The organism is Devosia ureilytica, assembly GCF_024273195.1.
Lineage (GTDB): Bacteria > Pseudomonadota > Alphaproteobacteria > Rhizobiales > Devosiaceae > Devosia > Devosia ureilytica.
The window spans coordinates 684,258-741,928 of sequence record NZ_JAMZCU010000003.1; the positions used below are offsets into that span (position 1 = coordinate 684,258).

Here is a 57,671-nt window from a genome sequence, read left to right on the forward strand (position 1 = left end):
CTACACGCTGGACGGCACCCGCCTTGTCGATGCCAATGGCCAGCAGCTGGAAATCGAACTCCTGATGCACCAGCCGACGCTGGAGCCGATTGCCCAGAACCTGATCACCAATCTCGGGCAGATCGGCGTTGCCGTCACCCTGCGCATGGTCGACACGCCGCAATATATCAATCGCCTGCGCAGCTTCGACTACGACATGATCTATGCCAGCTGGGCCCAGTCCTTCTCACCGGGCAATGAGCAGCGCTTCTTCTTCGGCTCGGCCAGTGCCGACGAGGAAGGCTCGCGCAACTATGCCGGCATTGCCGATCCGGGCGTCGATGCCCTGATCGACAAGTTGGTGGTTGCCGACGACCGCGAAACCCAATTGGCCATCGTTGGTGCCCTCGACCGCGTGCTACTGCATCATCACTATGTGGTGCCCGGCTATACGCTCACCTATTCCCGCACTGCCCGCTGGGACCGCTTCAGCCGCCCCGACATTCTCCCCGAATTCGGCAATGGCTTCCCAACCACCTGGTGGTGGGACGAAGCCAAGGCAGCAAAGACCGGCGGTGGCGGGCAGTAGCGGGCACCCGCTCCGCCCACCCCACAGCGCCGCCCTCGGGCCGGATCACTTCCCCTCGACGTCGTTTCACACTCAGGCGGACGCGGTTCCATCGCCTCCCTCCCCCTTGTGGGCTTCGACCCGTCCCGAAGGGCAAACCTCTCCGGTGGAGAGGTTTGAGGAGAGAAGGACCGAGGGTGGGGGTGTCGGCATGTTCTGTGGCTCGGTGTCTTTGGAAGCCGCGTCTCCCCCACCCCAGCTCTGCTTGGGCCTGTCGGCCTAGCGTCGCTACCCTCCCCACAAGGGGGAGGGAGCAAAGGGGTCGCGAGTTCAGCTAAACGTAAAACGCTCTAATAATCCCGCTCGTAGAACACGCCCAGGCTGGTATCGCCGTTCTGCCCGGCGGAACCTTTGACGGTCAGGTCCTCGGTCACATCGAGATTGATCGTCACCTTTGACTGCCCGTTCGAGCCAACGGTCGCGCCAAGATACACATTGTCCTGAATATAGGTGCCGGCCTGCACGCCGACATTGCCCTGGCCGTCGGTGACCACATCGAGGTCGGCCAAGCCCGCCGCGCCCCGGAGGCTGTCCACCAGTCCCCCGCCACCACCGCCGCCGACCAGTTCGGCCGCCGCAGCGGCCAACTGCGCCAGTTGCAAGGGCGACAGCTCGCCCATCGAACGGTTGAAGATCAGCCGGCTCAACACCTCGTCCTGCGGCAGTGTCGGGTTGGAGCTGAAGCTGATATCGGGCGCCGAGGCCCGGCCCGACAGCGTCACGAATACGGTAATGCCATCGCCCTCGGTGCGGGCCACGAAATTGAGCTGCGGATCAAGGTCGCCCACCAGCGTCACCGTGCCCGTTTCAAAGATCACCCGCTGCCCGAGGATCGACAGCCGCCCCCGGATCAGATTGAACGCCCCCACCGGCTGCACGGCATTGATCGGTCCGGTGATGCGTACCGAACCGCCCACCTCAGCGTCGAGCCCGCGCCCGCGAATGAAAATCTGGTTGGGCGCATTGACCGTCACGTCGAGCTGCATCTGCGGCCCACCGGTTCCGGCAGCAACGCCGGTCCGTTCGTTGATCTTGGCGCGGTCCAGCGTCCGCTGCACATCGGCCGGCGTACGCAGATGTTCGACATTGATCAATTCGGCCCCGCCACCAAGGCCTTCCGGCACGGTGATATTGGCTTCCTCAACCAGCACACTGCCTGAGAGCACCGGCGCGCCAGTCAAGTTGCCGGTGAGATTGAGGCCGCCCGATAGTGTGGCGACAAACAATTCTCCATCGGCATAGCGGGCCGAATTGATCTGCACCGACAGATTAGCCGGCATGCCGCCGGTCAAACCCACCGTTCCAGAGGCCGACACACTGCCCCCGGTGGCCAGGTTCGCCGTAAGACTTTCCACATTGGCACTGGTGCCCGTAAGCGTCGCGCGTCCGGCAATGCCGGCAAGCCTGAGGTTGAGCGCCGGATCGACATAGCCAGCGCCGCTGGTCGAAACGCTGCCCGAAAACTGCGGGCTTGAAAGGCTCCCCCCGATCCGGGCATTAAAATTGGCTGTGCCGGAAAGTTGCGCGCCCCGGTCCGCCACGAATTGATTGGCCAGCGAGAGCGGCGCCGAACCCGAGAGCGTCAGCGCCACGCCATTGCCTGCAAGTGGCAGCTGGCCCGAACCGCTGACCGACAGCCCGCCGCTGCCGCTGGCCGTCAGGTTCTGGAGGCTCACCACCGAGGCGGCATAGCTGCCATTGGCCGACAATGTCAGTGGCGCGATACCGAAAGACGCAATGGCGCTGGCGCCAATACCACCCGCGCGCACCTCGAAACTCACCTGCGGATCGCTGGCCTCACCCGACACCATCGCGCGGCCATTGACCGTGCCCGAAAGCCCAAGGTCCGGCGCCACCGCATTGGCAATCGAAAGCGGCAGATCCGAGATATCCACGACCATGTCGAGCGCGGTACCCGCCGTGCCCGTCGCCGTAATGCTACCCGAGCCGACATTAAAGCGCAGCGCATCCAGCGCTACGCTATTGCCGCGCACCACCAGAGCCGTCGGATTGGCCAGCCGCGCCGAGAGCGACCCCTGCACCAGGTTGGCGCGATCCAGCGCCAGTCGGTACCCTTCGGCAATCGGGCTCAACGCGCCGGCAATATCCACATCCGTGCCCGTCGCCAGCGCAGCCTGCACATCAAAGCTGGTGGTTTTGCCGTTCTGGCTGGCGCGGGCATCAAGGGTGTCGACCACGATGCCACTCGCCACCACATCGCTGGCGGTCGCCGTGCCATTCACCACCGGCACCCCAAAGAGGTCCGAGATCCCCGCTGAAATATCTGCCCGGCCAACGGCAATGTCATTGATCCGCAAATTGGCGACATTGGCGGTGATCCCCGCGCCCTGTTCGCCGTCCTGCGGAGTCAACTCAATCGCTGCGTTCACCGCGCCCGACGCATCCGTCAGCAGCAGCGCCGCCGCCAGCGACACATCATTGGCCGTCACATCCAGCCGCCCATCCACAAGGCCGGTTTCGGCCATGCGGGTCAGCCCGCCTGATACCCGGGTCCCGGCGATCTCGAAGCTGATACCCGACAGGCTTTGCTGCACATCGTCGGTTTTGAACTGCGTCGTCAGCGCGGCGCGGTGTCCATCGAGCATGGCCGTACCCGTCACATCGCCACTGACAGTCCCATCGAGCAGCGTTGCCGCCACGCCCAGCTTGGCGTCGCGCAAACCATATTGCCCCAGCTGCCCATTGGGCACCTGACCATCCAGCACCAGCACCAAGGGGTCTTCCGCCGAAGTCAGGCGGGCCGACCCACGCACAGCCAGCGCCCCACTGGCCTCGTCCGAGATCAGCCCCAGATCACTCAGGTCGAGCGCAATATCGAAATCAGCCGTTTCACTGGCATAGACACCGTCGGCGCTGAACTGCACCTGCGGATTGGTGATCGCAAAATTCTCCGCCGTGATGCCCGCCTCGGTTCGCGCCAGCCGCCCCGAAAGATTGACCGTTCCTTCCAGCAGCGCATCGGCGGTCGCATCATCGACCGCCAGATTTGTGCCAGTACCATCGAACATCAGGTCAAAACCGCCCGACACCGGCATGACCTTGCCGTCGGCAACCAGGTTCAAGGCGCCCGACAGCGAGCGTCCCGCCATTGCCGAAAACGGCGCAATACTGTCCGTCTCGATCTGGATACGGCCGTCAAATTCCGTCCCGTCGATCTGGCCGCTCAGCCCCGCCACCAGTGCCTGCCCAACGACGCGCAGTTCCGCCAGTTCAATCGGCTCGCCCGCATTCCACAGCCCGGCAATTCCAAGGCCGACGCTGTCGCCCAGCGCGGCCTCGACCCCAGGATCGGCATCAATCCCCGATAGCGCGCCATCGCCATTGAACGTCACCATGCGGCTCGCCGGGTCCGCCAGGTTCCGCGCCACGCCGCCAATGCCCAGCCCGAACGTCCGCGCCGCAAAGCCGTCGGTTTCAAACCCTTCGACATCGAGCCGCGCCTGCCAGGCCTCGCTCGCCTCCGTGCCGAAGGCGATCTGCAATTGCCCGCCCTGTACCAGCGTTGCGCTACCCGGCACGGGCAGGGTCACTTGCCCGCCCTCCGGGTCGGCCACGGTTGCCGTTAGATCAAGCAGTGACAGGAAATTGTCCGGGGTCGTCTGCGCTCGCGCGCTCAGCCCCAATTGCCCGCCGCTCAGCGTCAGGCTGGAAATATCGAAACCACCAGCACTTCTGACCAGCGCCGAAGCGGTCAGCCGTGTGTCCTCGCCAAAAAATTCTCGATAGGGCTCCGCCACCAGCGTCGACAGCGGCCCGCCCAGATTTGCCGTCACCGCAAAGCCGTCCGCGCTTTGCGCAATAGTCGCGGTTCCCGCCAGCGCCTCGCGCTCATTGGCGAGCAGGCGCATCTGCGCCGTCAGGTCCGACACCGGCCCTTCGCCATCGAGCGTCAGCTCCATCGCCGGGCGGCCCTCGATATTGAGCAGGTTCGCCAGCACCCCATTGGGTGGCTCGATCAGCGACAACCCCAGGTCAATGCTATTACCCTGGCGCCGATAGGCCACATCCAGGTCCAGCGTGCCACCAGGCCCATCAAGCCGCTCGATATCGAGCACGGCATCGAGATTGCCGCCCTCCAGCGTCATCGAACCGGCAAGCGCAATTTCCGATCCCAGCCCGAACACGCCCTCCCCGAAGGTGACGCTGGGCACTGCCAATTCGCCGATCTGGATCGCCACGGGGAATTCTGGAATCTCCAGCCCGCCGGCTTCGGGCGGCGGCAGGTCCACCGCGCCCTCTACGGGAATGGCGTTACGCACATATTCGATCGAATCGGCCTTGAGGGAATTGACCTCCAGCCGCCCACCGAACAGTGCCGCCTGGTTCCAGTTCAGACTGGCATTGTTCACCCGCAGCCACACGCCCTCGGCGTCCGAAATGGTAATCTCGCGAATGGACACATCCGAGCCGAGCACGCCATCGATATTGGACAGCCGGATTTGCCGCTCGGGCGACGACAGCCGGTCCTGCACGAAATTGGTCAGGAAATCCTTCTGCTCTTCATTGTTCAGGTCCTGCGCCACCAGCGCCACCGGCACGGCAGCAGGCGCCAGCAGCAGCGCAGCGATGAACAGACGACGGCGCGATATGTTGATGAACCGGGCCATTAGAACGCCTGACCGATACCGGCGTAAATGGCATAGTCCGGGTCGCCCGCCTTCTTGTTGAGTGGCACCGCCACATCAAGCCGCAATGGCCCCAGGCCGGTATAATAGCGCACGCCCACGCCCGCCCCCAGCCGCAGGTCATCCAAACCGGGGAAGGTATCGGCGGCCACATAGCCGCCATCGACAAAGCCGACCACGCCGATGTCGTTGGTCACCTTGGCCCGCGCCTCAAGCGAGGCTTCAAGCAGATAGCGCCCACCTGTAATATTGCCCATGCCGTCGTCGACGCCGATGGACTTGAACGTATAGCCGCGCACCGATCCCCCGCCGCCGGCAAAGAACAGCTTGTCAGGCGGAATATCGACAAGGTCCGGTCCCAGCACCGCACCGGCCTTCAGCCGTCCCGCCAGCACAAAAGGATCATCCTCACCAAAGCCGAAATAGGTCCGGCCCTCGACCACCAGCCGCGCCCCGGGCTTGCCACCCAGCAGGTCGAAATAGGGTTCAAGATTGGCCGCAGCATACCAACCCTCAGTGGGATCAACCGAGCTGTCGCGCCCGTCATAGACGATGCCCGCATAGACGCCCGCCGTCTGGAAATCGCGCGTGCCGAAATCATCGTCAAACCGGGCGATCTCGAAGCTGGCGCCACCCTCCAATGTCAGCTCGTCCGAGAAGAACCAGCTCAGCCCCACCCGTCCGCCAGCTGAGGTTTCGGTATATTGCGGATAGATTGTCCGCTCCGCCGACACCGTCGCCACCAGATCCACGTCGGGATGGTAAAAGCCGGGCTTGGTGAAGGTCCCGCCGACAAAATAGTCGAACTGGCTGGTGTCGACCGGATAGCCGATGCTGGCCACCCGCGCGTCGAGCCGCAGCCGCTCGGCCTGCCCGAAGAGGTTCCGCCACAGGTGGTAACCCTCAAGCCCCAGCCCATCGACGCTCGAATAGGTGGCACCAAAACCGAAGCGCCGGCCCGGCAATTCCTCGACGATCAATTCATAGGGCAGCAGCCCGTCACTTCCGATACTTTCGGCGGCCTCAAGCCGCGCCGAGCGGAACACCTCGAGCCGGTCAAGTCGCTTTTGCGCCCGGTCCAGCTGGTCCGGGTCATATTCACTGCCAACGGCCAGCCCAGTCTGCTGGGCCACGAATTCCGGGTTCATATTGGTCGTGCCGGTCACCCGCACTGGCCCGAAGGCGGCCAACCGCCCCGGATTGACCGTGATCACCGCCGCCACTGTATTGGTCGCGTGGTCGGCCACCACCTCGCGCCCGACAATCTCGGCCTTGGCATAGCCCTGCTGCCGCCAGGCTTCGAGCGCCAATTGCTCGGCCCGCAGGATTACCGTGGAGCGGGCCACCTCTCCGGCTCCAAAGCCGCGCAACACCGGCAGATCCACCTGATCGTCGGGGTCATTCGTCGCCGGCGCCTGATTGGCAATGGACACTGAGCCAAAGGTAAAGAGCGGACCCGCGGTCACGGCAATGGTCACATCGACCGGATCGGGCAACTTGACGTCGGGCGCCAGCTTCGCCGCCTCTACTCCACCGATACGAATACTGACCGCGCCGCCGTAATGGCCCTCGGCGTAGAGGGCTGCCAGCAGCCGCCGATAATCGCCACGTGCCTTGGCAATCAGCCCTGCCGCGCCTGATGCCGGTTCGGCCTCGTCCGCCAGCAGCGCCGAAGCATTGCGCAGCGCCGCTTCGACGCCTCCACCCTCGCTGGAGGTAAACGTCACGAAATAGGGCTGTGGATCAACGATCACCGCATCTTCGTCGGCCGCATTGGGGTCCTCGAAGAACTTCATCCCGAACAGCTCGAACGCACCAGCCGGCATCACCGCCCCGGCCGACAAGGCCAGGCCGATGCACAAGGCGCCAATACTCGTTACCAGACGCGCGCTTCGCAGTGGTCTATCCCGCCCTTTTACGCATTCAACCAAACCGGGCTGAAAACGACATTGCCGCATGAGCAGAAAGATTGCGTTAATCCTGCTGCCCCCGCCAAACTGGCGGGCTTTTCATGGCGAGTTTAGGGCGGGTACAAGGGAAGGGCTACCCGCTCTGTTGATAGAGTTGGGTTTTAGGATGTCAGCCGTGGCCGATGGGTCACGGTTGAACCAGCCCGTACCGTGTCGCCCCTGGCCCCTGGGGCACCCACCGCGCCACCTGCGGGCCCGACCCGAGGGCGTGTTGACGCATCAGCGAAAACCGCATGCGGCCTCTGGATCACGTCGAGGGCGGTGCTGTGTTTGCTGAGACTTTCAATATTTCCGCCGAAGACCCCTACTCCCGCGCCAGCGCTTCCACGGGATCCAGCCTTGCTGCCGAGCGGGCCGGCATGAAGCCGAAGATCACCCCGATCAGGCTCGCCGAGACAATCGCCAGCACGATGGATTCGCTCGAATAGGCCAGCCGCGCGCCTTGCACGATGGCCGTCAGCCCCTGCCCCAGCGCAAAACTCAGCGCCACACCCGCCGCCCCACCGGCAAAGCACACCAGGATCGCCTCGATCAGGAATTGCCGCATGATATCGCTGCGCCGCGCCCCGACCGCCATGCGAATGCCGATTTCCTTGGTCCGCTCGGAAACCGAGACCAGCATGATGTTCATCACCCCGATGCCGCCCACCACCAGCGAGATCACCGCAATGGTCGAAATCAGGATGGTCAGCGTCGCTGTGGTCGACTGGATGGTCTCGCGGATCGTATCGGTATTTTGCAGGAAAAAGTCGGTACTGCCGCCGTGCAGCCGCGTCATCAGTTCGGTGATTTCGGCTTCCGCCTGGCTGGTATCATAAGTGTCGGCCACCCGCACAGCGATGGCGTTGAGCCAGCTCTGCCCCAGGATACGGCTCATCGCCGAAGTATAGGGCACATAGACATTGGCGTTGTTGCCGCCCGGCCCGAAACCGGTGGAATTGGCGACGACGCCGATGATCCGCACCGGCACTTTGCCCAGCATGATGACCTGGCCCACCGGGTTCTCACCATTGGTGAAGATGGCCGTGGCCGCCGTCTGGTCGATCACCGCTTCCTGCGCCATGGCGGAAATGCTGTCCGCGCCGAACCCCGACCCCGCCGTGAAGGTGCGCCCATTGACCTGGAAATAGTCTGCACCCGCTCCGGTTACCGAGGCACTGGTGGCCGTGTTCCGGTAGAGCACTGTGGCGTTGGAGCTCACTTGCGGCGTCACGCTGTCGGCATAAGACTGCTCGGCCAGCGCCTCCGCATCACTGGGCCGCAACGTACGCACCCGCCCCGATCGCATGTCGCCAAAACCCGAACCGGGATAGACATTGATCGTATTGGTGCCGATCGAGGAAATGTTCTCCAACACCGTCTGCTGGCTGCCCTGCCCCAGCGCCACCACCGACACCACCGAGGCAATGCCGATGATGATGCCCAGCATGGTGAGGAAGGTGCGAAGCTTATGCGCACCCATCGCCCGCAGCGCCATGCGCAGCGCCTCACCCGTGCGGTCGAGGCCGCGCCGCCAGCTCGCGGCATGCTTGATTTCGGTGTCGATCTTTTGCACCCGGCGTGCTTCGACATTGTGCCGGTCGGCGATGATTTCGCCGTCGGCAATCTCGATCACCCGCTCTGTCTGGGCGGCAATCTGAGGGTCATGCGTCACGATGATGATCGTATGGCCATCGGCGTGCAATTCCTTGAGCAACGCCATCAATTCCTTGCCCGAGCGCGAGTCCAGTGCTCCTGTCGGCTCATCCGCCAGGATCACCTCGCCACCGTTCATCAGCGCCCGCGCCACGCTGACACGCTGCTGCTGGCCGCCCGAAAGCGCATTGGGCCGATGATCCAGCCGCTCGGCCAGGCCCAGCCGGGTCAGGAGGGCAATCGCCCGCTCCCGCCGCGCCGCTGCATCGGCCCCGGCATAGACCGCCGGCACTTCCACATTCTCGACCGCGTCGAGATCGGGCAACAATTGATAGCGCTGGAAGATGAAGCCGAAATGCTCGCGCCGCAGCGCGGCCAATTCGTCGGCATCGAGCTTGCCCACGTCCTTGCCCGCAAACCGGTAGTGCCCCGCGCTGGCGCGATCAAGGCACCCCAAAATGTTCATCAGCGTCGACTTGCCCGAGCCTGACTGGCCGATGATCGCTACCATCTCGCCGCGATATATATCGAGGTCGATGCCCTTGAGCACCGCCACGCTCTCGCCGCCGGCGTGAAATCGGCGCTCCAGCCCGGTCAGCGAAATAATCGGCTGGTCGGATTGAGCGCCCTCAATCCGGGCAGGCGTTCCAACCCCTTCTTTGGCGGAAAAGGCGCGGTTCATCAGCCGCCACCGCCACGCATCATCACCATGCCACTGGCCCCCCCGAACCGACTTGCGCTCTGGGCGCCGCCCGTCGTCAACCGCGCACCGGTGGCATTGACCACCTGCTCGCCCTCAGCAAGACCCGAGATGATCTCGGCACTGATATTGTTGTTGAGGCCAATTTCCACACGCGCCTGGCGTGTCTCTTCGGTCTGGGGATCATAAACCGTCACCACGGCGCCACCATCCGGGCCACGCCGCCCCACCAGGCTCGAAGGCAGCGTCAGCACGCCGCGCGCCTCTGCCAGGACGATGGTCACCGAGGCGGTCATCGAAATGCGCAACCTGTGGTCGGGATTTGGGACCTCGAACAATCCATTGTAGTAAACCGCGCTGCCCGCGCTGGCCGTCTCGTCGGCAATCGAGGTTGGCGCCGGCTCGATTTCGCGCAGCGTCGCCTCGATCCGCTGATCGGGCTCGCCCAGAATGGTGAAATAGACCTTCTGCCCTGCGCTCACCTTGACCACGTCTGCCTCGGAAATCTCGGCCTTGATCACCATGGTGTCGAGATTGGCGATCTTGGCGATGGTCGGGGTCGCCGAATTGGCATTGAGGGTCTGCCCCTCCTCCACCAGAAGCGCCACCACCGTGCCATCTGCCGGCGCCACGATCTGGGTGCGGGCCAGGTTGAGTTCAGCCGATTCCACTGTCAGTTCGGCCTGGGCCAATTGCGCATTGAGTTGATCGATCTGCGCCTTGGCCTGCTCGACCGCCGCCTGCGCGGTTTCCAGCGCCGTCTGGGACACCAGGCTATTGGCGCTCAGCTGCTGCTGGCGCACCAGCGAGGCTTCGGCGGCCACCAGGTTCGCTTCCTGGTTGCGCCGCTGCGCCTCAATCCCGGCCAGCGCCGCCTCGGCCGATTTCACGGCATTTTCCTGGTTGAGGCTGTCGATCTCGGCGATGAGGTCGCCCCGACGCACCTCCTGACCCAAGGTCACATGCACGGCCTTGATGGTGCCCGACACTTCCGCGCCGACACTGACCAGGGCACTGGCCTCCAGCACCCCGGAGGCCAGCACTGTCATTTCGATGTCGCCGCGTTCGACGCTCACCGTGTCAGGAACGGTGCTCGCTTGCGTTGGCGCCAGAAAATACCACCAGCCTGCGGCTCCGGCGCCGCCGATCACCACCAGCGTCAGCAGCCATTTCGCAAAAGTCTTCAAAACAATCTGGTCCCGCAAAAAATTCTGATATGCGGCCACGATAGTATGATCGGCCCGCCGGTTCACGTTAGGACTTGGTAAGGTTGCCAAGCTGTGATCACCCGGCTCATCCCCTCCCTATGGTTGACGAGGCCGGGGGCCACGGTCCACCCTGCGCCCGTTCGCAATCTTCCCCTATTGGACAGGCCCATGTATTCGCTGCTCGATCCCAGCCGCTTTGTCGTTTTCATCACCGGCGCCACCTCCGGCTTCGGCGCCGCCGCGGCCCGCCGCTATGTCGCTGCTGGCGGCAAGGTGATCGCGACCGGCCGCCGTGAGGATCGCCTGCTGACCCTGCGCGACGAGTTGGGCCACGACAATTGCCACATCATCCCGCTCGATGTGCGCGACCGGGCCGCCATGGAAGCGGCCATCGCCGCCCTTCCTGCGCCCTTTGATGGCATCAATATTGTACTCGCCAATGCCGGCCTGGCGCTTGGCCTGCAACCCGCGGCCGAAGCCGATCTCAGCGACTGGGAAACCATGATCGACACCAATATCAAGGGGCTGGTCTATACAGTGCGCCTGCTGCTGCCCGGCCTCATCGCCCGGGGCGGCGGTCATGTCGTTACCCTTGGCTCGGTGGCCGGCGAATTCGCCTATCCCGGCGGCTCGGTCTATGCGGCGTCCAAGGCCTTCGTGAAGCACTTTGCTCTCGCCATCCGTTCGGACCTCCAGGGCAAGAATGTGCGCGTCACCGATATCGAGCCGGGTCTGACCGAAACCGAGTTCTCCGTGGTCCGCTTCAAGGGCGATGAAGACAAGGCCGGCAATGTCTATGCCGGAACCAAGGCGATGAATGCCGAGGATATCGCCGAATCCATCTTCTGGGCCACCTCGCTGCCCGCCCATGTCAACGTCAACAAGATCCAGCTCATGGCCACGACGCAGGCCATCGGCCCGTTCGACATCCACCGGGAAAAGTAAGCGCCGTTTCGCACCAGCGGAAGAAACGAGCCTAAAGCCCCAGAAAACGAATGGTGTCGGGATCGACGGGAATGCCCTCGGCCTTTCGGTGGTCCATCTCGGCCCATTCCCGATCGCCCGGCGCCATCACCGCGCCGCCGTCGCGCACGGCCGACCTGCGCAGGCTCAAAAGATACCGGCTGATCGCTGCCCCGAACACATCGCGCCCGGCAAACTTGTCCGGGTCGATCACCAGCACGAAATGCCCCATGTTGCGCGGCGTCGAAATGTCGTCGCCGCCATACATGGGGATGAAATCGCTATCGAGCGTCGTGCCCGTCAGCAGCGCCGAGAACAGCGTCGCCACCCCCGCCAGCGCCGCGCCCTTGTAGCCATAATCGACTCCGCCCAGCGGCAGCAGCATTTCTGCCGCATGGGGGTCTGTCGTCATCTTCCCGTCCGGCGTCGCCGCCACACCCTCCGGCAAGGTCTTGTCGAGCGAACGGTGCAGCATCACCCGGTTGAGCGGGATCGAACTGGTCGCCATGTCGAGCAGCCACGGGCGCTGCCCCGGCACCGGCGCGGCAAAGGCCAGCGGGTTGGTGCCATGAAACTTCTGCGCCCCATCGAATAGCGCCACCACGGAATCGGTATTGGTTGTCGCAAAGGTCACGTATCCCGCTTCGGCCCCCGCCATGGCATAAGCCCCCGCGGCGCCCAGATGGGACGAATGCTTTACCCCCACCGCGCCAACCCCGGCCACCCGCGCCAGCTCCATGCCGACTTCGACCGCTTTAAAAGCCGCGAAGTGCCCCAGCCCGTCATCGCCATGCACCATTGCGCTGCCGGCGCCGCGCTGCTCGACGCGCAATTGCGGGTCCTTGTTCAGTCGCCCGCCGCCCAGCATGGAACAATAATGCCCGGTCAGCCGCACGCCATGGCTGTCCACGCCCACCAATGAGGCATGCAGCATGGCGCGCGTGGCCGCAGAGCGCGACGCCGCGCTGGCCCCTGCCTCGGCTAGCCGCGCCTCGACACGCTCGCGCAGCAGGGCTTCGGGATAACGGGGCGCTTCACTTTCCACGACGCAATTCCTTCACAGACCGTAGGTGCGCCCACCATGAGGTTCATGGGCGGCCAATGTCCACCACCATGTCCCCAGCGCATGACCCTGTCCGCAACTTTGTGCTGGCACTCGGCGGACACCGGTTTATGCTGGTCTGACACAGTTGAGACTGCCCCCATGCCCAATGCCCCCGATCCGATCACGGCCAATCTCTGGCACGTCGTCGCCGCCACCGATGAACTGCCCATAGGTCTCGTCGAAACCACGCTCCTGCTCGACAAAGGCTTGGCCCTGACCCGCGACACCGATGGTAGACCGGTCGTCTGGCTGCGCTCGAACGAGGAACAGGGCGACGAGATCGACGCCGAAACCATCCTCGACCGCCTGCCCGTCAAGACCGCCTATGGCTACACCTGGACGTGTCTGGGCACCCCATCGGACGATATCTTTCCCATTCCCGAATTTGCCGAACCGGATCGCGTCAACATGAGCTGCGGCTCTATTGGCATCCATGTCTCGGCCCCCCGCGCCGTCGAAAACTTCCTCGACATGGGCCATTTTCCCTATGTCCACACCGACATTCTGGGCTCCGAACCCCACACCGAGGTCAAGGAATACGACGTCGAGGTTTCCGAGGAACGCGACGAGGTCCTCGCCACCAAATGCCGCTTCATGCAGCCGCGCGCCGCCAAGTCGGCCACGAGCGCCATGGAAGTCGAATATGTCTATCGCGTGCCCCATCCCTTTTGTTCGGTGCTTTATAAATCCTGCCCCGAAGACGAGAGCCGCCGCGACGTCATCGGCATTTTCCTCCAGCCCATGACCGAAGAGCGCTGTCGCGCTCACCTGCTGCAATCGATGATTGACTCAACCTCGACCATCACCGATCTCCGCCGCTTCCAGCAGACCATTTTCGGCCAGGACAAGCCGATCCTCGAAAACCAGTATCCCAAGAAACTGCCGCTCGACCCGCGTTCGGAAACCCCTATTCGCGCCGACAAAAGCGCCATCGCCTATCGGAGATGGTTGAGCCAAAAGGGCATTACCTATGGCGTTATTCCCCAAGCGAGCTAGCGTCGGCTCCTGCGCCTCCGTCCCCCTTGCGGGCCAGGAGTGGGCGAGCAACGCAAAACTGTCCGGTGGCGAGTTTTGAAATGAGGAGGCCATGAGAGTTAAGCTCGAATGGCACGAATTCAGGGAGCCACAGGCTCCTTCCTCCCTCCCCCTCGTGGGGAGGGACCGAGGGTAGGGGGACGGCGGGCACGGAGCACGCTGCCCTCCCCACTCCAACCCTCCCCATCAAGGGAGGGAGCTACCGCCCCGTACGCCAGGGTGGATTGGCAATCCAGATTTGGATCGTGGCGCGATCAGACCTCGGATGAAATATGCCCCTTAGCCTCTCCGACCCCCATTGGTACCCCATCGCCTCAAGCGACGACTTGCCCTTCCGCCACGTCTACCAGGGCCAGCTTCTCGGCCGCGAACTGGCCGTATGGCGGGCAGACGATGGCCATGTGAACGTCTGGGAAAACCGCTGCCTCCATCGTGGCGTGCGCCTTTCCATCGGCATCAATGAGGGCCAGGAACTCAAGTGCCAGTACCACGGCTGGCGCTATGCCAATCAGTCCGCCGGTTGCACTTATATTCCGGCCCATCCCGCCGATGCCCCGGCCCGCCGCATTGAAAACCGCAAATACCCGATGCGCGAGGCCTTTGGTCTCATCTGGTCTGCCGCCAATGACGACCAGGCATTCGTGCCCTTTCCCGGTGCCGGGGACCACGATTGGTTCGCGCTGCGCCCCGTGCCGGTCAATGCCGCACCCGAGGATGTCGTGGCCGGCCTCGCCCGTCTCGCCCCCGATGACCAGCCCGCCGACCTGCTCCCCGGCATGGCCGTTCGTCTCGACGGGGTCGTCTATTTCGTCCAGCCCGTGGATGCCGGCCGCGCCGTCATTCGTGGCCTGCTGCCCCAGGCCTCCGGCGATCCGATCACCATCCTGCGCCATTACAACGAACTGCTGACCCGGCTCCGCGACCGCCTCGAACGGGCCGCTGCCCGCAAACCGGCCCCGGAGCCGCTGCAACCGGCCTATGAAAAGGTCTCCGCCGACCTCGCCACCATGCCCGAAATCGCCATACCCCGCGGCAACACCCTGCCTGTGCTGGTCCGCCGCAAATGGCAGACCGCCGATGGCGTCATCGGTTTCGAACTGGCCGGTCGCGACGGCAAGCACCTGCCGACCTTCCAGCCCGGCGCCCATATCGACCTGCACCTGCCCAACGGCCTCATTCGCCAGTATTCCATTACCAACGGCCCGGGCGACCTCCTCTCCTACGTCATCGGCGTCAAGGCCGAGAGCGCCAGCAAAGGCGGCTCGAAAGTACTGGTCGAAACTGTTCGCGAAGGGGACGTGCTGGCCATTTCCGAGCCACGCAACAATTTCCCGCTGCGCCGCGATGCCACTCGCACCGTGCTCATCGCCGGCGGCATCGGCATCACCCCGCTCCTGTCCATGGCGCGCTTCCTCGACCAGTCCAGCCTGCCTTACGAACTGCATTATTTCACCCGATCCGGGGAAAGCGCCGCCTTCAAGAGCGAACTCGACGTGCTCCATGGCGCAGTCCATATTCATTCGGGTCTCGCCCGCGAGGCCATTCAGGGCACCGTCAACGAGGTCCTTGGCCCCCATGATTTCGCCAATCATGTCTATGTCTGCGGCCCCGGCGCCATGCTCGAAATGGTCACCAGAACCGCTGCCGCACTCGGCTGGCCCGACGAGGCGGTACATTTCGAATATTTCCAGAACGACAAGGTGATCGACAGTTCGTCGGCTTTCGACGTCGAGCTGGCCCGCTCGGCCATGACGTTGCATGTCCCCGCCGGCCGCACCATTCTCGAAGTCATGCGCGAAGCTGGCCTCACCGTCCCCTCGTCCTGCGAACAAGGCGCCTGCGGCACCTGCCTCACCACCGTCATGGAGGGCGAAGTCGATCACCAGGACGTCTATCTCAACAAGACCGAGAAGGCCTCCAACACCTGCATGATGACCTGCGTCAGCCGTGCAAAGTCCGCGCGTCTGGTACTGGATATCTGATGATAAATACTTCCAACGATCTCAGGCCCCCATCGCCTCCCTCCCCCTTGTGGGGAGGGAATGAGGGTGGGGGTGAGTCACAAGCACCGCGCACGCGGCCTACCTCCACCCCAGCCCTCCCCACAAGGCGGAGGGAACACATCGGGGCAAAGACACAATCATGACCATCACCCTTTACGACTTCGAGCTCTCCGGCAATTGCTACAAGCTGCGCTTGCTCATGAGCATCCTCAACCTGCCCTACGACATCGTGCCGGTGGATTTCTTCCCCGGCCGCGAGCACAAGTCCGACGCCTTTCTGCGTCTCAATCCGTTTGGCCAATTGCCAGTACTCAGGGACGATGACCTGGTCCTCTCGGACTCCGGCGCCATCCTCGCCTACCTCGCGATAAAATACGATGCGAGTGGCCTCTGGTTTCCCGACGATCCCGCCACTACCGCAGAAGTTCTGCGCTGGCACGCCGTGGCCGATGACATCACATCCACCAGTTCCGCTGCCCGTCTGGCGCTCGGCTACGACTACAAGTTCGATATCGAAAAATCCCAACAGGGCGCCCACCGCATTTTCCGGCTGATGGACGAGCATCTCTGGTTCGGCGAAAAAGCGGGCCGCGATTGGCTGTGCAGCCCCGCGCACCCGACCACCGCCGATATCGCCTGCTTCCCCTATGTGATGCTGAGCGAAGAAGGCGGCATATCCCGGCAGGACTACCCCGCCCTCCGCCGCTGGACCGACCGCGTCCGCCGCATCCCCGGCTTTGTCGTCATGTCCGGCATCTTCCCGGCAGGCCCAGCCAGGGCGGAATGAGATTCGGAAATTGGGCGCCGCATGAAGGTACCCCCACGCTTGGTCCCTCCCCACAAGGGGGAGGCAGACGATGAACACTGACGTCGCAGTCCTGCGCCTCCCTCCCCTTGATGGGGAGGGAATGAGGGTGGGGTGATCCCGTTGCTTTCGCAGGTGTTAGTCGGCAACCACCCCCTAGCCCTCGCGCGCCATTCCAGCTATTGCCTTGGGCAAACTGAGGAGAAAATCCNTCCCGTTGCTTTCGCAGGTGTTAGTCGGCAACCACCCCCTAGCCCTCGCGCGCCATTCCAGCTATTGCCTTGGGCAAACTGAGGAGAAAATCCCATGATCATCGAGCCAAAAATCCGCGGCTTCATCTGCACCACCGCCCACCCCACGGGCTGCGCCACCAATGTGCAGCGCCAGATCGACCATGTGGTGATCAAGGGACCGATCCCCTCGGATAAAAAACGCGTGCTCGTGCTCGGGTGCTCCACAGGCTATGGCCTGGCCTCGCGCATCGTCACCACCTTTGGCTCCGGCGCCGATACGGTCGGCGTCTCCTTCGAGCGCGAGCCGGGCGAAACCAAGCCCGCCTCGGCTGGCTGGTACAATAACCGGGCCTTTGAAAACCGCGCCCGCGCCGCCGGCTCCAAGGCCGTCACCATCGAAGGCGACGCCTTTTCCGATGAGGTGAAGGCCCAGACCATCGCGGCGATCAAGGAGACCCTCGGCCAGGTTGACCTGATCGTCTATTCGCTGGCCTCCCCGGTCCGCACCGATCCCAAGGACGGCGTCACCTACCGCTCGGCCATCAAGCCCTATGGCAGCCAGGTGTCCTCCAAGACGCTCAATACCGGCACCGGCGAAGTCTCGACCATCACCGTCGAACCGGCCACCGAGGAAGAGGCCGCCGCCACCGTCAAGGTCATGGGTGGCGAAGATTGGGAACTCTGGATTGCCGCCCTGTCCGAGGCCGGCGTGCTGGCAGACGGGTTCCGTTCGCTCAACTACACCTATCTCGGCTCCGAGCTGACCTGGCCAATCTACCACAAGGGGACGCTGGGCAAGGCCAAGGCCGATCTCGATCGCGCCGCCGCCGCCATCCGTGCCGCCCATGGCGAGGACGCGGCCCATGTCGTCGCCCTCAAGGCCGTCGTCACCCAGGCCAGCTCCGCCATCCCGGTCGTACCGCTCTATGGCACGCTGCTGATCAAGGTCGAGGATGAAATGGGTCTGGGCGAAGGCCCGATCCAGCAGATCGACCGGCTGTTCCGCGACAAGCTCCAGGGCACCATCGTCCTCGACGAAGCCGAGCGCATCCGCGTCGACGACTGGGAACTCTCCCCCGCCATGCAGGCCGAACTGGCCAAGCGCTGGGCCGTGCTCGACACCGAAAACCTCGCTGACCTCGCCGACTTGCCCAAATACCGCGAGGAGTTCATGAAACTCTTCGGCTTCGCCGTCGGCGGCGTGGATTATTCCAAGGACGTCGACCCGCGCGTGGTGGACTGACCCTTTTCACCTCTCCCTTGGGGGAGAGGTGAAGGCCCTACCCTTCGCGATAGTCATGCTCCCCGCCCTGCCAGTCCCGAACGGTAAAACACCCATCCTGACCTGATATCGCCGCCGCCCCTATGTCGGCCTTGCCATATCCGCCCGGAATATCGAGCACATAGATCGGCTGGCATAGCCCGGAAATCCTGCCCCGCAGCGCGCTCACCAGCGCCTGGCCCTCGGCAATGCTCACGCGGAAGTGGCCCGTCCCCGGCGCCAGGTCAGGGTGGTGCAGATAATAGGGCCGGATGCGGTTTTCGACGAAGCCGCGCATCAAGGCGGCCAGCGTATCGACATCGTCGTTGACGCCCTTGAGCAGCACGCTCTGGCTGATCAGAGCGATACCGCCCGCCATCAGCAGCTCAAATCCGGCCCGCGCCGCCGCCGTCAACTCGCGCGGATGATTGGCGTGGACCGCCAGATACGTCACCTTGCCGCTGGCCCTGAGCGCCGCCACCATATCGGCATCGATCCGCTCCGGCTCCACCACCGGCACCCGCGTATGGAAACGCACGATCTTGACGTGCGCGATCCCGGCCAGCCGCTCCATCAGGTCCCGCAGGCGACGCGGCGACAGCACCAACGGGTCGCCCCCGGTGAGGATCACCTCCCAGATTTCAGAATGCGCGGCGATATAGCCAATGGCCGCATCAAGCTGCGCCCCACTCAGCGTCCCCAGCCCCTGCGGCCCCACCATTTCGCGGCGGAAGCAGAACCGGCAATACACCGGGCACACATGCACCGCCTTGAGCAGCACCCGGTCGGGATAGCGATGCACGATCCCCTCGACCGGCGAATGCGTCAGATCGCCAATCGGGTCGGCGCGCTCGTCTGGCGTCGTCACCAGTTCATCCAGCGTCGGCACGAACTGGCGCGCAATCGGATCATTGGGATCATCCCGGTCGATCAGCTCGAGCACTGAGGGCGTTATGCCGATGGCATATTTGTCGGCGACACGTGAAAGACCTGAATCCAAGGGTGCCAGATTGGCGGCTTCGAGATCGGCTATGGTCTTGATGCCGCGCACGCTGTCCCCAGGCACCGGCCCGCCCCCTTTCCCCGGAGGGGATTGGGTTGGGATGAGGGAGCTTTTTTCCGCACCCCGGCTCATTCCGCCACCGGTGCCCACAACACCGCCTCGATCCGCTGCGCGCCCGTCGCCAGCATCACCAGCCGGTCAAAGCCCAGCGCCACCCCGCTCGCCTCGGGCATGATCTCCAATGCCGCCAGGAAATCCTCATCCACCGGATAGCGCTCACCATAGATCCGCGCCTTCTCATCCATCTCCGCTTCAAACCGGACCCGCTGCTCACCCGCATCGGTCAATTCGCCAAAGCCGTTGGCCAGCTCAACGCCCGAAGCATAGACCTCGAACCGCTCCGACACGCGCCGGTCCCCCGGCACCCGCCGCGCCAGCGCCGCCTCTGAGGCGGGATAGCGGTCGAGCACCGTGACCCGTCCATTGCCCAGCTGTGGCTCGACCTTGTCCACCAGCACCTGCGTAAACAGATAGCTCCAGCTCTGATCCGCGCTGGGCGCCATCCCGGCCCGCGCCATCTGCGCCGCCAGCGCCGCGCCATCGGGCACGCCATCGCCATCGATGGTCGCCAGCAAATCGATCCCGGCATGCGCCATGAACGCCTCGGCGACGCTGATGCGCTCCACCGCGGCGCGCGGATCGCAGACGCGCCCCCGGAAGCTGAACTGCTCGATCCCTGTCACGTCCGCAGCCAGCCCGATGATGGCCAGCGTGTCGGCAATGATCGCCTCATAGGGCGCGCCCGCCCGATACCATTCGAGCATGGTGAACTCGGGATGATGCAGCGCGCTGCGCTCGCGATTGCGCCACACATGCTGCAGGCTGGCGATGCGCGTCTCCCCCGCCGCCAGCAGTTTCTTCATCGTGAATTCGGGCGAGGTATGCAGATACATTCCCTGCCCCAACCCGTCATTGCCGATCATGCTGGTGCCAAAGGCATGCAGATGCGTCTCATTGCCCGGCGAGCGCTGCAGCCCCGGCGGGTCGACCATGAGGAAATCCCGCTCCGCCATCCAGCCTCGCACCGCCGCGTCGATCCGCGTCCGTGCCAGGAGCCCCGGGCGGCGGTCGGCATGGCGCTCAGGTGACCACCAGGGCGAAACGGGCGATGTGTGCGAAGCCGTCATTGTCGGGTTTCTTGTCGTCCGGTCTGGTGAAAGGGCGCGGAATATTGTATCGGGCGCACCACCTACGCATATTTCGGCGCCCGGACGGCCCTGCCTCTAGACCGCGCCATCGAAACGAACAAGGAAGAATTATGGTCAAGGTCATCGCCTCGTCCCTGCGAAAAGGCAATGTCGTGGAACAGGACGGCAGCCTGCATGTCGTGCTGACGGCGGAAAACGTCCACCCCGGCAAGGGCAATTCCATCACCAACGTCAACATGCGCCGCATTTCCGATGGCGTGAAGGTTGTCGGGCGCTGGCGCACCGTTGAAATGGTGGAAAAGGCCGATGTGGACGACCGCGTCTACGACTACCTCTATTCCGACAGCGAGGGGCACCATTTCATGGAGCCTGCGACCTATGAGCAGATCTCGGTGCCCGACGAAGTGATCGGCGATCAGGCCGCCTATCTCTCCGATGGCATGAAGGTGCACCTGATGACCTTCGAGGGCGTCGCCCTCTCCATGGAACTGCCACAGCGCCTCACGTTTGAAGTTGTCGAGACCGAGCCCGTCGTCAAGGGCCAGACGGCCTCTTCGTCCTACAAGCCCGCCGTGCTCAACAATGGCCTGCGCGTCATGGTCCCCCCGCACATCGGCAGCGGCACCCGCATTGTCATCCTCACCGAAGACAATTCCTACGTCGAACGCGCCAAGGACTGATGACCGGCTGCGCTTCGCGCAGCAAAATCTCCCCAGTGGGGAGATTTTAGGTCATCAGGCCACGAGACCTGCGGTCGAGTGGCCCGGCTCCTCCACACGCACGATCAAAAAAAACGGGCCCCATTTCGGGGCCCGTTCTTATTCCTCGCTCAAGTCCTTTTCCGCCGCAATCCAATGCACCTCGGAGCGATCGAGCGGCGCTCCGTCGGCCAGCCATCGGTCATAGGCCAGCTGGCGCTGATGCAATTGCTTGGCGCGTACCCAATAGTCCATGGCCTTGCCTTCAGGTCGCCCGTCATTCTCCCAGAGGAAATAGGCGGTCTGCCGGATTTGCTCGGCCATGGCAGTGTTCTTGAACATGGTCCGCGCGACGTAAGGACTAAGCGGCGGCCTTGAGATTGATCGCGGACTTGGCCAGCTCCGTCAGTTTGAGGTCGGTGGATTCTTCTTCCTTGAGCGTTTCAAGGAAAAGGTTCAGCGCCTCCTTGTGGCCCAGCTGCTTGGCCCAGGTCGCCAGGGTTCCATAGCGGGCAATCTCATAATGCTCCACCGCCTGCGCCGCCGAAACCAGGCCCGCGTCGAGGGCCTGCGTGCCCTTGTACTCGTCCATGATTTCCTTGCCTTCCTCGAGAATTCCGAGAATGGCGTCGCATGTCTTGCCGCGCGGGGCCTTGCCCAGCAGTTCGAACACCGTTTCAAGGCGCTCCACATGCACTTCGGTTTCCGCCTGGTGCTTCTCAAATCCGGCCTTGAGGTCCGGCGACACTGCGGCCTTGGCCATTTTCGGCAACGCCTTTAGAATTTGGCGCTCGGCGAAGTAAATGTCCTTGAGGGTATCGAGGAAGAGATCGTCCAGTTGTTTTTCAGCCATTTCTGCAGCTCCAGTCCATCAATGAGGTAATGACGCTGGCCATGCAACGGCGGGGCACGAACCGAAGTTCCTGCCTCACCCGATCACTTCTCCCACTGCACTAAAGAAACCGCTTGCTCAACCAAGCCATCTGCTGCCGGTCCTGGAATGGCCCGCCGCCCTCGTGATTGTTGAACTCATACTCGATGATGGTTTTGTCGGCGCCGGCAAACGCCTTGAAGGCCCCATAGACGCTCGAGGGCGGGCAGATGTCATCCATCAGCGCCACGGAGAACAGTGCCGCCGCCTGGCACTGGCGGGCAAAATTGACCCCATCGAAATACCGCAGCGTGCCGAACACCACGTCCGTCTTGTCGCGGTGCTGAGCCAGAAAGCGCACGATCTCGCCATAGGGGTCGCGCCCCGCCACCCGTACGGCGCGCGGGAAATCGCAGAGAAACGGCACATCCGGCATCACGGCCTTCACCCGTGCATCGATCCCGGCCACCGCCAGCGCAATGCCGCCGCCCTGTGAGCCGCCGCAGACAGCAACGCGCTCGGGGTCGACAAAATCTTCCCCGATCAGCGCATCAATGGCCCGCACGCCATCGGTGAACAGCCGCCGATAGTAATAGTCGTTTTTGTCCAGCACGCCCTTGGTCATCAGCCCGGGGATCTGGCTGGTGGACCCCACCGGGTCTGGCGTCGCCCCAGTGCTCCAACCCGAGCCCTGTCCGCGCGTATCCATGCGGAAATAGGCAAAGCCCGAGGCCGCCCAATGCAGCATTTCGTGCGGAAACCCGCGCCCGCCGCCATAGCCCACATATTGCACCACCAGCGGCAGGCGCCCCTCGCGGACCCTGGGCAATACCAGCCATCCCTTGACTGGATGCCCCCCAAAGCCGGGGAAGGTCACGTCGAATACGTCGACCAGCTTCAGCGTCGTCTCTGCCGGCACCATGGTGACAGCCCCGCCAATGGCCCGCGCCTCGGCCAGCGTTTCCTGCCAGAAGGCCGCAAAATCGGCCGGCATGGGCACGGCGCTTTCATAGGCGTCGATGGCTGGATGTACGATATCTGGAAAGGGCATGATGGGTCCGGGTGCGAGATTTCAGCCACGCCAATCTGCGCCGCGACCCTGGACATTTCCAGTCCGCAGAACCAGTTGCGCACCATTCATTGCGCCCGAAACAGGCTCCGATGATAGCTGATCATCGCCCGCTCGGGCCACAACGCAACCGCGTCCGGCAGCGACAGACGGCGCCCCCGTGACCCGCTCGGATCGCTGGGTGCACCGATGATTTCGGGATGCGGCGTGAACGCCAGGAAGTCGTCGCTGATCAGGATCAGGCCCTTGCCGAGCAGACTCGCTACCGCAGGCTCCACCACCACCGCATTGGACGGGCTCATGGCCCCGCCATGATCCAGTGGCTGGAACAAAAACACTTCAAGCGCCTCGTCCTGCCCGCTCCCGGCCAGCACGCGCCCCGTCACCGCGCAACGCCCGCCATAAATGTCGAGCATCAGGCGTTGAAACGCTACGGCGTCGTCCAGCGCAAAGCTGCTCTGGAACCCCTCTTCAAACCCTGCCCGCCTGCTGTCGCCGCTCAAATCGGTCGTCTCCACTGGGAGAAGACACTAAGGGGTTTCCGCAATAGCGCAATGATCCGAAGGGCCACGCCGCATCACAATCGCGGCGCGGCCGGTTTCAACCCGCAACCGTCTCGCGGAAATGGGTCAGCACCTTTTCGGCATCAACGCCGATGCAGATCGTCTGGTTTGGCCGGCCGGCCCAGGCCGGGTGCCCACCCTTGCGATCTTCCGGCATCTGGATGGTTTGCCCCACGGCAATGCTGTCGCGCAGCACCAGGATCGGCCCGCGCCGCGTCTCGAACCATTCGGGCTTGAGCGCATAGGTCACAGCCAGCAGGTCGTGCCCGACCACGCCCGAAAGCCCCATGATCTCCTTGTAGAAGCGCGCATAATGGTCGCACATCTGGCGCAGGAGTTCGCCGTTCTCGCCCACCTCGCGCGACAGCGCCGCGAGATAGTCAGTGTCCAGAATAATGTCATGGGTGACATCGAGGCCGACCACCACGACCGGCCACTCTGCGGCAAAGATTTCGTCGGCTGCCACCGGGTCGCCATAGATATTGGCTTCGGCCGCCGGGGTCATATTGCCACTGCGCCCCTGGTAGCCAAAGGCGCCGCCCATGATGATGACTTGCTTGACCAGCGTGGCCACCTCGGGCGCATCGCGCAGCGCTAATGCCAGATTGGTCATCCGCCCGACGGCGATAATGGTCACCTCGCCCGGGTTTGCCTTCACCGTGTCGATAATGAACTGGCTGGCCGTGCCGGCCACAAGCCCGCTCTCGTCAACCGCCGGAATATCGATTTCGCCCAGCCCGTTGACGCCATGCACGATCACCGGTTCGGCCTTGTCGACCCCGTCCAGCGTCTGGCCGGCCCCCTGCACCACGGGCGCGGTCATGCCGAACTGCTGGCGCAGGAACAGCGCATTGCGTGTGGTGGTGGCGATATCGGCATTGCCGACCACCGTTGTGATCCCCAGCAGGTCGATTTCCGGCAGCTTGCTCAGATAGAGCAGCGCCATGGCATCATCGATGCCGGGATCAGTGTCGAAAATAACTTTCATCATTAGGTCCGCTTTGTGGTTCCGGCCCCGTGCCGGCTAGAATCGGAATAGGCTTTATCCCGATCAATGATCTGTCGTCACCGCGCTTTAGCATGAAGCAGCTTGACTATCGATCATTTTTGACCAAACGATCAAAAATCGACGTCTGCAGTCTGGAGGGACGACCATGCGCTTCGGTTACAAGGCTTCAGCCGAGCAATTTGCGCCCAATGACCTTTTGCGCTTTGCCGTCGAGGCCGAACAGGCCGGCTTTGACTCGGTGTTCGTCTCTGATCACTTTCAGCCTTGGAAGCATACCGACGGCCACGCCCCCTTCGCGCCGGGCTGGATGTCGGCGGTGCTGGCCCGCACCGAAAACATCGTGCTCGGCACCTCGGTGCTCACGCCCACCTTCCGCCTTCATCCAACGGTCGTCGCCCACGCCTTTGGCACCATGGGCGCCATGTTTCCCGGCCGCGTCATCCTGGGCGTCGGCACCGGCGAGGGCCTCAACGAAGTGCCTGCAACCGGCATGATCTGGCCCGAACTCAAGGAACGCTCGGCGCGCCTGCGCGAAGCCGTGCGCCTTATCCGCCAGCTCTGGAATGAGGATCGCGTCACTTTCGAGGGCGAATACTACAAGACCGTCAGCGCCACCATCTACGACAAGCCCGCAGAACCGGTGCCGATCTATATTGCCGCCGGTGGCCCGCTCAATGCCAAATATGCCGGCCGTGCTGGCGACGGCTTCATCTGTACCTCGGGCAAGGGCGCCGAACTTTATGTCGATCAGCTCCTGCCCAATGTCGAAGCCGGCCGTGCCGAAAGCGCCCTCAAGGACAAACCCTATGAGCGCATGATCGAGGTGAAAGTCTCTTTCGATACCGATGCTGACCGCGCGCTTGAGGACACCCGCAACTGGGCCGCCCTCTCCCTCTCCGCCGAGGAAAAGCACTCCGTGCAGGACCCCGAGGAAATGGAACGCCTCGCCGCGGCCCTCCCCATCGAGCGCGTCGCCAAGCGCTGGATCGTTTCCTCCGATCCCGACGAACACGTCGCCCAAATAAAAACCTATATCGACTACGGCTTCGACCACCTGGTCTTTCACGCCCCCGGCACCGACCAGAGCCGTTTCCTCGATCTCTACGCCAAGGAGATCCTGCCGCGTCTGAGGAAGATGGTCTGATGACCCCCCGTTTCTCCGTCTGGGGTATTCCCGGCATTCCCGAAATCACCCCCAACGACGACCTCGTCTCCCTGATCGCTGCCGCCATCAACGCCCAATCGGCCGCTGACCCCGCCCTCGCCCTTCAGTCCGGCGACATCCTGGTCGTCACCTCTAAGATCATCTCCAAGGCCGAAGGCATGCAGGTGCCCGCCGCCGAGCGCGAACAGGCGATCACCGCCGACACCGTCCGCGTCGTTGCCGAGCGCGTGCATCCGGGCGGCACCTTCCGCATTGTCGAAACCCGGCAGGGTCTCGTCATGGCCGCCGCCGGCATCGACATGTCCAATGTACCTGAGGGTCTGGCGCTGCGCCTGCCCGCCGATCCCGACGCTTCTGCCCGCGCCCTCTGCGCCGGCCTGCGTGAAACGCTGGGCGTCGATATCGGCATCATCATCACCGACACCATCGGTCGCGCCTGGCGCATCGGCCAGACCGACATGGCCATCGGCGCCGCCGGCGTGCAATTGACCGACGACCTGCGCGGCGGCAATGACGCCAATGGCCGCCCGCTGCATGTCACCCAGGCCGTCATCGCCGACGAAATCGCTGGCGCCGCCGACTTGGTCAAGGGCAAGACCAATGGCATTCCCGTCGCCGTGGTGCGCGGGCTGGGCCGCTTCGTCCTGGGGCTCGACGCTCCCGGCGCGCGCACCCTCACCCGCACCGGTGACGACGACATGTTCCGCTTCGGCAGTGCCGAAGCCTACCGCCTCGGCTACGAAGCCGCCCTGGCGGAAGTGAAAACCAAAAACAAGCAGCGTCAGGATTGAACCCATGCGTCACCTTGTGGTCGCAACGATAACTCTCGGGCTTCTCGCTCACCCCGCCCTTGCCGCCACCACCTATCCCCTCACCCTCGACAATTGCGGGCAGGCGATCACCCTCAACGCGCCCCCCGAGCGCGTCGTCACCATAAAATCCACCGCCACCGAGATGGTGCTGGCCCTTGGCCTCGGCGAGCGCATCATCGGCGTCGGCTTCCAGGATGGCCCCCTGCCGCCCGAGCTGGCGCTGGCCGGTTCAGGCCTCGCCGTGCTCTCGGACAAGCTCCCCAGCCAGGAAGTGGTGCTCGAAGCCGAACCCGACTTCATCTATGGCGGCTGGGAAAGCAATTTTGCCGCCGATGGCGCAGGCGAGCGCCCGACCCTGGCCGGGCTCGGCGTCACCACATATGTCGCCCCTGCCGCCTGCCGTTCGATCAAGCCCGCAAAGCTGACCTTCGACGGCCTTCATGATGAGATCATGGAAATGGGTCGCATCTTCGACGTCGAGGACCAGGCCGCGACGCTGATCGCCGAGCAACGCGCCATCCTCGCCTCGATCACACCCGCAAGCGGCCGCACCGCGCTCTGGTATTCCTCGGGCACCAAGACCCCCTATGTCGGTGCCGGCAGCAATGCTCCGGCCATGATCATGCAGGCCATCGGCCTCACCAATATCTTTGGCGCCGTGGACGAAGGCTGGACCTCGGCCAGCTGGGAAGCCGTGGTCGACGCCAATCCCGACGTCATCATCCTCGTCGATGCCGCCTGGAATTCCGCTGAACAAAAGAAACAGCTGCTGGCCGAAAATCCCATCACCAACCAGCTCGACGCCGTCATCCACCAGCGCTATCTCACCATCCCCTTCCCCGCCGCCGAAGCCGGCATCCGCAACGCCAGCGCCGCCGCCGACCTGGCTGGCCAACTGGCGGGGATCAGCTTCGAGGAATGAGTCAGCTCCTGTTGACAGGGCCGCTATCCCTTCTCCTCCCCCTAATAGGGGGAGGCCGGGTGGGGGCATCCTCTCACACAATCCAGTCATGACCCGCCTCTCGCTCCCCGCCCTCCTCGTTCTGCTTGTCGCCAGCGCCATCGCTGCCGTCACCTTCGGCCCCGCCGACATCACGCCCGGCGAAGTCTGGTCGGTAATCGCGCATCATCTCGGCCTCCTGCCCGAAAGCCCGGTCTCGCGCCTCCGCGACGCCATTGTCTGGGAACTGCGCCTGCCGCGCGTTCTCACGGCCCTTTGCGTCGGTGCGGGCCTGGCGCTCTCGGGCGCGGTCATGCAGGCAATCACCCGCAATCCACTGGCCGATCCCTATCTTCTTGGCCTCTCCTCCGGCGCTGCGCTGGGCGCCGTGAGCTTTGCCCTTGTCGGCCTCACCCTCCTCATGCCCCTCGGTGCTTTTTTTGGCAGCCTCGGCGCCCTGGCATTGGCCCTGCTGATCGCCGGCCTCCTTGGCGGCGCCACCCCCAGCCGCGCCATTCTCGCGGGCATCTGCATTGCGGCCCTCGCCTCGGCCGCCACCTCTTTCCTCATCTTCTGGTCCGCCACCGGCGACAGCTATCGCGAAATCCTCTCCTGGCTCATGGGCTCACTCTCGGGCTCGCTCTGGTTTGATGCCGCCCTGGCCAGCGCGGCGCTCGTCCTTTGCACCCCCATCATCCTTGCCTATGCCCGCGCCCTCGACGCCTTCGCCTTTGGCGATACCGCCGCAGCGAGCCTGGGCATCGACGTTCCCCGCCTGCGCTGGACCCTCCTCGGCGCTACCGCGCTCCTTACCGGCATCATGGTGGCCATTGGCGGCGCCATCGGCTTTGTCGGCCTCGTCGTGCCCCATGCCGTCCGCCTCATGACTGGCTCGCGCCACCGCGCCCTGCTGCCCCACGCCATGCTGGCGGGCGCCATATTCATGCTCTGGACCGATACTGCCGCCCGCACGCTCTTTGATCCGCGCGAACTGCCGGTCGGCATCATCACCGCATTGATTGGCGCCCCGGTGTTTCTCTTCGTCCTCCTCCGCTACCGGAGGGTCACATGAGCCTCGGCGTCTCCGGCCTTTCCGTCACAAAGGCCCAAAAACTCATCCTCTCCAAGGTCAGCTTCACCGCGCCCTCGGGCCAGGTGACCGGCCTGATCGGCCCCAATGGCGCTGGAAAATCGACGCTCTTGGCTGCACTCCTCGGCCTCACGCCCGCCACCGGCACCGCCCATTTCCACGGGCTCGACCTGCCCGCCATGCCGCGCCGGGATCGCGCCCGCCAGGTGGCTTTCGTCGAACAGTCCGCCGCCACCGAGGAACGCCTGAGCGTCCTCGATGTCGTTGCCCTTGGCCGCATCCCCTTCGAGGCCGCCTGGCAATCCGCCCCGAGCCCCGAAGACGACGCCATCCTCGCCGCCGCCCTTGGAGAAACCGGCATGACCGGCTTTGCCCACCGCAGGTTCAACACCCTGTCGGGCGGCGAACAACAGCGCGTCCACGTCGCCCGCGCCCTTGCCCAGCAACCGCGCCTGCTGCTGCTCGACGAGCCTACCAGTCATCTCGACATACGCGCCCAGCTGCAATTGCTGGCTCTGCTGCGCCGCAAGGCCGCCGAGGGCATGACCGTGCTGCTGGCCCTCCACGACCTCAATCTGGCTGTTCGCTTCTGCGACCATCTGGTGGTGCTCGACGCGGGAAAGCTGGCCGCCCAAGGTCCGCCCAGCGCGATCCTCACCCCGGCTTTGCTCGAGGCGGTCTATGGTGTGCGTGCCCGCCTTGTCGCAGACGCCCCGACAGGCCAGCCTCTCATTGTCTATGATGACGCGGTCGAGCGTATTTCTGCGCAAATACCCGATTGACATTCGTGCCTCAGCCGCCCAAAAATTTGATCGACTGGTCAAATTTCAAAGCATGACCCGGAACAGTGGAATCCGGTTTTCCGGCAAGGTCATGCGCAGTAAAAACCACAAGGGAGCGCGGGGAAGCGATGGAATTCGGCATCACCTTCAAGGGATTCATTGAGCACGAGCGCGCCCGCTATCTGGTGCGCGCCGCCGAATATGCCGGCTTCTCCTATTGCTGGTTCTATGACAGCCACATTCTCTGGCGCGATTGCTACTCGGCCATCGCCATGTGCATGGAACACACCACCGACATGCGCTTCGGCCCGCTGGTCACCAATCCCGACGTGCGGGACTGGTCGGTTGCCGCCTCCATTTTCGGCTCCCTTTCCAAGCAGTCCGGTGGCCGTTTCGATCTTGCCGTGGGTCGTGGCGACTCTTCCATGCGCGTCATGGGCAAGAAGCCCGCGACCCTCAAGCGTGTCGCCGAATTCATCGACAAGACCAAGGCCATGGTCCGCGGCGAGGAAGTCACTTATGGCGAAATCCCTGCCCCGGTGAAATTCCCCTGGGCCGTTGGCCACGATATGCCCAGCTGGGTGGCCGCCTATGGCCCACTGGCCCTCAAGACCGCCGGCGAAAGCGCCGATGGCGTGGTGCTGCAGATCGCCGATCCAGGCCTTTGCAAGTGGTTCACCGACCAGTGCCTCGAAGCTGGCAAGGCCGCAGGCAAGGACATGTCAGGCTTCCGCTCCATGGCCGCCGCCCCCGCCTACTTTGGCGACAAGAAGCGCGCCATCGAACATGTGAAGTGGTTCCCCGCAATGGTCGGCAATCACGTGGCCGATATTGTCGAGAAATATGGCGCCGATAGCGACAAGGTGCCCTCGAGCCTGACCAGCTATATCGAAAAGCGCCGCGGCTACGATTATTCCAAGCACGGCCAGGCCGATAATCCCTATCTCGATTTCATCACCGACGATGTCGTGGAAAGCTTCTGTGTCCTTGGGGAACCCGAGGATCACATCAAGAAAGTCCACGAGTTGGAGGCGGCGGGCGTCACCCAGTTCAACATCTACCTCGATAGTGGCGACGAGGAAGAAATCATCGCCAATTACGGCAGGCACGTCATCCCGGCCTTCCGCTGAAAATTCCAAAGGCGCGCCCCCCGGCGCGCTTTTTTGTTTCTGGAGCAGGGAGCACAAATAGCACCCCACCCTCGGTCCCTCCCCATCAAAGGGGAGGGAGGCGCAGGCACAGCCATCAATGTTCATCGTCTCCCTCCCCCTTGTGGGGAGGGTAGCGACGCTAGGCCCGACGGGCCGTAGCAAAGCTAGGGTGGGGGTGCTTGGCGACCAACGCAATCAATGCCTGGGGACAGCCCAACTGACCCCTTCCAAATCCCTCCCTTTGCCCGATAAATGGACACTAGGGAGTTCTGAACAACAAACAAGCAACAGGGGACGCAAATGACCAATATCACCCGCCGCACGTTGATCGCGGCGCTCAGCTTGACCACCGCATTGAGCCTGACTGGCGCCTCTTGGGCGCAGGATCTGCTCAAGGTTGCAGCCATCTGGACCGTGCCGGTCGAGCAGCAATGGGCCAGCCGCCTGCACAATGCGCTGGTCGCCGCCGAAGAAGCTGGCGAGATCGACTATGTCTACTCCGAAAATATTGCCAACACCGACTATGAGCGCGTCATGCGCGAATATGCCGAGCAGGGCGTTGGCCTCATGGTCGGCGAAGCCTTCGGCGTCGAGCAGCCCGCCCGCACCGTCGCCGCCGATTATCCCGAAATCAGCTTTCTCATGGGTTCATCCTTGCCGCCGGTGGAACCCAACTTTGCCACCTTCGACAATTTCATCCACGAGCCGAGCTACCTCACCGGCATCATCGCCGGCATGAAGACCGAAACCGACCGCATCGGCATGGTTGGCGGTTATGCCATTCCCGAGGTGAACCGGCTGATGCACGCCTTCATGGCGGGCGCCCTCTCGGTCAACCCGGATGTCAAATTCTCGGTGAGCTTCATCAACTCCTGGTACGATCCCCCGAAGGCCAAGGAAACCGCCTTCGCCATGGTCGATGCCGGCGCCGACATCCTCTATGCCGAGCGCTTCGGTGTCTCTGACGCCGCCAAGGAACGCGGCATCTTCGCGGTGGGCAATGTCATCGACACCGCCGCCGACTATCCCGGCACCATCCTCGCCTCCGCCCTCTGGCACGGCGCCCCGATGATCGACCAGGCCATTGCCGATGTGAAGGCCGGCAGCTTCACTGCTTCCGACTACGGCATCTACGCCTTCATGGAATATGGCGGCTCCTCCATGGTCGTCGACGAGGCCCTCGCCGGCCCCGAAGCCGTCGCCGCTGCCAAGGCCGTCGAAGCCAAGATCCTCGACAAGAGCTTCGTGGTCGAAATCAACGACAGCGAACCCAGCTCGACGCAGTAAGCACCCCCACCCAACCTCCCCCTTGAACAGGGGGAGGAGCCGCTTCGGTGTCTGCAACCAGATTTGAGGCACACCCGATCCGTCCCTCCCCCTATCAGAGGGAGGCTAGGTGGGGGCACCAAAGCAATCGGCTCTCGGGTCAAAAGCACTCCACCCTCAATCCCTCCCCATCAAGGGGAGGGAGGCGCGGGACTGGGACGCCAGTGTTCATCGTCTCCCTCCCCCTCGTGGGGAGGGATCAAGGGTGGGGGCATGGACCGACCACACACCCCAAAGTCCAGGAGCAGGAGCCCATGACAAGCCACACACCCCTGCTCTCCCTCACCGACATCACCAAGCGCTTCGGCACGCTCATCGCCAACAACGCCATTTCCCTCGACCTGCACCAAGGCGAAATCCTCGCCCTTTTGGGCGAGAACGGCGCTGGCAAGACAACGCTGATGAACATCCTCTTTGGGCATTACGTGCAGGACGAAGGCACGGTGCGCGTTGCCGCCGGGGGCGACGTCATGACCACCCTGCCGCCCGGCTCGCCCGGCGCCGCGCTTGCCGCCGGCATTGGCATGGTGCACCAGCACTTTACCCTCGCCGAAAACCTCTCCGGCCTCGACAACATCCGCCTCGGCACCGAGCCCCTGCTCTCCTTCGGCCGCCGCCATGCAGCCCGCGCCAAGGTCGAAAAGATCATCACCGAAAGCGGCCTCGACGTCGATCTCGACCGCCGCGTCGATGGCCTGACCGTGGGCGAAAAGCAGCGCGTCGAAATCCTCAAGGCGCTCTACCGCGACGCCCGCGTGCTCATCCTCGATGAACCTACCGCCGTCCTGACCCCCCAGGAGGCCGAGGGCCTATTCGCCGTTTTAAGGCGCCTGGCCGCCAATGGTCTTGGCGTCATTTTCATCTCCCACAAGCTGGGCGAAGTGCTCGCGGTCTCCCATCGCATCATGGTGCTGCGCGCCGGCGAACAGGCCGGTGAACTGGTCACCGCCCAGGCTGACCGCCGCGCCATTGCCGACCTCATGGTTGGCAAGGCCGTGGCTGAAGTCACCCGCACGCCGGGCGCCAGGGGCCGGGCCCTTGTCGAGTTCCAGTCCGTGAGCCTGGGGAAACCGGGCCATCGCGCGGCCCTCCATGGCGTCAGTTTCGATCTGCGCGCCGGGGAAGTCGTCGGGCTGGCCGGTGTCTCGGGCAACGGTCAATCCGCCATTGCCGCATTGATCTCCGGCCTCGCCGTGCCGGACAGCGGCACCATGCGGCTCTATGGCGATCCTGTCACTCGCGCCGATCCGCGCCGCCTCGTGGCAGCGGGTGTCGCCCGCATGCCCGAAGATCGCCAGCATGACGGCGTTGTTGGCACCATGAGCGTTGCCGACAACATCGCCATCGAGGAGGTTCGCTCGCCCGGTTTCTCGCGCTATGGCTTCATTGATGCCAAAGCCATCCGGGCCCGCGCCACGGCCGCCATTGCCGCCTATGATGTGCGCTGTCCCGGCCCCGATGCCGAAGCCCGTCTGCTCTCGGGCGGCAATGTGCAAAAGCTGATCCTCGCCCGCGTTCTCGAGCGCGCGCCACGCGTCATTCTTGCCAATCAGCCGACCCGTGGTCTCGATATTGGTGCCCAGGCCGAGGTGCATCGGCGCATCATTGCCGCCCGGGATCGGGGCGCGGCGGTTCTTGTCATTTCCGAAGACCTCGACGAACTCTTTGCCCTCAGTGATCGCTTCCTCGTCATCCATGCCGGCGAGATCACCGATGCCGGCCCCGCCGAGACGCTTGACCGTGCCACCGTCGGCCTGTTGATGGCAGGCCAAACCCACACCCCGGAGACCCTTGCCTCATGAGCCTCCGCCTCGAACCGCGCGAACACGCGCCCCTCGGCCTGCGTCTCCTCGTCTCGCTGCTCGCCGGCGCCATTGCCCTGTTGTTTGTCGCCATTCCGGTCATGGCGGCGGGAGCCAATCCGTGTGAGGCCTATGTGCTCATGGCGCAGGGCGCCTTTGGCTCCATGTTCGCCCTCTCCGAAACGCTCAACCGCGCCACCCCGCTCATCCTGACGGGCCTTGCCGCCACCGTCGCCTTTCGCGCCCGTCTTTGGAACATCGGCGCCGAAGGCCAGCTCTATATGGGGGCACTGGCCGCCGTGCTTGTCGGCTCAGGGTTCCTGCAATTGCCCGGCCCCATCATGATCCCGGCCATCATGCTGGCGGGCTTCCTGGCGGGCGGACTGATGATGGTGGTGCCCACCATGCTCAAGCAGCGCTTCGGCGCCGACGAGGTGGTCATCACCCTGCTGCTCAATTTCGTCGTCATTCTCTTCATCCAGATGCTCATCGAAGGCCCCCTCAAGGACCCGCTGTCCATGGGCTGGCCGCAATCTGTGCCGCTGCTGGCCGAAGCCAAATTCGACAAGCTCGTCCCGCGCCTCCGCACTCATTGGGGGCTGATCATCGGCCTCGTCTCGGCGCTGCTGCTCTGGCTCATGGTCAAAAAGACCGTGCTCGGTTTCGAGATCAAGGCCGTGGGCGAAAACAAGCCCGCGGCCCGTTTCGCCGGCATTCCGGTCGATGCCACCATGCTCAAGGTGGCGCTGATTTCCGGCGGCCTCGCCGGCCTCGCCGGCGTCGGTGAAGTGGCGGGGGTCAAGGGCTATCTCTCCGCCGACCTGTCACCCGGATTTGGCTATTCCGGCATTGTCGTGGCCATGCTTGCGGGCCTCTCGCCCATCGGCAGCGTGCTCGCCGCCATCTTCATCGCCGCGGTTTTTGTGGGCGCCGACTCCATGAGCCGCGCCACCGGCATTTCCAACTATCTGGCCGATCTCGTGGTCGCGCTCAGCCTCCTCTGCGTCCTGGTCGGCAGCTTCTTCCTCCGCTTCCGCCTTGCCCCCGCCAATCCGAAAGTGGAGGCCTGAGCCATGGACGTCCTTTTCGACATTTTCGGCTCGGCCAATTTCTGGGCCGCTGCTATCCGCATCGCCACACCGCTGATCTTCGGCGTGCTCGGCGCCTTGATCTGCGAGCGCGCCGGCGTCCTCAACCTCGGCATCGAAGGCATTTTCGTCGCCGGAGCCATGGCCGGCTGGCTGGCTGTCTATCTCGGGGCTGGTCTCTGGGGCGGGGTCCTTGTCGCCGCGCTCACCGGCGCAGCCTTCGGGCTGCTCCACGCCTTCCTCACCGTCGTCCTTGGCCTGTCCCAGCATGTCTCGGGCATCGGCATCACCCTGCTTGCCACCAGCGCCAGCTATTTCACCTACCGCACGGCCCTGCCCGATGTGTCCTCGCCGCCCCGCATCGTGCCGTTCCAGTCACTCGACCTTGCCGGCCTTTCCGACCTGCCCTTTTTCGGACCGGTTCTCTTCTCGCAGACCGCCCTGACCTGGTTGGCGCTGCTCCTGGTCGCGCTCGTCGCCTTCGTGCTCTACCGCACCCCGCTGGGCCTCTCCATCCGCGCCGTTGGCGACAATCCGGCTTCGGTCGAGGCCCAGGGTCTGTCCGTCATCGGCCTCAGGATCGGCGCCGTCGTGGTCGGCTCCGCGCTGATGGCCCTGGGCGGCGCCTTCCTCACCATGTCGGCCTTCGACGCCTTCTTCTTCGGCATGGTCAATGGCCGCGGCTGGATTTGCATCGCCCTCGTCGTCTTCGCCTCCTGGCAGCCGGGCAAAGCCCTGCTCGGCGCCCTCCTGTTCGGCGCCTTCGATGCCTTCCAGATCCGCCTCCAGGCCGAAATCGGCCAGGTGGTGCCCGGCCAGGTCTTCCTCATGCTGCCCTATCTGCTGTCTATTCTGGCTCTGGTGCTCGTCGCCCGAAAAGCCGATTATCCCCGCGCCCTGCTCCAGCCCTGGACCAAGGGGCAGCGGCACTAACTCCCTTCTTCACCCTCCCCCTTGAGGGGAGGGTAGCGCAGCTTGGCCGTCAGGCCGTAGCGCAGCTAGGGTGGGGGTGTCGATATCCGTGACGCCAGTCGGCCGACACCCCACCCTCAATCCCTCCCCTCAACGGGGAGGGATGCGCTGGAACCGAAAAAGAACAAGAGACGAAAAATGTTCGACCTGAAAATCACCAATGCCACCCTGCCCGACGGCCGCACCGGCATGGACATCGGCGTCCAGAATGGCCGCATCGCGGCGCTCGAGCCTCATCTGCCCGGTGAGGCCGGCCAAACCATCGACGCATCCGGCCAACTGGTGGCGCCACCCTTTGTCGATTGCCACTTCCACATGGACGCCACCCTCTCTCTCGGCCTGCCGCGCCACAACGAGAGCGGGCGCCTGCTCGAAGGTATCCAGATCTGGGGCGAACTGAAGCCCCTCCTCACCCACGAGGCGGTCATCCAGCGCGCCCTCGACTATTGCGATCTGGCCGTATCGCAGGGCCTGCTCGCCATTCGCACCCATGTCGATATCTGCGACGACAGGCTGCTGGGCGTCGAAGCCCTGCTCGAAGTCAAGAAACAGGTCGCCCCCTATATCGACCTGCAACTGGTCGCCTTCCCGCAGGATGGCTACTATCGCTATCCCGGCGCCGTGGACCTCCTCAATCGTGCCCTCGACATGGGCGTCGATGTCGTCGGCGGCATTCCCCATTTCGAGCGCACGATGGCCGATGGCGCCGCCAGCGTGACAGCGCTGTGCGAAATCGCCGCCACCCGCGGCCTCCTGGTCGATCTCCACTGCGACGAGACCGACGACCCGCTCAGCCGCCACATCGAGACCCTGGCCTACGAGACCCAGCGCCTTGGGCTCGGGGGGCGCGTCAATGGCTCACACCTCACCTCCATGCATTCCATGGACAATTACTATGTCTCAAAGCTCCTGCCGCTGATGGCCGAGGCCGGGGTCAGCGCCACCGCCAATCCCCTGATCAACATCGGCATCCAGGGCCGCCACGACACCTATCCCAAGCGCCGCGGCATGACCCGAATCCCCGAAATGCTGACCTATGGCATCACCTGCGCCTTCGGCCACGACTGCGTCATGGACCCCTGGTATTCGCTTGGCCAGGCCGACATGCTCGAAGTCGCCTCGATGGGTCTCCATGTCGGCCACATGTCCAGCCGCGACGCCATGCGCCAATGCTTCGATCTGGTCACCAACGGCCCGGCAAGGATCATGCATCTGGATGGCTACGGCCTTGATATCGGCTGCAAGGCCGACATGGTTCTGCTCCAGGCCGCCGACCCCATCGAAGCCATTCGCCTGAAGGCGACCCGCCTCGCCGTTATCAAGTCCGGCAAGGTCATCGCCTCTGCCCCGCGCCGGGAGAGCACCCTGTCGCTCGCCGGCCGCCCGCATATGGTCGACGCCTCAACGGTGGGCCCCCGCTGATGCAACTCTCCGCCTGTATCGAATGGCTGTTTGCCGACGAAGCCGAGGACATCGGCGACCGCATCCGGCTCGCCAAGGCCTCGGACCTCGACGCGGTCGAATTCTGGTTCTGGAGCAACAAGGATCTCGACGCCGTCGCAGCCGCGCTCAGCGAGACCGGCCTGCCCCTTTCCGGCTTTGTCGCCGAGCCGATTATCCCCCTCACCGATCCAGCCAATCATGCGGCCTTCCTTGAAGGCCTCAAGCGCTCGGTCGATGTCGCCCGGCGTCTGGGTGCAAAAGTACTGATCGCCCAGGCCGGCAATGACCTGCCCGGCGTGTCCCGCACCGATCAGCGCGCGGCGCTCACGGCATGCCTCGCGGCCTCCGCCGATATCCTCAAGGGTTCAGGCATCCGCCTGGGCGTCGAACCGCTCAATACCCTGATCGACCACCAGGGCTATTTCCTGCCATCGACCGTGGAAGCTCTCGACATTGTCGACGATGTCGCCCGCCCCGAAATCGGCATTGTCTACGACCTCTACCATTCGCTCGTTATGGGCGAGGTGCCCGAGGAGGTTGTCGCCGGTCGCGTCGACCGCATTATCCACGTCCATGTCGCCGACCATCCAGGCCGCAATGATCCCGGCACCGGCAATCTCGACTTGAAGACGCCGCTCGCCTGGCTCTTCGCCAATGGCTACAGCGGCCGCGTCGGGCTGGAATACCGGCCTGCCATGCCGACGAGCCAGGGGATCGAGGCGGTAAGAAGGCGCCTGGGTTAGCGCAGATCACCCCCACCCGTCCTCCCCCTGAAGAAGGGGGACGAGAAGAAAGTGGGCTTCTAGGTTCGAGACAAACTCGATCGGCCCCTCCCCCTATCAGGGGGAGGCTGGATGGGGGTATCCCCTCAATCCTCCTCGACAAACACCTCCGCCCGCTTCTTGCGGATGGAGGGCAGCACCGCCACCAGCACGGCGGCCAGCGCCAGCACCAGCAGCGTTGCCGAGATCGGTCGGGTGACAAAGATCGTCGGGTCACCCCGCGAAATGATCATCGCCCGGCGCAGATGCTCTTCCAGCAGCGGCCCCAGGACAAAGCCCAGCAGCAGCGGCGCCGGTTCGCAGCCGAAGCGGATCAGCAGGTAGCCAACAATGCCGAAGAAGGCGATGGCATAGATGTCGTAGATATTCTGGTTGATCGAGAACGTGCCGATGCAGGCAAACAGCACAATGGCCGGGAACAGCACCCGATAGGGGATCGAGAGCATCTTCACCCACAGCCCCACCAGCGGCAGGTTGAGGATGACCAGCAGCAGATTGCCCACCCACATTGAGGCGATGATGCCCCAGAACAGCGCCGGCTGTTCATTGATGACATTGGGGCCGGGCGTGATCCCCTGGAGGATGAACGCCCCGATCATCAGCGCCATCACCGGATGGGCCGGAATGCCCAGCGTCATCAGCGGAATGAACGAGGTTTGCGCAGCCGCATTATTGGCCGACTCTGGCCCCGCCACCCCCTCGATGGCGCCCTTGCCGAACTCCTCGGGATGCTTGGAAAGGCGCTTTTCGGCCGAGTATGAGGCAAAGGCGGAAAGGATATGGCCACCCCCCGGCAAGACGCCGAGGACCGAGCCAATGCCGGTGCCCCGCAGCACCGGCCAGATGATGCGTTTGATGTCATCGCGGGTCAGCCAGAGGTTCTTGACCGCTTTGACCCCCACTTCGCGCTCATGCTCATTTTCGAGGTTACGCAGGATTTCGGCCACCCCGAACACGCCCACGGCCACGGCTACGAAATTGAGCCCACCGAACAGTTCGCGCAGCCCGAAGGTGAAGCGCGGCGTGCCGGTATAAATGTCCTGCCCCACCATGCCCAGCAATAGCCCGAGCACGATCATCGCCAGCGCCTTGATGATCGATCCATGCGCCAGCGCGATGGACACCAGAAGCCCCAGCACGATCAGTGAAAAATATTCCGGCGCCCCGAAATTGAGGGCCGCCCGGGCCAGCGGCGGCGCAAAGGCGGCGAGGAGGAAGGTCGCTACCGAACCGGCGAAGAACGAACCGATTGCTGCCGCCGCCAGCGCCGGACCAGCACGACCCTTGCGGGCCATCTGATAGCCGTCGATGGCGGTCACGGCCGCCGAACTCTCGCCCGGCAGATTGATGAGAATGGCCGTGGTCGATCCGCCATACTGGGCGCCATAGTAAATGCCCGCCAGCATGATCAGCGCCGTCTCGGCATTGAGCGAGAAGGTGATCGGCAGCAGCATGGCGATGGTGGCTGTCGGCCCGATGCCGGGCAGCACGCCAACCAGCGTCCCCAGCAGCACACCCACGAAGCAATAGAGAATGTTGAACGGGTCGAGCGCGACCGAAAAACCAAGTCCAAGGGAAGAGAAAAGATCCATCACGCCGCTCCTAGAACCGCAGCCAGGGGCCGACCAGCGGCACGATCATGCCCAGTCCGACCACAAAGATCAGGAGGCAAAGGACACACAGGCCAACCGAGATCACCAGCGCCGAAAGCATGGAGTTCCGTGTGCTCGACAGGGCCGTGGCAAGTCCGGCAATCAACACCACGGGAATGAAGCCGAGGCCGCGGAAGGTCGCGGCAAAGAACAGGATTGTCCCCAACACCAGCACCAGCCCGCGCCAGGGCCACGGTGGCGCCGCCGCCTCATCCGGTTTGCCTACGCCCTTGGCAGCGACAGCAATGCCCAGGGCCACAAGGATTCCCCCCAGCAACACCGGCATGAAGCCCGGCCCCATGCGGAACGGCGTTCCAAAATCGTAGCGCAAGGCCTCGAGCGCAAAGTAGCCGCCAAAGGCAACAAATATTGCCCCGGCCGCCAGATCATTGCGCGACGCGTTGAGTGCCATGTAGTCCCCCTAAATTCTTACCGACCGACCGTTCGCGGCCGCCGGAGGTCCCGCAACCCTGCCCTGTCGATGGACAAGCATCGGGATCAAGTTGGGCGCCGCAACCCGTGGTCGCGACGCCCGCTATGCGCTTACTGCGCGGCAACGCCTGCTGCAGCGATGACTTCAGCCCAAAGGGCCGTCTGGCCTTCGAGCTTCTCGGCCAGCGCATCCGGGGTCGCTTCGCTTGCCGGCACCGGATAGGTGCCCAGCTCGGCAAAGCTGTTGCCGACATTTTCGTCCGCCAGCGCTGCCTGCAGCGCCGAGGTCAGCCGCTCGATGATCGCCGGATCCGTGCCGGCCGGTGCATAAAGACCGTGCCAGATCGAGAGATTGAAGTTCTCCACCCCGCCTTCGGCCATGGTCGGCACGTCAGGCAGCACGGCGATACGTTCCGGCGTCGTCACGGCATAGGCCTTGATCTCGCCGGCCTGGATCTGGCTGGTGGTATTGGTGGTCTGGTCGCACATCATGTCGATCTGGCCGCCCAGCAGGTCGGTCATGGCCGGACCGGTGCCCTGGTAGGGCACTTCGGTCAGCTTGATGTCGAGCGCATCCTGGAACAGCAGGCCGCACAACTGGCTGGCCGCACCGATGCCGGCATTGGCATAGGTGACGTTTTCGCCGTTTTCCTTGACATAGGCGATCAGGTCTTCGAGCGAGGCTGGCTCGAAATCCTTGCGGGCCACCATGGTCATCGGCACTTCGGTGACCAGGCCAATCGGCGCGAAGTCTTCCATCGGTGAGTACGGCAGGCTGGCATAGAGCGCCGGGGCCGTCGACATGCCGATATGGTGCAGCAGCAGCGTGTAGCCGTCATTGGCGGCCGCAGCCACCTGACCGGCGCCCAACGTGCCGCCAGCGCCACCGACATTCTGCACCACGACCTGCTGCCCCAGGTCCTCGCTCATGGCCGCAGCCACGAGGCGGGTCACGGTATCGGTCGGCCCACCGGCCGAGAACGGCACCACGATGGTCACCGGCTGGGTCGGGTAGTCCTGTGCGGAAACAGCCACTGCACTCAGGGCCGAGCTGGCCACAAGGCCAATGGCAAGGGTCTTGAATAGGGTCTTCATGGTCTTGGATATCCTCCCAAATGACATGGCTCCGAAAAACCTCCCCGGAGCACCCCCGAAATTCCCCGGGGTTGCCTGCTCTGTTGCAAACGCCATGCCAAGGCAAAAAAGCAAGGCAGATATGCAATCAGCGCGGATCATGTTAACTGATCCGGCAAGATATTGCCGATGATCTGCGTGAGTTCAGGCAAAATCTTGCCGAGTGAGGAGTGGCATGGCGGAAAACAGCACCACATGGCGAGGCCTGATGGCGCGGCGGCACATTCCCGCCGTCGGCGCTGGGCTTGCCGTGGTCCTGGTGGTGTTCTGGGTGGCGTTCGAAATGACCCTCACCGCCTCGGTGCGCGATGTCGAACTTCAGGCCCAGCGCCGTCTCGCCCTGTTTGATCGCACGCTTGAAGCCATCATCGAGCGCTTCCACTACCTGCCTGTCGCTATCTCCCAGGCCCGCGAAACCCGCGCCGCGCTCGACAATCCCGGCGACCCCGCGGCCATCGACGCGGCCAATGGCTTTCTCAGCCAGCTCAACGAAACCGCCGGGGCCAGCGAAATCTTTCTCATGGAAGACACCGGCAGTGTCGTTGCCGCCAGCAATTGGTGGACGCTGACCAGTCTCGTGGGCACCAATTATTCCTTCCGCCCCTATTTCGCTGATGCCATGACGCGCGGGCGGTCCGAATATTACGCCTTCGGTATTTCCACCAATGTGCCCGGCCTGTTCCTGTCGCAACGTGTTGACGGACCGGACGGTCCCCTGGGCGTAGCGGTCACCAAGATCAACCTCGGAGAAATCGAAGCCGCCTGGTGGCGCTCGGGCGAATTGATCGGCATCGTCGATCTCAACGACGTTGTCATCCTCTCGACCCGCCCGGATTGGCGATACCGCCCGCTCCAGACCATTCCGCTCTCGCGCTATGGCGCCATTGCCTCCCAGTTGCGCTACGGCGAAAACGGCATCGACAACACCGGCATCATTGCCGACCGCTGGAATTCGCGCGGTGCCGAATTTGCCCTGCTCGCCGGCCCGGACCCCGAAACCACGGGGTATTTCGTCCTCCAGGAACTGCGCCTGCCCAAGCATGGCTGGCGCCTGCTTTCCTTTACGCCACTGGCCCCGCTCTATGGCGGCGCCCTCACCATGGCCACTGCCGCGGCCCTCGCCTGCGCTGCCCTGCTGCTGATCGTGGTTCTCTTTGAACAGCGCCGGCGCCTCGTTGCCCAGCGCCTCGCCGATCACAATCAGCTCGAACATCGCGTCGCCGAGCGTACCGAAGACCTGCACGCCATGAACGAGCAATTGCGTGCCGAAATCGCCGAGCGCATCCGCGCCGAAAAAGCCGAACGCGAGGCCCAGGAAGGCCTGGTGCAGGCGGCCAAGCTCGCCAGCCTGGGCCAGGCGCTCGCCGGAGTGGCCCACGAGGTCAGCCAGCCCGTTGCCGCCCTTGCCACCCACATGGCCAGCGCCCGGCTCCTCGAACAGCGCCGCGGCGGCAGCGATCTGGGGCCGGTGCTCACCGCCATGGACAAGGTGGTGGAACGTCTCGCGACCCTCACCAGCCACCTCAAGAATTTTGCCCGCAAGGAAACCCGGGTCACCATGGCCGCCGACACCGGCGCCACCATCGCCAATGCGCTTGATCTGACCGATCACCGCCTGCGCCAGGTCGGCGTCGATATCGAATATCGCCGCCCCCACCCGCCCATCGGCGTCGCCGCCAACCCGGTGCATCTTGAACAGGTGCTGATCAACCTTATCGCCAATGCCGCCGACGCCATGGAGGATGCGCCCCTGCGCGTTCTCTCCATCGGCGTCTCCAGCGACGGCAGCACCGCATGTATTTCCATTTCCGACACCGGCACCGGCATTGCCGAGGCCGACCGGGCGACGCTTTTCGACCCCTTCTTCACCACCAAGCCCGCCGGCAAGGGCCTTGGCCTGGGGCTGGCCATTTCCTATGGCCTGGTCCGCGACAGCGGCGGCGCCCTCACCGTGCGCTCCAGCCCCGGCAAGGGCAGCACCTTCACCATCACCCTGCCGGCGCGTACCGCTGGCGTCGCCAAACCATCCGCGAGAGTGTCCGCATGAGCCCCCAGACAATCGAGGCCACTGTCCTGATCGTCGATGACGAAGACATGGTGCGCACCGCGCTCGAGCAATGGCTGCGCCTCTCCGGCTTCGACACCGCCACCGCTGCCAATGCCCAGGAAGCAATGGCCGTCATTGATGATCGCCATCCCCATATCGTCCTGACCGATGTGCGCATGCCGGGCCTCTCGGGGCTTGATCTCCTGCGCTCGATTGCCGAACGCGGCCTGCCCACCGAGGTCATCCTCATCACCGGCCACGGCGACGTGCCCATGGCCGTCGAAGCCATGCGGGCCGGTGCCTTCGATTTCCTGCAAAAGCCCTATGTGCCCGACCAGCTGGTCAATTCCATTTCCCGCGCCGCCGAACAGGCGCGCCTCAAACGCGAACTGGCTGACCTCCGCCGCAAGCTCGACGGCGGGGAAACCGAACTCGCCACCCGCCTCGTCGGCGCCTCCCGCGTGATGCAGGAATTGCGCCGCTCGGCGCTCGAACTGGCGGCCATCCCCGCCGACATCATCCTTCTGGGTGAAACCGGCACCGGCAAGGAAGTCGTGGCCCGGTGCCTCCACGATTTCTCGCCCCGCGCCAAGGGGCCCTTTGTCGCCGTCAACTGCGCTGCCATTCCAGCCGAGCTGATCGAAAGCGAACTGTTCGGCCACGAGGCCGGCTCCTTCACCGGCGCTTCCGGCCAGCGTATCGGCAAATTCGAATACGCCAACGGCGGGACCCTGCTGCTCGACGAAATCGAATCCATGCCCCTCCTCGCCCAGGCCAAGGTGTTGCGCGTCATTCAGGAGCGCGAGGTCGAGCGCCTCGGCTCCAACAAGCAGATCCCGCTCGATCTGCGCATCATCGCTGCCTCAAAGGTCGACCTCAGCGCTGAAAGCCAGGCCGGACGTTTCCGCGCCGATCTCTATTATCGCCTCAACATGGCCACGCTGGATCTGCCGCCCCTGCGCGACCGGGGCGATGATTGCGTCATCCTCTTCCATCATTTCCTGTCCGAAGCCGCCCGCCGCTTTGGCCGCCCGGCCCCGACGCTGCATCCGGCCGATATCAATGCGCTGCTGTCCCACGCCTGGCCCGGCAATGTTCGTGAATTAAAGGCCGCCGCCGACCGGTTTGCATTGGGCCTTGGCGCCACCGGGCGCTCCATCGGCGATATTCTGGGCCAGCGCGTGCCCACCACTTCCGGCGCAAGCCTTGCCGAACGGCTCGCCGCCTATGAGCGGCACCTGATCGAGGCCGAACTGGACCGCCACCAGGATTCCATCGCCGCCGTGGCCGAGGCCCTGCAGGTCCCCCGCCGCACCTTGAGCGAAAAGATGAGCCGCCTCGGCGTCCGTCGTTGACGCCAGCACGCTGATAAGTCACTCCGGCACCAGATGTGCCAAGGGGAATGAGCATGATCCCGATTATCGACACGCATTTGCACCTGATCTACCCGGATCGGTTCTCCTACCCCTGGATTTCCGGCAGCCACCCGCTCAAGGGTCGCTGGACCATCGAGGATTATTGGACCGAGGCCAAACCGCTGGGCATCGAGGCCGCGCTCCATATGGAGGTCGATGTTGATCAGGCCGATATTGAGGCCGAAACCCGCTTTGTCCTGGGACAGGATGGCATCACCGGCGCCATCGCCGCCTGCCGCCCCGAAAACCCCGGTTTCCCCATGCAGCTCGAAGCGCTGGCGGCTATTCCCGGCGTCCGAGGCCTGCGCCGCATCCTCCACGAAGTGCCCGACAGCCTCAGCCAGACGCCGCACTTTGCCGAAAACCTCCGCCGCCTGCCCGCCCATGGCCTGACCTTCGACCTCTGCCTCCGCCCCGACCAATTGCCCATCGGCCAGGCGCTCGCGGCCAAGTGTCCCGACGTAACCTTCATCCTCGATCATTGCGGCGCGCAGGATATTACCGTGGGCACTCTCAGCCCCTGGCGCGAGAACATCGCCGCCATGGCGCAAATGCCAAACGTGGTCGCAAAGGTGTCCGGCATCATGGCCTATGCCGGCAGGGGCTGGACCCTTGATGCCATCCGTCCCTATGTCGAGCACATCATCGAAAGCTTCGGCTGGGACCGCGTTGTCTGGGGCTCGGACCATCCGGTGGTGACCCTGGGCGGCTCACTCACCGACTGGGTCACCGCCACCCGCCAGATCGTCAGCGGCGCCAGCACTGACGAACAGACCAAATTGTTCCACGCCAACGCCAAACGGATTTATCGTCTCTAGCCCGCTTCACACGCCCCGGCCACGCGGCACCCGCTGCCCCTCGCCCCTCCGGGGAGAGTGCCTGATCATTTCACGTTCAGTTGAATTCGCGGCCCTTTTACCTCCCTCCCCCTTGTGGGGAGGGTAGTGAAGCTGGCTGCGCAGCAGCCTAGCGCAACTCGGGTGGGGGTGTCGGCATGTTCTCTGGCTCGGTGTCTTTGGAGGTCGCGTCACCCCCACCCCAGCTATGCTTGGGCCTGTCGGCCTAGCGTCGCTACCCTTCCCACAAGGGGGAGGGAGGTAAAAGGGCCGCGAATTCAGTTAAACGTGAAACGGTCTAGCCCGCATCACAGCCCGGCCCCGCGGCTCCTGCGTCCCCTCGCCCCTCCGGGGAGAGGGCCAGGGTGAGGGGCCAATCTTTTAGCAGTCCCCAATGCCTCGACCTAAATCCCTACCCCCGCCGATGCGGAATGCAGATCGGTCGCTGATGCACTGGATCGAGAATGATCTCGGCGGTGACATTGAACACCTCGGCAATCAGGTCGGCCCGCATCATCACCTCGGGTGCCCCCCGTGCGCGCACCTTGCCGCCCGACACGAACACCAACTGGTCCGCATAGCGCGCCGCAAGATTGAGATCGTGCAGCACCAGCACAATGGTGCGCCCCTCTTCCCTATTGAGCCTGGTAACCAGTTCGAGGCAATCGAGCTGGTGCGCCATGTCGAGGTGGTTCACCGGCTCGTCGAGGCAGATGACGTCGCTCTCCTGCGCCAGCACCATGGCAATCCAGGCCCGCTGCAATTGCCCGCCCGAAAGCGAACCAATGCGCCGCTGCGCCATATGCGCCACCCCGGTGCCCGCCATGGCCGTGGCCACCGCCACGTCGTCGCGCGCACTCCATGGCTGCAGCATGGCCTGATGCGGATAGCGCCCCAGCCGCACCAGTTCCTCCACCGTCATATCGAGCGGCGCGCTTGGGCTTTGCGCCAACAGCCCGATCCGCCGCCCCAGCGCCTTGCCTTTGAGGCGCGCAATATCCTCGCCGTCGAGCAGGACTGCACCCGATTGCGGCGCATGCAGGCGACGAATGGCCCGCAACAATGTGGATTTGCCACAGCCGTTCGGTCCGGCCAGCACCGTGATCTGTCCGGCCGGTATCGGCAGGTCCAGCGCATCGAGCACCAGGTCCTGTCCATAGCCCAGTGTCAGGTTTTTCACCTCGATACGGCTGGCCACACGCTCATCCATTGGTCTTGTCCTTGCGCATGAGGAGAAACAGGAAATAGGGCGCGCCGATTACGGCTGTTACTGTCCCGGCCGGCACTTCGAGCGGCGCAAAGGCCACGCGCACCAAAAGGTCCGCCCCCACCAGCATGATGGCGCCCAGCATGCTCGAAACGAGAATCCCCGCGGCCCGTGCCCGTCCCACCAGAAGCCGCGCCAGATGCGGCGCGATCAGTCCGATAAAGGCCACACCGCCGGCAAAGGCTACCGCGCCAGCCGTCAACAGCGCTGCCAGAAAGAAAATGAATACGCGATAGATCGGCAGGTTCAGCCCGATGCTGCGCGACGAAACATCGTCGAGATCGGCGGGTGGCAAATGCCGCGCAGCCAGCGCCGCAACAATGGCCGTTGGCGTCAGCACCGCCGCCATCAATTGCACCTCGCTCCAATTGATGGTGTTGACCGCTCCAGCCAGCCAACGCGCCGCCTGCGAGGCCTGATAAATCGGCCCGACCAGCATGAAAATCGTTGTCAGTGCCTTGGCCACGGCCGCAACAGCAATGCCGAACAGCAAGAGGCGTATGGCCGACGAGGCCTGCCGCCCCGACAGGATGAACACCAGCGTAATTGCCGCAAGTGCGCCAATCGCCGCCGCCAGCGGCTGCCAGGCCACCGAAACCATCAGCGCATTGGCCTCGTCCGAAAAGATGGCCATGAACAGCACCACGCCCAGCGCCGCCCCATCCACCACGCCAAGCACCCCGGGCGAGGCCAGCTCATTGCGGGTAATGCGCTGCAAGAGATAGCCCGCAAACGCCATGGCGCCACCGGCCAGCGCCGCGGCGGCCACGCGCGGCATGCGCAATTGCAGCACCACCAGCCGCTCGGCTCGTTCCCCACCCCCCAGCAACACATGGGCCACCGTTTCAAGCGGCATCCAGGTCGAGCCAAAGCCGACACCGGCAAGGAACAGCGCGATAAACACTGCCGTCACAAGTGCAACAGCGAGGGTCACCGGCCCGGCCGGAAATCCCCGGCTACTGAAACTGTCGACGCTCATGCCAGCCTCCGCTTCAGCAGGACCAGCAGCGTCACTGCCCCAACCACGGCGGTAATCGCCCCTACCGGCGCCTCGACCGGGTAAATCACGAAGCGCGCCGCAATGTCGGCCAGCGTCGCATAAATGGCGCCCGACAATGCCGCGGCGGCAAGCTGATGGCGATGCCGCAGCCCGACAAGGCGTCGCGCCAGATGCGGCACCACCAGCCCGACAAAGGCCACAGGCCCGGCCATCGACACCGCCGCGCCGGTTAGCAGCGAGACGGCGAGGAATGCCAAGCCACGCACCAGCACCAGCGGCACGCCCAGGCTTGATGCCGTCGAGTCATCGGCATGCAGCACATCGAGCGCCCCCGAAAGCGCAAAGGCAATGGCAGCACCGAGCACCACAACCGGCAACCCGTTGTAAAAGAGGCTGATCGGCCGGTCGACAAAGGCCCCCGACAGCCAGAACAGCAATTGCTGCAATTGCGCTTCATTGCTGGTGAGGATGATTTCCACCACCGCATGGCTGAGGCTGGCAAAGGTCACGCCGACGAGAACGATCTTGAGCGGCGACAAGCCGCCCGCGCCCGCCGCCACGCCAAATACCACGACGCTGGTCACCAGCGCCCCCAGCGCCGCGGCCAGCGACAGACCGACCAGCGATTGCACACCGAACACTACCGTCGCCACGACCACCGCCAGCGATGCGCCGCCATTGAGACCCAGCGTATCAGGCGACGCGATGCGGTTGCGCGACAGGGTCTGCACCACCACCCCGGCCATGCCCAGCGCCGCCCCCACCAGCGGCGCGATGATCGCACGTGGGAGTCGGAGCCCGGCAATCACCGTTGCCGTTTCGCTGCCGTCATTGGCGCTAAGCGCCAACCAAACATCGGCAAGCGAATAGACCTTGTAGCCAAAGACAAGGCTCCCCAGCATGGTAAGGCACAGCACCATGCCCAGACCTGCATAGGTCCAGACCCGGCGCGACACGGCCGCATGGCCGGTCTGTGTTGCAATGGTGATATCCGCCAAGTGCGCACCAAACATGATGTTGACAGTCAGATTAAATTCTGATGATTGCAGCCATCGGATTTCTGACGTCCGTTGTCAAGTTAGTGAAGGAATATGCCATGATCATGCGTCGCATTGTTGCGAGTGTCCTCCTCCTCAGCGCGATGGCGGCACCGACATTCGCCCGCGAAATCACCCATGCCTTGGGTGTCACCGATGTGCCCGATCACCCGCAGCGCATCGTGGTGCTGACCAATGAGGGCACCGAGGCCCTGCTGGACATCGGCATCACGCCCGTCGGCGCCGTCAAATCCTGGCTCGGCAATCCCTGGTACGACCACATCGCCGCCGACATGGCCGACGTCACCGTCGTCGGTGAAGAATCCGCAGTGAACCTCGAAGTGCTGGTCGCGCTCGAACCCGATCTGATCCTGGGCACCAAGCAGCGCCATGAGGACATCTACGAGCAACTTTCCGCCATTGCGCCCACAGTGATTTCCGAACGCCTGCGCGGCGACTGGAAGATCAACATGGCCCTTTATTCCGACGCTGCCGGCATGGCCGCCGAAGGCCAGGCCGCCCTTGACGCCTTCGACGCCCGCGTCGGCAAAGTGGCCGCAGCGCTCGGCGACAACCTCGCCGAGGAAATTTCCATCGCCCGCTTCATGTCCGGCCAGACCCGCATCATGTTCAAGGACAGCTTCTCGGGCCTGCTTTTGGCCCAGCTCGGCTTCCATCGTCCGGCCAGCCAGGACAAGGATGAATTTGCCGAGCAGATCACCAAGGAACGCATTCCCGAATTTGAAGGCGACCGCCTGTTCTACTTCACCTACGAAACCGGCAATGGCGAGGGCGACACCCAGGCCGCTGACTGGCTGGCGGACCCGCTCTGGCAGAACCTTGAGGTCGTCAAGGCCGGCAAGGTCCACGCCGTGTCCGACGCCGTCTGGAACACTGCCGGTGGCATCATCGCGGGCAATCTGCTGCTCGACGATATTGAGACCATCTACGGTCTCGCCTCGACCCGCTGATCGCCGGCGGGGCAGCGTCACGCCGCCGCCGGTGAGCGCCGGTCGGCCCGCCTGAGGCCCCTTTATCCATGACCAGCACAGCCTGAACGGAAAACCCGTTCAGGCTGTGTTCATTCTGGGCAGCCAGGACCGCCTTCTGGCCGCCTTCACACCCATTCTTTGCCTGCTGCTTGACTCCAAACGCGATTGGCCTAATAGTTCGTTCGCTGACCGAACTAACTAAGGCTATCGATTTGACCCAGGCTGTTCGCATCTCCCGCCAGTTCTCCCTGCGCGCCGTTCTTGAGGCGATCGTGCAGAACGCCCCGATCTCCCGGGCCTCGATTGCCAAGCAGACTGGCCTGAGCAAACAAACCATCTCCGAGGTCATGCGCCAGCTCGAAGACGAAGGCTGGGTCAGCGAAACCGGCCGCACCAGCGGCCACATCGGCCGCACTGCGGTCACCTATGAAATCGTCCCCTCCGCCGCCTATATCGTCGCCGTCGACCTCGGCGGCACCAAGGTCCGCGTCGCCGTCTGCGACCTGGTTTGCCGGGTCTTGTCCGAAGTCACCGAGCCCACCCATGCCGAGGGTGGCCGCGCCGTCATCGAGCAGATCGCCCGCCTCACCGGCGAGGCCGCGGCCCAGGGCGGCGTTGATCCGACCCGCTTGCGCATTGCCGTGGTCGGCGTCCCCGGCGCCCCGCAACCCGATACCGGCCGCGTGCTGCTGGCCCCCAACATCGTGGGCTTCGACAGTTTCGACGTCGCAGCGGCGCTCGAACAGGCCTTGGGTTTCGAGGCCATGCTCGAAAACGACGTCAATCTGGCCGTGCTTGGGGAAAGCTGGCTCGGCGTCGGCCAGGGCCTCGACAACCTCGCCTATATCGCGCTGGGCACCGGCGTCGGCAGCGGTTTGATGGTCAATGGCCAATTGGTTCGTGGCGCCGCCAATGCCGCTGGCGAACTGGGGTTCCTCCCCTTCGGCGCCGATCCTTTCGAGCCTGAATCGCTTCGCGCCGGCGCCTTCGAGCGGCAGGTCGCCTCCTATGGCATGGTGACGCGTTACCGCGCGCTTGCCGGGTTTGATGCCACCGTCCCCGCTATTTTTGAGCGCGCCAATGCCGGCGAGCCCCATGCCCGGGCGGTGCTCGAAGACACCGCACGCCTGCTTGCTCGCGGCATCGGCGCCATTGCCGCCATCACCAATCCCGACAAGGTCATTCTGGGCGGCTCCATCGGCAGTCGCACCGAGCTGGTCGAGCGGGTCAAGGCCGTGCTGCCCTCCTGCTTCCCTTATCCGGTGGCCGTTGAAGCCAGCGAACTGGGCAATCACGCCGCTCTCGTCGGCGCTACCGCCATCGGCTTGAGCCACCTGCACAACACCGTCTTTGGCGCCGGAACCCCTGAATCCCGCATTTCGCTGCCACCAGCCAACGCCGTCTCGATGCGCGAGGCCCTGCAATGAACGCCCTCTCCAAAACCCTGCGCGATGCGCTTGATCGGGACGACGCCATCGCCCTTCTGCGCGGCGCCATCAGTCACGAGAGCATCACCGGCAATGAAGCAAATGTGGTCGGCTACCTCGACCAACAGATGCGCAAACGCGGCATTGAAAACCTCGACACAATCGACTTCCTGCCCGGTCGTCCCAATATTTCAGGCACCCGCAAGGGCGCCGGCAATGGCAGGCGGCTCCTCTTCATCGGCCACACCGACACTGTCCATGTCGATGGCTGGCGCGAGCATTGGGCCGGCGATCCGCGTGAGGATCCGTTTGGCGCCCCCATCATCGCAGATGAAATCTGGGGCCGTGGCGCCGGCGATCTTAAGGCGGGCATCTGCACCAGCCTCGCCGCCCTCACCCTCCTTGACCGCGCCGGCATCCGCCTCAAGGGAGACGTTGATTTCGCCTTCGTCGGTGACGAAGAAAGCGGCCAGCCTGGCAGCGGCGTCTCGGCCGGGGTCAAGGCCCACACCGCCCGCATCGCTTCGGGCGACCTGCCCCGCCCCGATTTCGTTGTATACACCGAGCCGACCCGCCTCGCTGTCTACCCCGCCCAGATCGGTTTTTTCATCGCCGACATCACCATCACCGGCAAATCCGCCTATTTCGGCGTGCCCGAACTGGGGCACGACGCGCTCAAGGCCAGCCATGCCGTCATGAGCGCGCTCTGGGCGCATTCGGACACCATTTCGGCCCGCGCCGAACACGCATTGGTCGGTAAGGGCTCCCTGCTCATCACAACGCTCAATGGCGGCGGCTTCATTGCCGTGCCCGAGCGCTGCACCCTCTCGCTGATCCGCAAGCTGCTGCCCGGGGAAAGTCTCGACAGCGCCGCCGCCGAACTGGAATGCGTCATTCGCGGTGCCATCACCGACCCCAAGATCACGATGGAAATTACTTACCCCGCCGGACGCGACCATGCCCTTGGCGGCACCGCCACCGAGATCGACAGCGATCATCCTGCCCTGGCCATGCTGGGCAGCGCAGTGGCGAGCGCAATGCCGGGACGCGGCGGCGTCGAAGGGGCGCCGTTCTGGTCGGAGACACCGTTCTTCGTCAACGGCCTCAATATCCCGGCGGTCTATTGCGCCCCCGGCGACATTCGCAATTGCCACACTTTCGAGGAGCGCGTCAGCGTCGAGGAATACCTCGCCGGAGTGGTGGCCTTCGCCGATTTCATGACCCGCTTCTGCGGGGTGGAAGGGAACTGAACGACTGTCTTTAAGGGAGACGAAAATGAAGAAGACCACCATGCTGGCGGCCCTCCTGGCCACCACACTGATGAGCACAATCGCCCACGCCCAAACCATCGGACCGAACGGGGAAAGCGCCACGCTTAGCTCGGAAGTCACCTTGAGCGACGCCGACATCGCCGCCCTCACCGGCAAGGGCTACAAGGCGGCCCTGCTCTGGCACACCGCCTCGGACTTCATCAACGCTGTCGCTGCCGGAGCCAATGACGAATTCGCTCGCGCTGGTGTCGATGTCGTGGTCACCACTGATGCAGGTTTCGATGCTGCCAAGCAGCGCTCCGACATTGAAACGGCCCTCGCGGCCCAGCCCAATGTCATCCTGTCGCTGCCGCTCGATCCCGTGACCTCTGCCGAGGCTTTCCGCGAGGCCGTCGAGACCGGTGTGGAACTTGTATTCCTCTCAAACCTGCCGGCCGGCTACGTCCACGGCACCGATTACGCCGCCATCGTCACCGACGACCTGTTTCAGATGGGCAAGCAGGCTGCCGACGTACTTGCCGAAGCCATCGGCAATGAAGGCCAGGTGGGCTACATCTTCCACGACGCCGCTTACTACGTCACCAACCAGCGCGACCAGGCCTTCAAGACCACCATCGAGAACGACTATCCCAATATCGAGATCGTCGCCGAACAGGGCATCACCGACCCGGCCCGCGCCGAGGAATTGGCCAATGCCATGCTGCTGCAGAACCCGGACCTCGACGGCATCTATGTGACCTGGGCCGAGCCCGCTGACGGCGTACTCGCTGCTCTGCGCGGCGCCGGCAATACCTCGACCAAGATCGTCACCCTCGACCTCTCCGAGCCCATCGCGCTCGACATGGTCAAGGGCGGCAATGTCGCCGGTATCGTCGCTGACGAGGCCTATGAACTGGGTCGCGCCATGGCAGCGGCAGGTCTCAAGGGCCTGCTGCGTCAGGACGTTCCCGCATTCGTCGTTGCCCCGGCCCTGACCGTCACCGCCGACAACATTGCCGAAGGCTGGCAGCAGTCGCTGCACCGCGACGCCCCGGCCTCGGTGCTCGGCGCGCAGTAAGGTGCTCCAGTCGGGCGGATTACGGTCCGCCCGACATCTTCCAAACGAGGGAAATCGCATGCCCACACCCAGCACTGCCGCCCCCGCGGCGCACCCGTTCCGATCCGCCCTGGCGCGGGTCAACTTCCAGCAATATGTGGTCTATGTCGGCTTCCTCGCCATTTTCCTGTTCTTCGCCATCGTGCTCCGGGACAGTGGCTTTCTGAGCCAGCGGAACCTCGTCAACATCGTCTTGCAGACAGCACCGGCGACGATCATGGCCATTGGCCTGGTCTTTGTGCTGTCCGCCGGCGAAATCGACCTCAGCTTCGGCTCGATCGTTGCCGTTTCGGCCCTCTGCGCTGCGATGGCCATGGCCGCCATGCCCGCGGCGGCCTTTCCGCTCGGCATTCTCGCCGGCATCGGCGCAGGCCTCTTCATCGGCGCCATCAATGGCGCGCTGATCGCCTGGCTGCGCCTGCCCTCTTTTCTTGTGACACTCGCCACCATGGGTCTGATCGCCGGCATCGGCCGCTCTCTCACCCAGCTCCGCTCCATCCCAGTCACCGACCCGCTATTCACGGGCATTTTCGGCTCCGGCAGTCTTTTCGGCGTACCATCTCTCGTCATCTGGACCGTCGTCGCGGTCGCCATTGGCCATCTTGTCTATCGCCAAACCCGCTTCGGCGCCCATGTTCTGGCCACCGGCGACAATGCCCGCGCCGCCCAGGTCACCGGTATCAAGGTGCCTAATATCCGCATCATGGTCTTCATGATCAGCGGCGGCCTCGCAGGGCTGGCAGGCCTGCTCTATGCCGGGCGCCTGCAGGCCGCCAAATACACTTTGGGCGAAACCGACCTGATGACCGTCATTGCCGCCGTCATTGTCGGCGGCACCCTGCTCAATGGCGGCAAAGGCTCGATCATCGGCGCGCTGGTTGGCTCGCTGATGATGGGCATGCTCAACAACGGCCTCATTCTGATGGGGCTCTCGGTATCCGATCAGATGATCGTTCGCGGTCTCATCATTCTCGTCGCAGTGGCCATATCGCTGCGCGAAAAGAGCCGCTGAGGAGGCTTCCCATGTTTCTCGACGTCCTGCGCCGCCGCAATCCACAATTCATTACCGCTGCCATGGCCCTGCACCAGTCCGGGCAGATTCCCGCCAATTCCTATGTGCTCGATCTCGACGCCGTCGAGGCCAATGCCCGCACCCTCAAGTCCGAGGCCGACCGCAACGGCCTCAAGATTTTCGCCATGACCAAGCAGGCGGGTCGATCCTCAAGCTTCTGCCAGGCCGTGCAGCGCGGCGGCATTGAAAAGTCCGTGGCCGTCGACATGGCCTGCGCGCGCGCCACCCATCGGGCGGGCATGCCTGTGGCCCATCTGGGGCACCTTTCCCAGGTTGCCCGCGCCGAGGCTGATGCCGCCGCAGCCACTTTCCGGCCTGATTTCTGGACTGTCTTCAACGCCGAAAAAGCCCACGAAGCCGGACAGGCCGCGCACAAAGCGGGCTACCGGCAGAACCTCCTCGCGCGCATCAAGGCCGAGGGCGACACCTTCTATCGCGGCCACGAAGGTGGGTTCGACGCCGCTGAAATCGTCGCCGTCGCCGAAGGCCTCGACCGTGTCGAAGGTGGACGTTTTGCCGGCATCACCACGTTCCCGGCCCTGTTGTTCGACCACGCCACCCGCAAGGTCAAACCAACGCCGAACCTTTCGACCCTCTCCCGTGCTGCCGAGGCGCTCCACAAGGCGGGCCGCCGCACCATCGAGATCAACGCCCCCGGCACCACCTCCTCGGTTCTCTTGCAGGGGCTGGCCGAAGCCGGCGCGACCCAATGCGAGCCTGGCAATGGCCTGCATGGCACCACGGCCCTGCATGTGGTCGAGGACCTGCCCGAACTACCCGCCATGCTCTACCTCACCGAGGTTTCCCACCTCTCGGGCGGCAAAGCCTATTGCTTCGGCGGCGGCTTCTATATCGACCCGATCTTCCCCGACTATCCGGTCAAGGCACTGGTCTCGCCCGAACCCACCACCGACGCATCGGCCCTCCTCGAGGTCGAAATTCCGCCGCCCTCCGCCATCGACTATTATGCCATGATCGACGCCGGCACGGCACACCAGCCCCGTCCAGGCGACACCGCGGTCTTCGGTTTCCGGGGCCAGGCCTTTGTCACCCGTGCCTATGTGGTCGGCGTCTCCGGCATCTCCACCGGCAATCCAAAGGTCGAAACCATCGAGAACAGCTCTGGCGAAACCGCCAGCTGGCCGGTTTAGGGAGCACCATAATGACCACGCAATCCGCTCCCGTGCTGGCGCTGAACAATATCCGCAAAACCTTTGGTGGCGTGGTTGCCATCGAGAACTTTTCGCTCGATGTGAAGGCCGGAGAAATCGTCGCCCTCGTGGGCGACAATGGCGCCGGTAAATCAACGCTGATCAAGATCATCTCGGGCGTTCACGCACCCACCTCTGGTGCCATCCAGATCGACGGGCACGAAATTTCCATGTCCAGCGCCACCAAGGCGCGCGAACACGGCATTGAAGTGGTCTACCAGGACCTGGCCCTGGCCGATCAGCAACCAGTTTACATGAACCTCTTCCTGGGCCGCGAGCTGACCAAGGGGCCCATGGGCCTGCTCGACCGCAAGTCCATGATCGAGGAAACCGAGCGGCTGGTCACCGAACTCGACGTCCGCATTCCCTCGGCCCATGCCACCATCCGCGATCTCTCCGGGGGCCAGCGCCAGGGCATCGCCATTGCGCGGGCCACCCATTGGGCCCGCAAACTGGTGCTGCTCGATGAACCCACCGCCGCCCTCGGCGTCGCCGAAACTGCCAAGGTCGAAAAGACCATTGCCGCGCTCAAATCCCGCAATATCGGCGTGCTGATCATCAGCCACAGCCTCGATCAGGTGTTCCGCCTCTCGGATCGCATCTGCGTGCTGCGCCGCGGCAATCAGATCGGCATTCGCGAGACCGCCAAAACCGACAAGAACGAGATCGTCTCGATGATTACCGGCGTCTAGCCAACGCCGGTAATCGATCCTGCTTTGGGGCTAGGTCAGCACGACGTGCTGGGTTAGCTCCTCGATGGTCGTGTCGGCCTTGCGCACGTCAAGCACCTTGGTGCCGTGGCTCATGATCACGAACCGGTCGCAGACCTGGTAAGCGTGATAGAGATTGTGTGTCACCAACACGCTCGACACGCCCTCCGCCTTGAGCTTGAGCACCTGGCCCAGCAGAGCTTCTGTCTCGCGCACCGACAGTGCCGAAGTCGGTTCATCCAGCAACAGCACCCGGCGCTTGAAAAACACCGCCCGGGCAATGGCCACCGCCTGCTTCTGTCCCCCTGAAAGGTCACCCACCAGTTTATCCGGGCTATCGATGCCTGAAATATGCACGGCACTCTCCAGCACCTGCATGGAGATGTCGCGCATCGCCTTGAGGTCGAGCATGCCGAAGCGATTGGCAATCTCGCGTCCAAGGAAGATGTTCCGCGAGATCGACAGCGAATCCACCAGCGCGGTGTTCTGGTAGATCGTCTCCACCCCCGCCTCGGCGGAATCACGGCGGCAGGTGAAGCTTTGCTTCTTGCCATCCACCGAGATGTGCCCCGAAGTCGGTTGGTGAATACCCGAGATCAGGTTGACCGTGGTGGATTTGCCGGCGCCATTGTCGCCCAGCAGCCCGACCACTTCATTCTCACCGATCTCGAAGCTGAGGTCATTGAGCGCCTTGAGCGGGCCGAAGGATTTGTTGACGTTGTGAAGGGCCAGAAGGCTCATAGCGCTCCTCCCCGGCGATCGAGGCCGTGGTTGAAGATCGAGGCCACAACGATTAGCGTGGCGATGAACATGTCGAGATAAAAGCCCGGCGCGCGCATCAGCAGCAGCACATCGGTGATCGTGAAGATCAGCATCACCCCAAGAAAGATGCCAAGCACCGACCCGCGCCCGCCCCGCAGCGACAGTCCGCCGATCACGCAGGCGGCAATCGCCTGCAATTCGAGGCCCGCGCCCTGCCCCGGCTGCACACTGCCCACCCGCGTGGTCGCAAGAATGCCGGCGAACGCGGCCATCCCGCCCGCAATGGCAAAGGCGATGAGCTTGATCCGAGCAGTATTGACGCCAATGGCCGTGGCCGCCGAGCGATTGCCGCCGGTCGCAAACAC

General features: G+C 64.0%; 49 protein-coding genes (2 of these 49 cut by a window edge). 29 read left to right on the forward strand and 20 right to left on the reverse strand.

Features of this window, described 5'->3' with window-relative positions:
* Positions 1–568, forward strand: partial view of an extracellular solute-binding protein gene (locus NIM87_RS11165; RefSeq protein ID WP_254674737.1) — the 3' portion only. It extends 1,298 nt beyond the left edge of the window; the window shows 568 of its 1,866 coding nt (coding positions 1,299–1,866); its start codon lies beyond the left edge, outside the window; its stop codon occupies positions 566–568.
* Between the two features lie 329 nt (positions 569–897).
* On the opposite strand, the gene NIM87_RS11170 is transcribed toward NIM87_RS11165, so the two are convergent.
* The 4 genes from NIM87_RS11170 to NIM87_RS11185 form a co-directional block, all read right to left on the reverse strand.
* The gene (locus NIM87_RS11170; protein ID WP_254674738.1) at positions 898–5,235 is read right to left on the reverse strand and encodes a translocation/assembly module TamB domain-containing protein; all 4,338 of its coding nucleotides are present in this window, start codon (positions 5,233–5,235) and stop codon (positions 898–900) included.
* Positions 5,235–7,115, reverse strand: coding sequence for an autotransporter assembly complex protein TamA (locus NIM87_RS11175; protein WP_332017517.1), 1,881 nt, complete (start codon positions 7,113–7,115; stop codon positions 5,235–5,237). Before NIM87_RS11175 ends, NIM87_RS11170 begins: the two co-directional genes overlap by 1 nt.
* Before the next feature lie 412 nt (positions 7,116–7,527).
* Entirely contained in the window at positions 7,528–9,540 is a 2,013-nt protein-coding gene (locus tag NIM87_RS11180; RefSeq protein WP_254674739.1) for a MacB family efflux pump subunit, read from the reverse strand.
* Positions 9,540–10,745 carry an efflux RND transporter periplasmic adaptor subunit gene (locus tag NIM87_RS11185; protein WP_254674740.1) on the reverse strand — a complete coding sequence of 402 codons (1,206 nt, stop codon included), beginning with the start codon at positions 10,743–10,745 and terminating at the stop codon, positions 9,540–9,542. Before NIM87_RS11185 ends, NIM87_RS11180 begins: the two co-directional genes overlap by 1 nt.
* A 189-nt stretch (positions 10,746–10,934) precedes the next feature.
* Between NIM87_RS11185 and NIM87_RS11190 the strand changes: the two genes are divergently transcribed.
* Positions 10,935–11,711 (forward strand): SDR family NAD(P)-dependent oxidoreductase, encoded by a 777-nt coding sequence (locus NIM87_RS11190; protein WP_254674741.1) that lies wholly within the window; start codon positions 10,935–10,937, stop codon positions 11,709–11,711.
* A 31-nt stretch (positions 11,712–11,742) separates the two neighbouring features.
* Here NIM87_RS11190 and NIM87_RS11195 read toward each other — a convergent pair whose 3' ends face one another.
* Positions 11,743–12,774 carry an Ldh family oxidoreductase gene (locus NIM87_RS11195; protein ID WP_254674742.1) on the reverse strand — a complete coding sequence of 344 codons (1,032 nt, stop codon included), beginning with the start codon at positions 12,772–12,774 and terminating at the stop codon, positions 11,743–11,745.
* A 159-nt stretch (positions 12,775–12,933) separates the two neighbouring features.
* Here NIM87_RS11195 and NIM87_RS11200 point away from each other — a divergent pair, with 159 nt between their 5' ends.
* From NIM87_RS11200 to fabV, 4 genes are all read left to right on the forward strand, one after another.
* A complete protein-coding gene (locus NIM87_RS11200) occupies positions 12,934–13,830 on the forward strand; it encodes an aromatic ring-hydroxylating dioxygenase subunit alpha (RefSeq protein WP_254674743.1) in 897 nt (298 codons plus the stop codon).
* A 311-nt stretch (positions 13,831–14,141) separates the two neighbouring features.
* A complete protein-coding gene (locus tag NIM87_RS11205) occupies positions 14,142–15,851 on the forward strand; it encodes a Rieske 2Fe-2S domain-containing protein (RefSeq protein ID WP_254674744.1) in 1,710 nt (569 codons plus the stop codon).
* Positions 15,852–16,011: 160 nt separating this feature from the next.
* On the forward strand, positions 16,012–16,659 hold the full coding sequence (locus NIM87_RS11210) for a glutathione S-transferase family protein (RefSeq protein ID WP_254674745.1): 648 nt from the start codon (positions 16,012–16,014) through the stop codon (positions 16,657–16,659).
* A 324-nt stretch (positions 16,660–16,983) separates the two neighbouring features.
* Positions 16,984–18,153, forward strand: coding sequence for an enoyl-ACP reductase FabV (fabV, locus tag NIM87_RS11215; protein WP_254674746.1), 1,170 nt, complete (start codon positions 16,984–16,986; stop codon positions 18,151–18,153).
* Between the two features lie 37 nt (positions 18,154–18,190).
* Here fabV and NIM87_RS11220 read toward each other — a convergent pair whose 3' ends face one another.
* Both NIM87_RS11220 and epmA read right to left on the reverse strand, forming a co-directional pair.
* Entirely contained in the window at positions 18,191–19,237 is a 1,047-nt protein-coding gene (locus tag NIM87_RS11220) for a lysine-2,3-aminomutase-like protein (protein ID WP_408640067.1), read from the reverse strand.
* Positions 19,238–19,302: 65 nt separating this feature from the next.
* Positions 19,303–20,361, reverse strand: coding sequence for an EF-P lysine aminoacylase EpmA (gene epmA / locus NIM87_RS11225; protein ID WP_254674747.1), 1,059 nt, complete (start codon positions 20,359–20,361; stop codon positions 19,303–19,305).
* A gap of 131 nt (positions 20,362–20,492) precedes the next feature.
* Here epmA and efp point away from each other — a divergent pair, with 131 nt between their 5' ends.
* Entirely contained in the window at positions 20,493–21,062 is a 570-nt protein-coding gene (gene efp, locus NIM87_RS11230) for an elongation factor P (protein ID WP_254674748.1), read from the forward strand.
* Positions 21,063–21,200: 138 nt separating this feature from the next.
* Here the strand turns inward: efp and NIM87_RS11235 are convergent, their stop codons facing one another.
* The 5 genes from NIM87_RS11235 to NIM87_RS11255 all read right to left on the reverse strand — a co-directional run bounded on the left by NIM87_RS11235 (position 21,201) and on the right by NIM87_RS11255 (position 24,574).
* The gene (locus NIM87_RS11235) at positions 21,201–21,422 is read right to left on the reverse strand and encodes a DUF2934 domain-containing protein (protein ID WP_254674749.1); all 222 of its coding nucleotides are present in this window, start codon (positions 21,420–21,422) and stop codon (positions 21,201–21,203) included.
* Positions 21,423–21,441: 19 nt separating this feature from the next.
* On the reverse strand, positions 21,442–21,933 hold the full coding sequence (locus NIM87_RS11240; protein WP_254674750.1) for a YciE/YciF ferroxidase family protein: 492 nt from the start codon (positions 21,931–21,933) through the stop codon (positions 21,442–21,444).
* Between the two features lie 100 nt (positions 21,934–22,033).
* Entirely contained in the window at positions 22,034–23,002 is a 969-nt protein-coding gene (locus NIM87_RS11245) for an acetylxylan esterase (RefSeq protein WP_254674751.1), read from the reverse strand.
* Between the two features lie 86 nt (positions 23,003–23,088).
* Entirely contained in the window at positions 23,089–23,523 is a 435-nt protein-coding gene (locus NIM87_RS11250; protein WP_254674752.1) for a hypothetical protein, read from the reverse strand.
* Between the two features lie 97 nt (positions 23,524–23,620).
* Positions 23,621–24,574, reverse strand: coding sequence for a nucleoside hydrolase (locus NIM87_RS11255; protein WP_254674753.1), 954 nt, complete (start codon positions 24,572–24,574; stop codon positions 23,621–23,623).
* A gap of 163 nt (positions 24,575–24,737) precedes the next feature.
* On the opposite strand from NIM87_RS11255, the gene fgd reads away from it, so the two are divergent.
* The 12 genes from fgd (at position 24,738) to NIM87_RS11315 (ending at position 37,906) form a co-directional block, all read left to right on the forward strand.
* The gene (gene fgd, locus NIM87_RS11260) at positions 24,738–25,736 is read left to right on the forward strand and encodes a glucose-6-phosphate dehydrogenase (coenzyme-F420) (RefSeq protein WP_254674754.1); all 999 of its coding nucleotides are present in this window, start codon (positions 24,738–24,740) and stop codon (positions 25,734–25,736) included.
* Positions 25,736–26,548: a coenzyme F420-0:L-glutamate ligase gene (gene cofE, locus NIM87_RS11265; RefSeq protein ID WP_254674755.1), complete on the forward strand. Its 813-nt coding sequence runs from the start codon at positions 25,736–25,738 to the stop codon at positions 26,546–26,548. The genes fgd and cofE overlap by 1 nt, the downstream gene beginning before the upstream one ends.
* A 4-nt stretch (positions 26,549–26,552) precedes the next feature.
* Positions 26,553–27,491 carry a putative F420-0 ABC transporter substrate-binding protein gene (locus NIM87_RS11270; RefSeq protein WP_254674756.1) on the forward strand — a complete coding sequence of 313 codons (939 nt, stop codon included), beginning with the start codon at positions 26,553–26,555 and terminating at the stop codon, positions 27,489–27,491.
* A gap of 88 nt (positions 27,492–27,579) precedes the next feature.
* Positions 27,580–28,581, forward strand: coding sequence for a putative F420-0 ABC transporter permease subunit (locus NIM87_RS11275; RefSeq protein ID WP_254674757.1), 1,002 nt, complete (start codon positions 27,580–27,582; stop codon positions 28,579–28,581).
* Positions 28,578–29,381 (forward strand): ABC transporter ATP-binding protein, encoded by an 804-nt coding sequence (locus tag NIM87_RS11280; protein WP_254674758.1) that lies wholly within the window; start codon positions 28,578–28,580, stop codon positions 29,379–29,381. The genes NIM87_RS11275 and NIM87_RS11280 overlap by 4 nt, the downstream gene beginning before the upstream one ends.
* A gap of 128 nt (positions 29,382–29,509) precedes the next feature.
* A complete protein-coding gene (locus NIM87_RS11285; protein WP_254674759.1) occupies positions 29,510–30,511 on the forward strand; it encodes a TIGR03842 family LLM class F420-dependent oxidoreductase in 1,002 nt (333 codons plus the stop codon).
* Between the two features lie 321 nt (positions 30,512–30,832).
* Positions 30,833–31,819, forward strand: coding sequence for a BMP family protein (locus NIM87_RS11290; protein ID WP_254674760.1), 987 nt, complete (start codon positions 30,833–30,835; stop codon positions 31,817–31,819).
* 293 nt (positions 31,820–32,112) lie between these two features.
* The gene (locus NIM87_RS11295) at positions 32,113–33,660 is read left to right on the forward strand and encodes an ABC transporter ATP-binding protein (RefSeq protein ID WP_254674761.1); all 1,548 of its coding nucleotides are present in this window, start codon (positions 32,113–32,115) and stop codon (positions 33,658–33,660) included.
* A complete protein-coding gene (locus tag NIM87_RS11300; protein ID WP_254674762.1) occupies positions 33,657–34,730 on the forward strand; it encodes an ABC transporter permease in 1,074 nt (357 codons plus the stop codon). Before NIM87_RS11295 ends, NIM87_RS11300 begins: the two co-directional genes overlap by 4 nt.
* 3 nt (positions 34,731–34,733) lie before the next feature.
* Positions 34,734–35,681 (forward strand): ABC transporter permease, encoded by a 948-nt coding sequence (locus tag NIM87_RS11305; protein WP_254674763.1) that lies wholly within the window; start codon positions 34,734–34,736, stop codon positions 35,679–35,681.
* Positions 35,682–35,858: 177 nt separating this feature from the next.
* A complete protein-coding gene (locus NIM87_RS11310) occupies positions 35,859–37,142 on the forward strand; it encodes an amidohydrolase family protein (protein WP_254674764.1) in 1,284 nt (427 codons plus the stop codon).
* A complete protein-coding gene (locus tag NIM87_RS11315) occupies positions 37,139–37,906 on the forward strand; it encodes a TIM barrel protein (protein ID WP_254674817.1) in 768 nt (255 codons plus the stop codon). The genes NIM87_RS11310 and NIM87_RS11315 overlap by 4 nt, the downstream gene beginning before the upstream one ends.
* Positions 37,907–38,031: 125 nt before the next feature.
* Here the strand turns inward: NIM87_RS11315 and NIM87_RS11320 are convergent, their stop codons facing one another.
* The 3 genes from NIM87_RS11320 to NIM87_RS11330 form a co-directional block, all read right to left on the reverse strand.
* The gene (locus NIM87_RS11320; RefSeq protein ID WP_254674765.1) at positions 38,032–39,537 is read right to left on the reverse strand and encodes a tripartite tricarboxylate transporter permease; all 1,506 of its coding nucleotides are present in this window, start codon (positions 39,535–39,537) and stop codon (positions 38,032–38,034) included.
* Positions 39,538–39,547: 10 nt separating this feature from the next.
* A complete protein-coding gene (locus tag NIM87_RS11325; protein ID WP_254674766.1) occupies positions 39,548–40,009 on the reverse strand; it encodes a tripartite tricarboxylate transporter TctB family protein in 462 nt (153 codons plus the stop codon).
* 131 nt (positions 40,010–40,140) lie between these two features.
* Positions 40,141–41,124 carry a tripartite tricarboxylate transporter substrate-binding protein gene (locus NIM87_RS11330; RefSeq protein WP_254674767.1) on the reverse strand — a complete coding sequence of 328 codons (984 nt, stop codon included), beginning with the start codon at positions 41,122–41,124 and terminating at the stop codon, positions 40,141–40,143.
* 214 nt (positions 41,125–41,338) lie between these two features.
* On the opposite strand from NIM87_RS11330, the gene NIM87_RS11335 reads away from it, so the two are divergent.
* The 3 genes from NIM87_RS11335 to NIM87_RS11345 are packed head-to-tail and all read left to right on the forward strand — an operon-like array spanning position 41,339 to position 45,443.
* Positions 41,339–43,210, forward strand: coding sequence for a sensor histidine kinase (locus tag NIM87_RS11335; protein WP_254674768.1), 1,872 nt, complete (start codon positions 41,339–41,341; stop codon positions 43,208–43,210).
* The gene (locus tag NIM87_RS11340) at positions 43,207–44,565 is read left to right on the forward strand and encodes a sigma-54-dependent transcriptional regulator (RefSeq protein ID WP_254674769.1); all 1,359 of its coding nucleotides are present in this window, start codon (positions 43,207–43,209) and stop codon (positions 44,563–44,565) included. The genes NIM87_RS11335 and NIM87_RS11340 overlap by 4 nt, the downstream gene beginning before the upstream one ends.
* Before the next feature lie 53 nt (positions 44,566–44,618).
* Positions 44,619–45,443: an amidohydrolase family protein gene (locus NIM87_RS11345; RefSeq protein WP_254674770.1), complete on the forward strand. Its 825-nt coding sequence runs from the start codon at positions 44,619–44,621 to the stop codon at positions 45,441–45,443.
* 430 nt (positions 45,444–45,873) lie between these two features.
* Here NIM87_RS11345 and NIM87_RS11350 read toward each other — a convergent pair whose 3' ends face one another.
* From NIM87_RS11350 to NIM87_RS11360, 3 genes are read right to left on the reverse strand one after another with little or no spacing between them, the layout of a single operon-like run.
* Positions 45,874–46,671, reverse strand: coding sequence for an ABC transporter ATP-binding protein (locus NIM87_RS11350; protein WP_254674771.1), 798 nt, complete (start codon positions 46,669–46,671; stop codon positions 45,874–45,876).
* Positions 46,664–47,707 (reverse strand): FecCD family ABC transporter permease, encoded by a 1,044-nt coding sequence (locus NIM87_RS11355; RefSeq protein WP_254674772.1) that lies wholly within the window; start codon positions 47,705–47,707, stop codon positions 46,664–46,666. The genes NIM87_RS11350 and NIM87_RS11355 overlap by 8 nt, the downstream gene beginning before the upstream one ends.
* Entirely contained in the window at positions 47,704–48,726 is a 1,023-nt protein-coding gene (locus NIM87_RS11360) for a FecCD family ABC transporter permease (protein ID WP_254674773.1), read from the reverse strand. The genes NIM87_RS11355 and NIM87_RS11360 overlap by 4 nt, the downstream gene beginning before the upstream one ends.
* A gap of 98 nt (positions 48,727–48,824) precedes the next feature.
* Here NIM87_RS11360 and NIM87_RS11365 point away from each other — a divergent pair, with 98 nt between their 5' ends.
* The 7 genes from NIM87_RS11365 (at position 48,825) to NIM87_RS11395 (ending at position 56,526) form a co-directional block, all read left to right on the forward strand.
* Positions 48,825–49,736, forward strand: coding sequence for an ABC transporter substrate-binding protein (locus NIM87_RS11365; RefSeq protein WP_254674774.1), 912 nt, complete (start codon positions 48,825–48,827; stop codon positions 49,734–49,736).
* 233 nt (positions 49,737–49,969) lie between these two features.
* Positions 49,970–51,184: an ROK family transcriptional regulator gene (locus NIM87_RS11370; protein WP_254674775.1), complete on the forward strand. Its 1,215-nt coding sequence runs from the start codon at positions 49,970–49,972 to the stop codon at positions 51,182–51,184.
* A complete protein-coding gene (locus NIM87_RS11375) occupies positions 51,181–52,434 on the forward strand; it encodes a M20 family metallopeptidase (protein WP_254674776.1) in 1,254 nt (417 codons plus the stop codon). The genes NIM87_RS11370 and NIM87_RS11375 overlap by 4 nt, the downstream gene beginning before the upstream one ends.
* A 25-nt stretch (positions 52,435–52,459) precedes the next feature.
* On the forward strand, positions 52,460–53,512 hold the full coding sequence (locus NIM87_RS11380; RefSeq protein ID WP_254674777.1) for a substrate-binding domain-containing protein: 1,053 nt from the start codon (positions 52,460–52,462) through the stop codon (positions 53,510–53,512).
* Between the two features lie 58 nt (positions 53,513–53,570).
* The gene (locus tag NIM87_RS11385) at positions 53,571–54,563 is read left to right on the forward strand and encodes an ABC transporter permease (RefSeq protein WP_254674778.1); all 993 of its coding nucleotides are present in this window, start codon (positions 53,571–53,573) and stop codon (positions 54,561–54,563) included.
* Between the two features lie 11 nt (positions 54,564–54,574).
* Positions 54,575–55,774, forward strand: coding sequence for an alanine racemase (locus NIM87_RS11390; RefSeq protein WP_254674779.1), 1,200 nt, complete (start codon positions 54,575–54,577; stop codon positions 55,772–55,774).
* 11 nt (positions 55,775–55,785) lie between these two features.
* Entirely contained in the window at positions 55,786–56,526 is a 741-nt protein-coding gene (locus NIM87_RS11395) for an ATP-binding cassette domain-containing protein (RefSeq protein WP_254674780.1), read from the forward strand.
* 30 nt (positions 56,527–56,556) lie between these two features.
* Here the strand turns inward: NIM87_RS11395 and NIM87_RS11400 are convergent, their stop codons facing one another.
* Both NIM87_RS11400 and NIM87_RS11405 read right to left on the reverse strand, forming a co-directional pair.
* Positions 56,557–57,285 carry an ATP-binding cassette domain-containing protein gene (locus NIM87_RS11400; RefSeq protein ID WP_254674781.1) on the reverse strand — a complete coding sequence of 243 codons (729 nt, stop codon included), beginning with the start codon at positions 57,283–57,285 and terminating at the stop codon, positions 56,557–56,559.
* Positions 57,282–57,671, reverse strand: partial view of an ABC transporter permease gene (locus NIM87_RS11405; RefSeq protein ID WP_254674782.1) — the 3' end only. Its footprint extends 636 nt past the window's final position; only the last 390 of its 1,026 coding nucleotides appear in the window; its start codon lies off the right edge, out of view — the gene reads right to left on this strand; it ends in the stop codon at positions 57,282–57,284. The genes NIM87_RS11400 and NIM87_RS11405 overlap by 4 nt, the downstream gene beginning before the upstream one ends.

Excerpts from the sequence above, each read along its gene's own strand:
- NIM87_RS11325 (WP_254674766.1), bottom strand. The coding sequence starts at position 40,009 with ATGGCACTCAACGCGTCGCGCAATGATCTGGCGGCCGGGGCAATATTT.
- epmA (WP_254674747.1), bottom strand. The coding sequence starts at position 20,361 with ATGACGGCTTCGCACACATCGCCCGTTTCGCCCTGGTGGTCACCTGAG.
- NIM87_RS11245 (WP_254674751.1), bottom strand. The coding sequence starts at position 23,002 with ATGCCCTTTCCAGATATCGTACATCCAGCCATCGACGCCTATGAAAGC.
- NIM87_RS11355 (WP_254674772.1), bottom strand. The coding sequence starts at position 47,707 with ATGAGCGTCGACAGTTTCAGTAGCCGGGGATTTCCGGCCGGGCCGGTG.
- NIM87_RS11275 (WP_254674757.1), top strand. The coding sequence starts at position 27,580 with ATGACCCGCCTCTCGCTCCCCGCCCTCCTCGTTCTGCTTGTCGCCAGC.
- NIM87_RS11190 (WP_254674741.1), top strand. The coding sequence starts at position 10,935 with ATGTATTCGCTGCTCGATCCCAGCCGCTTTGTCGTTTTCATCACCGGC.
- NIM87_RS11350 (WP_254674771.1), bottom strand. The coding sequence starts at position 46,671 with ATGGATGAGCGTGTGGCCAGCCGTATCGAGGTGAAAAACCTGACACTG.
- NIM87_RS11320 (WP_254674765.1), bottom strand. The coding sequence starts at position 39,537 with ATGGATCTTTTCTCTTCCCTTGGACTTGGTTTTTCGGTCGCGCTCGAC.
- NIM87_RS11210 (WP_254674745.1), top strand. The coding sequence starts at position 16,012 with ATGACCATCACCCTTTACGACTTCGAGCTCTCCGGCAATTGCTACAAG.
- NIM87_RS11375 (WP_254674776.1), top strand. The coding sequence starts at position 51,181 with ATGAACGCCCTCTCCAAAACCCTGCGCGATGCGCTTGATCGGGACGAC.
- NIM87_RS11305 (WP_254674763.1), top strand. The coding sequence starts at position 34,734 with ATGGACGTCCTTTTCGACATTTTCGGCTCGGCCAATTTCTGGGCCGCT.
- efp (WP_254674748.1), top strand. The coding sequence starts at position 20,493 with ATGGTCAAGGTCATCGCCTCGTCCCTGCGAAAAGGCAATGTCGTGGAA.
- fabV (WP_254674746.1), top strand. The coding sequence starts at position 16,984 with ATGATCATCGAGCCAAAAATCCGCGGCTTCATCTGCACCACCGCCCAC.
- NIM87_RS11385 (WP_254674778.1), top strand. The coding sequence starts at position 53,571 with ATGCCCACACCCAGCACTGCCGCCCCCGCGGCGCACCCGTTCCGATCC.
- NIM87_RS11330 (WP_254674767.1), bottom strand. The coding sequence starts at position 41,124 with ATGAAGACCCTATTCAAGACCCTTGCCATTGGCCTTGTGGCCAGCTCG.
- NIM87_RS11395 (WP_254674780.1), top strand. The coding sequence starts at position 55,786 with ATGACCACGCAATCCGCTCCCGTGCTGGCGCTGAACAATATCCGCAAA.
- NIM87_RS11170 (WP_254674738.1), bottom strand. The coding sequence starts at position 5,235 with ATGGCCCGGTTCATCAACATATCGCGCCGTCGTCTGTTCATCGCTGCG.
- NIM87_RS11240 (WP_254674750.1), bottom strand. The coding sequence starts at position 21,933 with ATGGCTGAAAAACAACTGGACGATCTCTTCCTCGATACCCTCAAGGAC.
- NIM87_RS11345 (WP_254674770.1), top strand. The coding sequence starts at position 44,619 with ATGATCCCGATTATCGACACGCATTTGCACCTGATCTACCCGGATCGG.
- NIM87_RS11390 (WP_254674779.1), top strand. The coding sequence starts at position 54,575 with ATGTTTCTCGACGTCCTGCGCCGCCGCAATCCACAATTCATTACCGCT.
- NIM87_RS11255 (WP_254674753.1), bottom strand. The coding sequence starts at position 24,574 with ATGATGAAAGTTATTTTCGACACTGATCCCGGCATCGATGATGCCATG.
- NIM87_RS11310 (WP_254674764.1), top strand. The coding sequence starts at position 35,859 with ATGTTCGACCTGAAAATCACCAATGCCACCCTGCCCGACGGCCGCACC.
- NIM87_RS11295 (WP_254674761.1), top strand. The coding sequence starts at position 32,113 with ATGACAAGCCACACACCCCTGCTCTCCCTCACCGACATCACCAAGCGC.
- NIM87_RS11205 (WP_254674744.1), top strand. The coding sequence starts at position 14,142 with ATGCCCCTTAGCCTCTCCGACCCCCATTGGTACCCCATCGCCTCAAGC.
- NIM87_RS11180 (WP_254674739.1), bottom strand. The coding sequence starts at position 9,540 with ATGAACCGCGCCTTTTCCGCCAAAGAAGGGGTTGGAACGCCTGCCCGG.
- NIM87_RS11290 (WP_254674760.1), top strand. The coding sequence starts at position 30,833 with ATGACCAATATCACCCGCCGCACGTTGATCGCGGCGCTCAGCTTGACC.
- cofE (WP_254674755.1), top strand. The coding sequence starts at position 25,736 with ATGACCCCCCGTTTCTCCGTCTGGGGTATTCCCGGCATTCCCGAAATC.
- fgd (WP_254674754.1), top strand. The coding sequence starts at position 24,738 with ATGCGCTTCGGTTACAAGGCTTCAGCCGAGCAATTTGCGCCCAATGAC.
- NIM87_RS11285 (WP_254674759.1), top strand. The coding sequence starts at position 29,510 with ATGGAATTCGGCATCACCTTCAAGGGATTCATTGAGCACGAGCGCGCC.
- NIM87_RS11380 (WP_254674777.1), top strand. The coding sequence starts at position 52,460 with ATGAAGAAGACCACCATGCTGGCGGCCCTCCTGGCCACCACACTGATG.
- NIM87_RS11340 (WP_254674769.1), top strand. The coding sequence starts at position 43,207 with ATGAGCCCCCAGACAATCGAGGCCACTGTCCTGATCGTCGATGACGAA.
- NIM87_RS11400 (WP_254674781.1), bottom strand. The coding sequence starts at position 57,285 with ATGAGCCTTCTGGCCCTTCACAACGTCAACAAATCCTTCGGCCCGCTC.
- NIM87_RS11235 (WP_254674749.1), bottom strand. The coding sequence starts at position 21,422 with ATGTTCAAGAACACTGCCATGGCCGAGCAAATCCGGCAGACCGCCTAT.
- NIM87_RS11300 (WP_254674762.1), top strand. The coding sequence starts at position 33,657 with ATGAGCCTCCGCCTCGAACCGCGCGAACACGCGCCCCTCGGCCTGCGT.
- NIM87_RS11270 (WP_254674756.1), top strand. The coding sequence starts at position 26,553 with ATGCGTCACCTTGTGGTCGCAACGATAACTCTCGGGCTTCTCGCTCAC.
- NIM87_RS11365 (WP_254674774.1), top strand. The coding sequence starts at position 48,825 with ATGATCATGCGTCGCATTGTTGCGAGTGTCCTCCTCCTCAGCGCGATG.
- NIM87_RS11335 (WP_254674768.1), top strand. The coding sequence starts at position 41,339 with ATGGCGGAAAACAGCACCACATGGCGAGGCCTGATGGCGCGGCGGCAC.
- NIM87_RS11200 (WP_254674743.1), top strand. The coding sequence starts at position 12,934 with ATGCCCAATGCCCCCGATCCGATCACGGCCAATCTCTGGCACGTCGTC.
- NIM87_RS11280 (WP_254674758.1), top strand. The coding sequence starts at position 28,578 with ATGAGCCTCGGCGTCTCCGGCCTTTCCGTCACAAAGGCCCAAAAACTC.